Raw genomic sequence first — 57671 nt, 5'->3', positions numbered from 1 at the left:
AAGAGCAGCGACGAGGCCCGGCGCCTGCGGGAAGCCGAAGCCCTGCGCAACCTGTGCGAACGCTACAAGACCCAACTGATCATCAACGATGACGCCGAACTGGCCGCGCGCCTCGGCGTCGGCGTCCACCTGGGCCAGACCGATGGCCCGTTGGCACCGGTGCGGGCGTTGCTGGGCCACAAGGCAATCGTCGGCTCTACGTGCCACGCCAGCCTGGAATTGGCCGAACAGGCCGTCAACGAAGGCGCCAGCTACGTCGCGTTCGGCCGTTTTTTCAACTCCAGCACCAAGCCCGGGGCGCCCAGCGCAAACCTTGAACTGCTCGAACAGGCCCGCATCAAATTGCATGTACCGATTTGCGCGATCGGCGGCATCACCCTGGAAAACGCCGCCCCCCTGGTGGCCCACGGGGTCGATCTGCTCGCGGTGGTCCATGGCCTGTTCGGCGCCGACAGCACCGCTGAAGTGACGCGCCGCGCCCGCGCCTTCAACGACCTGCTGCTCATCAAATAGTCATTTCCGTTTTCGAGAGCCCAACCATGTCCCGTTCCGAAACCCTGTTTGCCAACGCCCAGAAACACATCCCCGGCGGCGTGAACTCGCCCGTTCGTGCGTTCAAGAGCGTCGGCGGCACCCCGCTGTTCTTCAAGCATGCCGAAGGCGCGTACGTCACCGACGAAGACGACAAGCGCTACGTTGACTATGTGGGCTCCTGGGGGCCGATGATCCTCGGCCACAGCCATCCGGACGTGTTGGATGCGGTGCGCAAGCAGTTGGAACACGGCCTGTCCTACGGCGCCCCGACCGCGATGGAAACCGAGATGGCCGACCTGGTCTGCTCCATCGTGCCGTCGATGGAAATGGTGCGCATGGTCAGCTCCGGCACCGAAGCGACCATGAGCGCGATTCGCCTGGCCCGCGGCTACACCGGCCGCGACAGCATCATCAAGTTCGAAGGCTGCTATCACGGCCATTCCGACAGCCTGCTGGTCAAGGCCGGTTCCGGCGCGCTGACCCAAGGCGTGCCGAGCTCGGCGGGCGTGCCGGCGGCGTTCGCCAGACATACCCTGACGCTGCCGTTCAACGACCTTGATGAAGTCGAGAAGATGCTCGGCGAAGTCGGCCAGGAAGTGGCCTGCATCATTGTCGAGCCAGTGGCCGGCAACATGAACTGCGTGCCGCCGGCGCCAGGCTTCCTCGAAGGCCTGCGCAGCCTGTGCGACCAGCATGGCGTGGTGTTGATTTTCGATGAAGTGATGACCGGTTTCCGTGTTGCCCTCGGTGGCGCCCAGGCCCATTACGGTGTGACGCCGGACTTGAGCACCTTCGGCAAGATCATCGGCGGCGGCATGCCGGTGGGCTGCTTTGGCGGCAAGCGCGCGATCATGGAGTGCATCGCACCGCTGGGCCCGGTCTACCAGGCCGGCACACTGTCGGGCAACCCGCTGGCCATGGCCGCCGGCCTGACCACTCTGCGCCTGATCAGCCGCCCGGGTTTCCATGCCGAACTGACCGACTTCACCACGCGCCTGCTCGATGGCTTGCAGGTACGTGCCGATGCAGCGGGCATTCCGTTTGTCACCACCCAGGCCGGCGGCATGTTCGGCCTGTATTTCAGTGGCGCCGATGACATCGTGACCTTCGACGACGTGATGGCCAGCGACTCTGACCGCTTCAAGCGCTTCTTCCACCTGATGCTCGAAGGTGGCGTCTACCTCGCGCCGAGCGCGTTCGAAGCCGGCTTCACCTCCATCGCCCATGGCGACGCCGAGTTGAAAATCACGCTCGACGCGGCCGAGCGGGCCTTTGCGGCGCTGAAGTAAGCCTGTGGATAAGTGACGCTGGCTCACCCCAGCGTCAGTTATTGCCCATGGCCCCCGCGCTTTTTCCTACATATTTGCCCCATAAGCCGTCCCTGCCGTTCCATCGCAGCAGAAAAACGAGTAAAGACTTTGTAAGGATGGCCCCGCTTATTTCATAATGCGCGCTTATTGGATCCCCCGGAGGGTCCACGCGCCCCTCAGAGGTAAGTCGATTCCCATGAACCGCACCGGCCGCACCCTTGCCCTGGGCTGCCTGTTGCTCCTTCAGCCCCTGTTCGCGAATGCACAGGCAGGCGGTAACTCGTTGTTGATCCCGGCGATGGGCCGTTGCACGCTCAACACCCAGCCACAAGATCTCGCACCGGCACTCGACGCCTGTCGAAAAGCGGCCGACGCGGGCGACGCGCAAGCGCAATACGAGTTGGGTGAGTTCTACTACGACGGCAAGGCCGCGCCCCGCGACCTCAAGCTGGCCCTCAATTATTACGAAAAAGCCTCGCTGCAAGGCCATGCCCAGGCGCAATTCAAGCTCGGTGGCATGTTCTTCCATGGCGAAGGTGTGCCGGCCAACAATGTCCAGGCTTATATCGTCTTGAAGATGGCAGCGGTCAATGGCGCCGAAGAGGCACTGGACACCGCTGACGAAGTCGCCGAGCAGATGCCCCGCGACGAGCTGGAAGTGGCGACCCAGGTGCTGGGGCAGATCTTTCGCAAATACCTGATGGAATTGCAGAACGCCGATGGGCGCACGCCTTTCTCGCCACTGCCCTGAACCACACAGCCTGCCCTGTAGGAGCTGTAGGAGCTGTAGGAGCTGCCGAGTGCAACGAGGCTGCGATCTTTCTCCTGGCAATTGAATCCAGAGCGAAAGTTCAAGATCAAGATCAAGATCAAAAGATCGCAGGCTTCGCCAGCTCCTACAGGGCCCGGCGCAGCAGCACAAATATTCCTTACTTCTCAGGCATCGGCATCGGAAACGGCATCACATTGCCGACCGCGCCGCGGGCTTCGCTGATTTTTGGCGTGCCGAGGCGTTCCACTTCATCGATGCGCACGATCGAATGCATTGGCACGAAGCTGCGCACCACGCCTTCGAACTGCGCCTTGAGCTTTTCTTCGCTCGGGTCGACGACCACTTGCGTGCGCTCGCCAAAGACGAATTCCTCGACTTCCAGGAAGCCCCACAGATCACTTTGATAGATCTGCTTGGCGTACATTTCGAACACCTGGCCCTGGTTGAGGAAAATCACCTTGTAGATTGGAGCTTCACGTTTGGTCATGGCAGGCGAAATACATCGGCGGGTAAAAATGAGGGCGCGAACTATAGCATAGCCACTGCTCGCACAGCGGTAGGAACCCGTGGACTTGTTGCCTATAATGCGCGGTTCTTTGAATCACGTGATGATCCCGTCCATGGCCAAGAAACTTTACATCGAAACCCACGGTTGCCAGATGAACGAGTACGACAGCTCGCGCATGGTCGATCTGCTGGGCGAACACCAGGCCCTGGAAGTCACCGCCCGCGCCGAAGACGCGGACGTGATCCTGCTCAACACCTGCTCGATCCGTGAGCGCGCCCAGGACCGGGTGTACTCCCAACTGGGTCGCTGGCGCGAACTGAAGCTGGCCAACCCGGAAATGGTCATAGCCGTGGGCGGTTGCGTGGCCAGCCAGGAAGGCGCGGCGATTCGTGATCGCGCACCGTACGTGGACGTGGTCTTCGGCCCGCAGACCCTGCACCGCCTGCCGGAAATGATCGATGCCGCGCGCGTGACCAAACTGCCGCAAGTCGACGTTTCGTTCCCTGAAATCGAAAAATTCGACCATCTGCCCGAGCCGCGTATCGACGGTCCCAGCGCCTATGTCTCGGTGATGGAGGGCTGCAGCAAATACTGCACGTTCTGCGTGGTGCCCTATACCCGGGGCGAAGAAGTCAGCCGACCGTTCGACGACGTGATCGCAGAGATCATCCACCTGGCTGAAAACGGCGTGCGCGAAGTGACCTTGCTGGGGCAGAACGTCAACGGCTATCGCGGCCTGACCCACGACGGGCGCCTGGCGGACCTCGCCGAACTCATCCGTGTAGTAGCGGCGGTGGACGGCATCGACCGCATCCGCTACACCACGTCCCACCCGCTGGAATTCTCCGACAGCCTGATCCAGGCCCACGCCGAGGTCCCGGAGCTGGTCAAGCACCTGCACCTGCCGGTGCAATCGGGCTCCGACCGGATCCTCGCCGCCATGAAGCGAAACCACACGGCATTGGAGTACAAATCCAAACTGCGCAAATTGCGTGCGGCAGTGCCGGGCATTTGCATCAGCTCGGATTTCATCGTCGGCTTCCCTGGCGAAACCGAGAAAGACTTCCAGCAGACCATGAAGCTGATCGAAGACGTGGGCTTCGACTTCTCCTATTCTTTCGTCTACAGCCAACGCCCCGGGACCCCGGCGGCCGATCTCGCGGACGAAACCCCGGAAGAAGTCAAAAAGGAACGACTCAACGCCTTGCAGCACCGCCTGAACCAACAGGGTTTCGAGATCAGCCGACAAATGGTCGGTTCGGTCCAGCGGATCCTGGTCACCGATTACTCGAAAAAAGACCCGGGTGAACTGCAGGGCCGCACCGAGAACAACCGCATCGTCAACTTCCGTTGCGACACGCCGGCCTTGATCGGCCAGTTCGCCGACGTGCACATCGACGCCGCGCAACCGCACTCGCTGCGTGGTTCGCTGGTCCAGTAACAACACAACTCCCCTGTGGGAGCGAGCTTGCTCGCGATAGCGGCATGACAGTCAATACTTATGTTGAATGCAGGGCCCCCATCGCGAGCAAGCTCGCCCCCACAATGAGTTGTGTGGGGCCTGTTGTCAGATTCGCCCGTTTAAGAGCTTTCGCACCCAGCCTACTGGCGTTATCCTTGATTTCATCTTAATTGCCCCTGGGCGGCTAAAAACGACCTTGAACGCACCCATCGAACCTCATCGTTTCATACTCGAGCCCTTTGAGGCTCGCCGCTTCGCCAATCTGTGCGGGCAATTCGACGAGCACCTACGCTTGATCGAACAGCGCCTGGCCATCGAGATCCGCAACCGCGGGAACCAGTTCGAACTGATCGGCGAACCCAAGCACACCTCCTCCGCGGAAAACCTGTTGCGCCGCCTCTATCGGGAAACCAAGGCAAGCGAGCTGTCTCCGGACATGGTCCACCTGTTCCTGCAGGAATCGGCGGTCGAAGAGCTCGACAACCACGCCCCTTCCGAACCTGCGGTGGCCCTGCGCACGAAAAAAGGCATGATTCGCCCACGCGGCTTGAATCAGCAGCGCTACGTGAAGGAAATCCTGGCCAACGACATCAACTTCGGCATCGGCCCGGCCGGCACCGGCAAGACCTACCTGGCCGTGGCCTGTGCGGTCGACGCGCTGGAGCGTGAACAGGTACGACGCATCCTGCTGGTGCGTCCGGCTGTCGAGGCGGGCGAAAAGCTCGGCTTCCTGCCCGGCGACCTGGCCCAGAAAATCGACCCATACCTGCGTCCGCTCTATGACGCGCTGTACGAAATGCTCGGTTTCGAATACGTCGCCAAGCTGATCGAGCGCCAGGTCATCGAGGTCGCGCCGCTGGCCTATATGCGCGGTCGCACGCTGAACAACAGCTTCATCATCCTCGACGAAAGCCAGAACACCACGGTCGAACAGATGAAGATGTTCCTGACGCGGATCGGCTTCGGCTCCACCGCCGTCATCACCGGGGACATCACCCAGGTCGACCTGCCCCGGGGCACCAAGTCCGGGCTGCAACACGTGATCCAGGTGCTCAAGGACGTCCCGGGCATCAGCTTCACGCATTTCATGCCCAAGGACGTCGTGCGCCATCCGTTGGTGCAGCGCATCGTCGAAGCCTACGAGCGTTTCGAGCATCGCGCCGAGGAAGAGTCGGCCGACAGCAAAGGCAATGGCCGCAATGCTTGAACTCGACCTGCAACTGGCCAGCGACCACACTGCCCCCAGCGAGGCCCTGTTCCGCCAATGGTGCGAGCTGGCCCTGCGCCAGCGCAGCGCCGATTCGGAGCTGACCATCCGCCTGGTGGACGAACCCGAAGGCCGCGAGCTAAACCACACCTGGCGCCAGAAAGACTACGCCACCAACGTGCTGTCCTTCCCCGCCGACGTTCCCGACGAGTTGCTCGACATCCCATTGCTGGGCGACCTGGTGATCTGCGTCCCGGTCGTTGAGCGTGAAGCCGCCGAACAAGGCAAGTCCCCCGAAGCCCACTGGGCCCATCTGGTGATTCATGGCTGCTTGCATCTGTTGGGCTACGACCATATAGAAGACGACGAGGCCGAGGAAATGGAAGGACTGGAACGGACGTTGCTTGCCGAACTGGGGCATCCCGACCCTTACGCCGACGACGAACATTGATACATCAACTGTCACGACAAAGGATTCAGAGTAATCGCTATGAGCGAAGATCGATCGACCAACGGGCATAAGTCATGGCTGGGCAAGCTCACCCAGGCTTTTGCCCATGAGCCGAAAAACCGCCAGGAGCTGCTTGAGCTGCTGCGCGATGCACACCAGAACAAATTGCTGGACAGCGAAGCGCTGGCCATTGTCGAAGGCGCCATCCAGGTCGCTGACCTGCAAGTGCGGGACATCATGGTCCCGCGCTCGCAGATGATCAGCATCAAGGCGACCCAGACACCTCGTGAGTTCCTGCCCGCCGTGGTCGACTCCGCCCACTCGCGCTACCCGGTCGTCGGCGAAAGCCATGACGATGTCATGGGCGTGCTGCTGGCCAAGGACCTGCTGCCGCTGATCCTCCAGGAGAACGGCGACAGCTTCAACATCAAGGACCTGCTGCGTCCGGCCACCTTCGTGCCCGAGTCCAAGCGCCTGAACGTGCTGTTGCGTGAATTCCGCGCCAACCACAACCACATGGCCATCGTCATCGACGAATACGGCGGCGTGGCTGGACTGGTCACCATTGAAGACGTGCTCGAACAGATCGTCGGCGACATCGAGGATGAGCATGACGTCGAGGAAGACAGCTACATCAAGCCACTGCCCAGCGGCGACTTCCTGATCAAGGCGCTGACGCCGATCGATAGCTTCAACGAGTTTTTTGACAGCGAATTTTCCGACGATGAGTTCGACACCGTCGGCGGCCTGGTGATGAGTGCTTTCGGACACCTGCCCAAGCGCAACGAAACCACCGAGATCGGTTCCTGGCGCTTCCGCATCCTGAATGCCGACAGCCGCCGGATTCATCTGCTGCGCCTGTCACCCATTGCCCGTTAAACCCTGCGAGACCCGCTAAGGATTCAAATGCGCTGGATAACCCGCCCCGGCTGGCCCGGTAACCTGCTGGCCGTGGCGGCCGGCGCGATCACCACCCTGGCCCTGGCGCCCTTCAATATCTGGCCGCTGGCATTGCTGGCGGTCGGGCTGTTTTATGCGGGCTTGCGTGAGCTCTCGCCGCGCCAGGCACTGGGACGCGGCTGGTGTTTCGGCTTCGGCCTGTTTGGCGCGGGCACCAGTTGGATCTACGTCAGCATCCATAACTTCGGTGGCGCGTCGGTGTTGCTCGCCGGGTTGCTGATGCTGTTGTTCATCGCCGCCATCGCCTGGTTCTTTGCCCTGCCCGCCTGGCTCTGGGCGCGTTGGCTGCGGCGCAGCGAAGCGCCCTTGGCCGATGCCCTGGCGTTTGCTGCGCTGTGGTTGGGCCAGGAGGCGTTTCGCGGCTGGTTCCTGACCGGTTTCCCCTGGCTTTACTCCGGCTACAGCCAACTCGACGGTCCACTGGCCGGCCTCGCGCCGCTGGGTGGGATGTGGCTGATTTCCTTCTCCCTGGCCCTGACCGCCGCGCTGCTGTACAACGCGCCCCGGCTGCTGCGTTCCGGGCGCAAAGGCTTCATCGTCGCGGGCGTGGCGCTGTTGGTTGGCCCATGGCTTGCCGGCCTGGCGCTCAAAGGGCATGCCTGGACCAGTCCTTCGGGAGACCCGCTGAGTGTCGCGGCGATCCAGGGCAACATTGAACAAAGCATGAAATGGGACCCGGAACAGCTCAACGCCCAATTGGCGCTGTACCGCGACATGAGTTTTACCTCCAAGCGTGTCGACCTGCTGATCTGGCCGGAAACCGCCGTGCCCGTGCTCAAGGAGTCCGCCCAGGGCTACCTGGACATGATGGGCAGTTTTGCCGCCGAGCGGCACTCGGCGCTGATTACCGGCGTGCCGATTCGCCAACTGGTGCGCCACGAAAAACGCTACTTCAATGGCATCACCGTAACGGGTGAAGGCGACGGGACTTACCTCAAGCAAAAGCTCGTGCCCTTCGGCGAGTACGTGCCGCTGCAGGACCTGCTGCGCGGGCTGATCGCGTTTTTTGACCTGCCCATGTCGGATTTTGCCCGTGGCCCGGCTGACCAGCCGTTGCTGCAGGCCAAGGGATACCAGATCGCGCCCTTTATCTGCTATGAGGTGGTCTACCCGGAATTTGCCGCCAGCCTTTCGGCCCGCAGTGATCTGCTCCTGACCATCAGCAACGACACCTGGTTCGGCACCTCGATCGGCCCGCTGCAACACCTGCAAATGGCGCAGATGCGTGCGCTGGAAGCCGGTCGCTGGATGATTCGCGCCACCAACAACGGCGTGACCGGCCTGATCAACCCCTTTGGCCAGATTACCGCCAGCATCCCGCAATTCGAGCGCGGCATCCTCTATGGCGACGTGGTGCCGATGCACGACCTGACGCCTTACCTGCAATGGCGCTCGTGGCCGCTGATCACCTTGTGCGTGTTGCTGCTGGGCTGGGCGCTGATGGCGGGACGGATGGCCAGGACGGTTTAAGGTTTTCGATAATCCTCGCGCCTGCTGGACTCTGTAGGCGCTGCCGAAGGCTCGGGCCGCGTTCGGACGATCTTTTGATCTTGATCTTTCACTCCCGACTCAATTGTCTGGGACAAGATCGCAGCCTCGCTCCGCTCGACAGCTCCTACAGGTGCGTTCCAGCGGGATAATTCCACTTGCCGTTACAGTGCTCAACGGTAGAACAACCAATACCCCACCAGCCCCGCCGCTTCATTCATCAACTGTCCCGATTGCCAGATCGACTTGAATTCCGGCATCCAGCCGCCCAGTGGCCGGGCGTTATCCTGCCCCAGGAAACCCACCGGCGCCGGCACCACTTCAAACCCCGCGCGCTCGAAACTCCAGACTGACCGCTGCATGTGCCAGGCCTGGGTCACCACTACGACCCGCTTGACGCCTTCCGGCAACAGGATCTCGGCGCTCATCTGGGCGTTTTCCCAGGTGGTGCGGCTACGCCCTTCCTGCCAGCGCACGTTGACGCCGAAATCCTCCAGCATCGAGTCGGCCATCAGCTTCGCTTCGCTGGGCGGAGTGCCGTAGTGCAGGCCACCGGTGGTCAGCACCGGCAAACCGGACGCCTTGGCCAGCCGCGCGGCATAACGCTGGCGCTCCAGACCAATGCCGGTGGGCTGGTCGGCGCCCCAGGCCAGGTCGCCGCGCTCACGCCCCGAACCCAGCACCACGATGGCGTCGGCGCGCTGGGCCAGGGTCGCCCATTCGCTGCGCAGCAGCGGCGCCTCGCGCTCCAACGCCCGGGCGCTCCATTGCACCACCACCGGCAGGCTCAACAGCCAGAAGCCCCCCAACCCCACGGCGAAACACACCCGGGCCAGGCGCGGCCGCGAGTGACGCCACCACCAGGCAAGCGCCAACAGCAGTAGAAGAATGCCGGGCGGCAATAAAAGTTGTTTGATGAAATAGCGAAACGGCATCGGGCATCTCCATAGATGCCCGAAGCCTAGGTGGGTTGACGCAAAGCGACAACAGATTCCAAAAACATCGAATCAAAAAAAAGCGACACGCGTGAATCCGGCGTTACTTGAACTGCAGTGACCGGACCTTTACAGCATCCTTGTCGGGCGTCCGGTCCTTTAGCCAGACAACTTTGGCCGAACGGGGCGCATCGAGACGCTTGTTTGCCTGGGCCCCGATTGCAGGGGCCTGGTGCCCGACCTGCTCAAGGTAGGCCTTGACCAGTTCGAACTCTGCGGGGCTCAAGCCGCGCAGTTCCAGCTCTGCCGGGCGTTCATCACGCAAGCGACCGGCGGTTCTTGCAGCGTCAAGGGCCACCCCGAGACGATCGATCAGTTTTTCGTATAACTCAGGTGTAGCGACTTTTCGTTGTGATTCAACCATCCCTCACCTCATTGAAGATAAGACTCACTCCCCATTGAGAAGCTTAGCTTCGCTGGGCAAACCGGCAGCGCGCCGCGACCAACGGCCCTGAACGCCGATCGTCGGCGAAGGTCTGCAAGGCTCGGTAATGGTTCGGCAGCAATCAGGGTTTCCCTCGGCAGAGCGCGGTCATGTATGCTACGGCGCTTCCTGTAACTCCACTTCCTGCTTGGCTGGGCATCGAAAACGCCGCATTCGGCGTCATCTGCGTCCAGCATGGCAACGAAGAGGATTGGGCCACCCCATTCAGTACAAAAGTAGCCATGCACGAACACTACCAGCCCCGTGAAATCGAAGCCGCCGCCCAATCGTTCTGGGACGAGCAAAAGTCCTTTGAAGTCAGCGAACAGCCAGGCAAGGAAACTTACTACTGCCTGTCGATGTTCCCTTACCCCAGCGGCAAGCTACACATGGGGCACGTGCGCAACTACACCATCGGCGACGTGATCTCCCGCTACCAGCGCATGCAAGGCAAGAACGTCCTGCAACCCATGGGTTGGGACGCCTTCGGCATGCCGGCGGAAAACGCCGCGATGAAGAACAACGTGGCCCCCGCCAAGTGGACCTACGAAAACATCGCCTACATGAAGTCCCAGCTGCGCAGCCTGGGCCTGGCGGTGGACTGGTCCCGCGAAGTCACCACCTGCAAGCCTGATTACTACCGCTGGGAACAATGGCTGTTCACCCGCCTGTTCGAAAAAGGCGTGATCTACCGCAAGAACGGCACCGTGAACTGGGACCCGGTGGACCAGACCGTACTGGCCAACGAGCAAGTGATCGACGGCCGCGGCTGGCGCTCCGGCGCGCTGATCGAAAAGCGCGAGATCCCGATGTACTACTTCAAGATCACCGCCTACGCGGATGAACTCCTGGAGAGCCTCGACGAGCTGACCGGCTGGCCCGAGCAGGTCAAGACCATGCAGCGCAACTGGATCGGCAAGTCCCGGGGCATGGAAGTGCAGTTCCCCTACGACGTTGCCTCCATTGGCGAAGCCGGCACCCTGAAAGTCTTCACCACCCGTCCAGACACCCTGATGGGCGCCACTTACGTGGCCGTGGCCGCCGAGCACCCGCTGGCGACCCTGGCAGCGCAGAACAACCCCGAGCTTCAGGCGTTCATCGCCGAATGCAAGGGCGGCAGCGTTGCCGAAGCCGACGTCGCCACCCAGGAGAAGAAAGGCCTGGCGACTTCGCTGTTCGTCGAGCACCCGCTCACCGGCGAGAAACTGCCGGTGTGGGTCGCCAACTATGTGCTGATGCACTACGGCGATGGCGCGGTCATGGCCGTTCCGGCCCACGACGAGCGCGATTTCGAATTCGCCCATAAATACAACCTGCCGGTCAAACCGGTCGTGCGCACCAGCGCCGGCGACCAGACCCCGGCACCTTGGCAAGACGCCTACGGTGAGCACGGCGAGCTGATCAATTCCGGTGAGTACAACGGCCTGGATTTCGCCGGCGCGTTCGACGCCATCGAAGTGGCTCTCATCAAGAAGAACCTCGGCGCCTCGCGCACCCAGTTCCGCCTGCGCGACTGGGGCATCAGCCGCCAGCGCTACTGGGGCTGCCCGATCCCGATCGTGCATTGCGACACCTGCGGCGACGTGCCGGTGCCGGAAGATCAACTGCCGGTGGTCCTGCCGGAAGACGTGGTGCCCGACGGCGCGGGTTCGCCCCTGGCGCGCATGCCTGAGTTCTATGAGTGCAACTGCCCGAAATGCGGTGCACCGGCCAAGCGTGAAACCGACACCATGGACACCTTTGTCGAGTCCTCCTGGTACTACGCGCGCTACGCCTCGCCGCACTTCGAAGGCGGCCTGGTGGAAAAATCCGCGGCCGACCATTGGTTGCCGGTGGACCAGTACATCGGCGGCATCGAACACGCCATTCTCCACCTGCTCTACGCGCGCTTCTTCCACAAGCTGATGCGCGACGAAGGCCTGGTGAGCTCCAACGAGCCGTTCAAGAACCTGCTGACCCAGGGCATGGTGATCGCCGAGACTTATTATCGTCGCGAAGCCAACGGTGCCTACACGTGGTTCAACCCGAGCGACGTCGAGCTCGAGCGTGACAGCAAGGCCAAGGTCATCAGCGCCAAGCTGATCGCCGATGGCCTGCCGGTGGAAATCGGCGGCACTGAAAAAATGGCCAAGTCGAAGAACAACGGCGTCGATCCACAGTCGATGATCGACCAGTTCGGCGCCGACACCTGCCGCCTGTTCATGATGTTCGCCTCGCCGCCCGACATGAGCGCCGAATGGTCCGACTCGGGCGTCGAGGGCTCGCATCGTTTCCTCAAGCGCGTCTGGCGCCTGGCCCAGGCCCACGTCACCCAGGGCCTGCCGGGCAAACTGGACGTCGCCAGCCTGAACGACGAGCAGAAAGCCATTCGCCGCGCGATCCACCTGGCCATCAAGCAGGCCAGCCATGACGTCGGCCAGAACCACAAATTCAACACCGCCATCGCCCAGGTGATGACGCTGATGAACGTGCTGGAAAAAGCCGCGCAAGGCACCGAGCAGGATCGCGCGTTGATCCATGAAGGCCTGGAGACGGTGACGCTGCTGCTGGCGCCGATCACCCCGCACATCAGCCACGAGTTGTGGAATCAACTGGGTCACGCCGACCCGGTGATCGACGCCCGTTGGCCGCTGGTGGACGAAACCGCGCTGGTGCAAGACAGCCTGACCCTGGTCATCCAGGTCAATGGCAAGCTGCGCGGCCAGATCGAAATGCCGGCCGCCGCCACTCGCGAAGAAGTCGAAGCCGCGGCGCGAGCCAATGAGAACGTGCTGCGCTTTGTCGATGGCCTGACGATTCGTAAAGTGATCGTCGTGCCCGGTAAGCTGGTCAATATCGTCGCAAGCTAATTGGACCGGGCGACCGGGCCATGGGCCCGGCGCCGAACATGACCTGCGGGGCCGCACGCTCGGCCCATGGGTTTCAAGGGGAGCAACAAGATGATCAAACGTAATCTGCTGGTTATGGGCCTCGCAGTCCTGCTGAGTGCCTGCGGCTTCCAACTGCGCGGTACCGGCACCACCGATCTGGCCATCACCGAGCTGGACCTCAGCGCACGCGATGCTTATGGCGAAACAGTAAAAGCATTGCGCGATGCGCTGGAAAACAGCGGCGTGAAGGTCCACAGCGGTGCGCCGTACAAGTTGGTCTTGACCCGCGAGCAGCAAAACCAGCGCAGCCTGAGCTATGCCGGTGCCGGTCGTTCGGCCGAATATGAGCTGAACAACGTGCTGAACTATCAAATCCGCGGCCAGAACGACCTTGTGTTGATGGACGACAAGCTCCAGGTGCAAAAAGTCTATCTGCATGACGGCAACAACATCGTGGGTTCCGATCAGGAATCCAGCGAAGTACGCGAAGAAATGCGTCGCGACATGGTTCAGCGCATGATGCTGCGCCTGCAGCAACTGACGCCGGCCCAGTTGGAGCAATTGCAGCAGACCGCCGACGCCAAGGCCAAGCAAGAAGCCGACGCACTGGAAGCGGCACGCAAGGCTGAGGCGGAAACCCCGCAACAGTCGCCAATGCAAATTCCAGCTCAATAAGCCTTGCGGGGCGCCTTGGCGCCCCGCTCGCCTACTCTTATGAAGCTCGCTCCCGCGCAACTCGGCAAACACCTGCAAGGCGCCCTCGCGCCGGTCTATATCATCAGCGGCGATGACCCGCTGCTGTGCCAGGAAGCCGCCGACGCCATCCGCTCCGCCGCTCGCCAGCAAGGTTTCGACGAACGCCAAGTGTTCGCCGCCGACGCCAGTTTTGACTGGGGTACGTTGTTGCAGGCCGGGGCAAGCATGTCGCTGTTTGCCGAGAAACGCCTGTTGGAACTGCGCCTGCCTTCCGGCAAGCCCGGTGACAAAGGTGCCGCCGCGCTGATCGAATATTGCTCGCGCCCGGCCGAAGACACGGTGCTGCTCATCAGCCTGCCGAAACTCGACGGCAGTGCGCAGAAAACCAAGTGGGGCAAGGCCCTGGTCGAAGGGCCGCAGACCCAGTTCGTGCAGATCTGGCCGGTGGATATCAGCCAGTTGCCGAGCTGGATCCGCCAGCGACTGTCCCAGGCCGGGCTGTCGGCCAGCCAGGACGCGGTGGAACTGATCGCCGCCAGGGTCGAAGGCAACCTGCTGGCCGCCGCCCAGGAAATCGAAAAGCTCAAGCTGATGGCCGAAGGTGGGCAGATCACCGTGGAAACGGTCCAGGCCGCCGTGGCCGACAGTGCCCGCTTCGACGTCTTCGGGCTGACCGATGCGATTCTCAACGGCGAAGCCGCCCATGCCCTGCGGATGCTCGAAGGCCTGCGGGGCGAAGGCGTCGAACCTCCCGTGATCCTCTGGGCCCTGGCCCGGGAGCTGCGGCTGCTGGCCAACCTGTCGCTGCAATACAGCCAGGGCGTGCCGCTGGACAAGGCCTTCAGCCAGGCTCGTCCTCCCGTGTGGGATAAACGCAAACCGCTGATGAGCAAAGCCCTGCAACGGTACTCGGCGTCGCGCTGGGCACAACTGCTGTTGGAAGCCCAGCGCATCGATGCGCAGATCAAGGGCCAGGCTGCCGGCTCGCCGTGGATGAGCCTGAGTCGGTTGTCGTTGTTGATGGCCGGGCAACGGCTGCCATTACCCGCTGAATAAAAGATCGCAGCCTTCGGCAGCTCCTACAGAGGTGTGCATTTCATTGTAGGAGCTGCCGAAGGCTGCGATCTTTTCCGCCCTTGATCCTACAAATATTGCCTCCATTTACCCTATGGACAAACCCCCAGTCCTGTCCCATGATTTGCCCCGCAAAACCACCCCACGAGAGATCCGATCATGAGCAAAAAGCCATCCAGGCATGGCCCCAACAAGGCCAAGTCCATCGTCGCCCAGCCCCTGTTCCGCAGCCGCCAGGAACGACCCGCCAAGGGCAAGGGCAGCTACCGCCGCGAAGCCTTCCAGTCTGACAACTGGGAGGCTTCTTGCTTTCTGGCGGCTTGAAACACCCAGACAAGCCCTATGCCCCTTTCGCATGTTAAGGTCGGCACCTGATTTGTATTTCTGGACCCGTGCATGCCCTTCTGTCTTTCCCATCGTTGGCCACTGCGCCAAATGATTGTTGCCACAAGCGTCGCCCTGCTTGTCGCCTGCGCCGAAAAACCTACGGCCGCCGATGCCCAACCGCTCCAGACAGCTCCCGTCGTGACCGCACCGGCCATCGTGCCGCCTGTGGTGCCCACTGGCGAAGACCTGGACATCGTACCGACCCAGACCTTCGCCGAATGGCAGGCCGGGTTTCGCCGAGAGGCGCTGGCCGCCGGGATCCGCGGCGATCTGTTCGATCGCGCGTTCATCGGCGTCAGCCCGGACATGAGCGTGATCAAGGCCGACCGCAGCCAGCCGGAATTCACCCGCCCCGTGTGGGAATACCTCGACGGCGCGCTGTCGCCACTGCGGATCAATAAAGGCAAGAGCCTGATCCAACAGAATGCCCAGGTCCTGCAAAACATTGAGCAGCGTTATGGCGTCGATCGCGCGGCGCTGGTGGCGGTGTGGGGCATGGAGAGCAATTTCGGTCAGTTCCAGGGCACCAAGTCCGTCATCAACTCCCTGGCAACCCTGGCCTATGAGGGACGGCGTCCGGCCTTTGCCCATGCCCAACTGATCGCCGCGCTGCAGATCCTGCAACAGGGCGATATCACACCGGAAAAAATGCTCGGCTCCTGGGCCGGTGCCATGGGCCAGACCCAGTTCATTCCGACCACCTACAACACCCATGCGGTGGATTTTGACGGCGACGGTCGCCGCGACATCTGGGGCAGCTCAACGGATGCCCTCGCCTCGACCGCGCATTATCTGCAGAGCTCGGGCTGGCAGCGTGGCCAACGATGGGGGTTCGAGGTCTCGCTCAATGAGGGCTTCGACTACACGTTGGCCGATGGCACGATCCGCAAGCCCGTCGCCGAATGGGAGCGGCTGGGTGTTTCAGAATACGGCGGCCTGCCGATGACGCCGGAGGACAAGCAGCTCTCGGCGTCCCTCCTCCTGCCGGCAGGCCATCGCGGCCCGGCGTTCCTGATATTCGATAACTTCCGCGCCATCCTCAAATACAACAACTCGTCGTCCTACGCGCTGGCGGTTGGGCTGTTGTCAGAGCGCTTCACCGGCGCGGGCCTGGTCTACGGTCAGTGGCCTAAGGAAGACTTGCCGCTGAGCCGCAGCGAACGTATCGAACTGCAGACGTTGCTCGGCAAGCACAACTACGACGCGGGCAACCCCGACGGCATCATCGGCGCCAACACCCGCAAGGCGATCCGCAGTGCGCAGCAATCGTTTGGCTGGCCGGCGGACGGTTATCCGACGCACAAGTTGCTGGAGGCGTTGCGCAGCCGTTGAATTGCGGTATGGCCGCCACCGCTTTCGCGAGCAGGCTCGCTCCCACATTTGACCGAGAGTCCCCTGTGGGAGCGAGCCTGCTCGCGAAGACTGACTTTCTGGCGCTGCCTAACTAGCCGCTGACCACCACATCCTGCTCCAACACCAACTTCTTCTCCCCTGCATCCAGCGTCACCAACGCCCCCATTGGCAAGGTCAGGTTCGGATCGCAATGACCGCTGCGCCAGCCGGACAATACCGGGATGCGCAACGGTTCGAAGGTCTGCTTGAGCAACCGGTTCAACGCCTCGACATCCACCCCGGCCACGTCCCCCACCAATACACCGCGCAACTTCGCCAGCGTGCCTGCGAGTCGCAGTTGGGTCAGCAGGCGGTCGATGCGGTACAGGGGCTCGTTGACGTCTTCAATGAACAGGATCACCCCTTCGGCGTCGATCTGGTAAGGCGTGCCCATGGTCGCGGCGATCATCGACAGGTTGCCTCCCAGCAGACGACCGTGGGCGACACCCGGCTCGACGGTGGTCAGCGGATACGCTGCGGGATGGCTCAGTGCATCGCCGGCCTTCAGTTGACCGCGTAGCAGGCTGAAGAATGAGGTGACGGTTGGGGGTTCCTTGTCGCCCAGGAGGTCGGCGTTGAGCAGTGGCCCGTGGAAGGTGACGAAGCCTGCGTAGCGGCTGATGGCGAGGTGCAGGGCGGTGATGTCGCTGTAGCCTACGAATGGCTTGGGGTTGCGGCGTATGAGGGCGAAGTCGATGCGGTCGAGCAGCCGGGGGGTGCCGTAGCCGCCGCGTAGGCAGATGAGGGCTTTGATTTCGGGGTCGGCGAAGGCGGCGTGGAGGTCGTTGAGGCGTATTTCGTCGGGGCCGGCGAGGTAGCCGTCTTTTTCGTAGACGCCGGGGAAGATTCGCAGTTCATGGCCCCTTGCGCGCATCCATTGGATGGCTTTTTCCGTGTCCAGGGGGGCGGGGCCGGCGGGGGCGATCACGCCGATCAGGCCTTCTTGGGGGAGTGCTGGGACGGGGTGGTGTGGGGTCATGGGGTTTCCGGTTTTTTGATCGTCTGATCGTGTGTATATCCGTTTTTTTTGTAACGGCGGCTGGTGGTTCCGCTCTTACAGCGGGTCACTTTTTTCAAACGCCAAAAAAGTAACCAAAAAGGCTGTGCCCCACCACTCGGCACCTCGCCTAGGCGAGGTGTTCCCTCACTCCTGCATTGCTCCGTGGGCCCGCCGCGATGGGCCATCCATGGCCCTGCGCGGCTATCCCGGCATCCATGCCGGGATGCCCACTGCGCAATGCCTGCGTTCGGCCAGCGTGGTTTAACGGGGCGTCAAGATCAAGATCAAGATCCAAAGCAAGAGCAAGAGCAAGAGCAAGAGCAAGAGCGGGGCATCAGCCAGGATTTATTTGGCTGAACCACCGCTTTCGCGAGCAGGCTCGCTCCCACATTGGATTTTCGGCAGCCACCCAATGCACATACGCCGCAAAACCCTGCTCGCGAAGAGGCCAGTACATTCAACATCACCGCAAACTGACACACCGCTTTCGCGAGCAGGCTCGCTCCCACATTGGATTTTCGGCAGCCATCCAATGCACATACGCCGCAAAACCCTGTGGGAGCGAGCCTGCTCGCGAAGAGGCCAGTACATCCAACATCACCGCAAACTGACACACCGCTTTCGCGAGCAGGCTCGCTCCCACATTGCATTTTCGGCAGCCACCCAATGCACATACGCCGCAAAACCCTGTGGGAGCGAGCCTGCTCGCGAAGAGGCCAGTACATCCAACATCACCGCAAACTGACACACCGCCTTCGCGAGCAGGCTCGCTCCCACAGGCGATATGCGATCCACCAGGAACCGGGTCGACCCTTAAGGCCGCCTCGCTTTTGCTTTTGCTTTTGATCTGAAGCGCCCCGTTAACCACGATGGCTGAACGAAGGTATTGCGCAGTGGGTAACCCGGCATGGATGCCGGGTTAGCCGCGCAGGGCCATGGATGGCCCATCGCGGCGGGCCCACGGAGCGATGCCTTCGTTCAGGCATGCCGAGCCTAGGCGAGGCACCGAGTGGTGGGGCAAAGCCTTTTTGGTTACTTTTTTGGCGTCTGAAAAAAGTAACCCGCCGTAAGGGCGGAACCATCAGCCGCCGTTACGCAAAAAACGGATCAGCTACCCAAAAGCTCAGCCTTGACCAACTTGGCCTGCTCATCCGCATGATACGAAGACCGCACCAACGGCCCCGAAGCCACGTTCTTGAAGCCCATCTTGTATCCCTCCTCGGCAAACCAGGCAAAGGTATCCGGGTGTACAAAACGCTGCACCGGCAAGTGGCTACGCGAAGGCTGCAGGTACTGGCCGAGAGTCAACATATCGATGTCATGCTCACGCATGCGCTTCATGACCTCGATAACTTCCTCATCCGTCTCACCCAGGCCCAGCATCAAGCCAGACTTGGTCGGAATATGCGGCATCATCTGCTTGAAGCGCTGCAGCAGGGTCAACGACCACTGGTAGTCCGAACCCGGACGCGCGGCCTTGTACAGGCGTGGCACGGTTTCCAGGTTGTGGTTGAACACATCCGGCGGCTCGGCGGCGGTGATTTCCAGGGCGATGTCCATGCGGCCACGGTAGTCGGGCACCAGGGTTTCCAGCTGCACGTTCGGCGACAGCTTGCGGATCTCGCGGATGCAGTCGGCGAAGTGCTGGGCGCCGCCGTCACGCAGGTCGTCGCGGTCCACCGAGGTGATGACCACGTACTTGAGCTTCAGGTCGGCAATGGCGATGGCCAGGCTTTCCGGCTCGTTGACGTCCAATGGCTTCGGACGACCGTGGCCGACGTCGCAGAATGGGCAGCGACGGGTGCAGATGTCGCCCATGATCATGAATGTCGCGGTGCCGCCGGAGAAGCATTCGCCCAGGTTCGGGCAGGAGGCTTCTTCGCAGACGCTGTGCAGCTTGTGCTTGCGCAGCAGCGCCTTGATGCGGTCGACTTCCGGGGAAACCGGGATGCGCACGCGGATCCAGTCGGGTTTCTTCGGCAGTTCGGTGGTGGGGATGATCTTGACCGGAATGCGTGCAACCTTCTCGGCGCCGCGCAGCTTGACGCCGGCCTCTACCTTGGCACGCGGGGCCGGACGTTCGGTGACGTCCTGCGTCGGGATCATGGTTTGCACTGCATCAGTAGTCATATCAGTCGATTCCGCCCGTGAGGGTCGTCTGCTCAGCATAGTCGAGGTGTTTGACGAGCTGCGCGCGCAGCCGGGCACTTACCTCGGCAAATTCAATCGATCCTGTGTAATCGCGCAGCTGGGTCATCGCCAGCCCTGCGTAGCCACAGGGATTAATCCGTCGAAACGGTTCAAGATTCATGTCCACGTTCAACGCCAGGCCGTGGAACGAACAACCATGGCGGATCCGCAGGCCAAGGGAGGCAATCTTCGCCCCGTCGACGTAGACGCCCGGTGCATCGGGCTTGGCCGCCGCGGCCACACCGTAGCTGGCGAGCAGTTCGATCAGGCACGTCTCCATGCGCGTGACCAGCTCGCGCACGCCGAACCCCAGCTTGCGCACGTCCAGCAACAGGTAGGCAACCAGTTGGCCGGGACCATGGTAAGTCACCTGCCCGCCCCGGTCGACCTTGACCACCGGGATATCACCCGGCAGCAACAGATGCTCGGCCTTGCCCGCCTGGCCCTGGGTGAACACCGGCGGGTGTTCGACCAGCCAGACTTCATCGTCGGCGGTGGTGCCGCGTTCGTTCGTGAAGCGTTGCATGGCATGCCAGACCGGCTCGTAAGCCATTGTGCCCAGCTCGCGAAAGCCCAGCGTGCCTGGCATCACAACACCATGTGCACGAAACCGGTCGCTCGCAGCTCGCTGTTGATGTCGTAGAGCTGTTCCTGACCGGTGGCAATGATGTGCAACTGGATCGTCGTGTACTTGCCGTTGGTACTCTGGCGCTCGGCCAGGGTCTTGAGGTCAACGGTGGCGTGTTTCTCAAGGATCGCGACGATCTTGTCCTTGAAGCCCACACCGGTGTCACCGATTACTTTGATCGGATAATCCGCGCAGGGAAATTCGATCTTTGGCGCCTTTACTTCAGAGTCTGTCATGGCGTAACGGCCTCGCAAGCCGTGGTAACGAACATGGCCCCGTGCCGGCAAGGAACGGGGCCATGCAGGTCAACACTCGGAATCAGTTGAACAAGCCGTAGAAGAATAGACGGATGCTATCCCACATGCGGCGGAAGATACCACCTTCCTCGACCGCGTCCAGCGCGATCAGGTCGGCGCTGTGCACCACCTTGTCTTCCAGTTTGACTTCGACCTTGCCGATGACGTCGCCCTTGGCGATCGGCGCGGTCAGTTGCGGATTCATGGTCATGCTGGCGGCGAGCTTCTTGAGCTGGCCTTTAGGCAAGGTCATGGTCAGGTCCTGCGCCAGGCCGGCCTTCACCTGGTTGGTGGAACCTTTCCAGACCTGGGCCTGGGCCAGTTCGGTGCCCTTCTGGTAGAAGGTCTGGGTTTCGAAGAAACGGAAACCGTAGGTCAGCAGCTTCTGGGTTTCAGCGGCACGAGCCACTTCGCTGCTGGTGCCGAAGACCACGGCGATCAGGCGCATGCCGTCGCGCACGGCCGAAGACACCATGCAATAGCCCGCTTCGTCGGTGTGACCGGTCTTCAGGCCATCAACGGTCTTGTCGCGCCACAGCAGCAGGTTGCGGTTAGGTTGCTTGATGCCGTTCCAGAAGAACTCCTTCTGGGAGTAGATGGCGTAGTGCGCCGGGTCTTCGTGGATGATCGCCCGGGCCAGGACCGCCATGTCATGAGCCGACGAGTAGTGCTCGGGGTTCGGCAGGCCGGTCGGGTTCATGAAGTGGCTGTTGGTCATGCCCAGGTCGGCCACGGTTTTGTTCATCATGTCGGCGAACGCATCTTCGCTGCCGGCGATGTGCTCGGCCAGGGCGACGCTGGCGTCGTTGCCGGACTGGATGATGATGCCGTGCAGCAGGTCGCTGACGGTCACCTGCGAGCCGACCTTGATGAACATCCGCGAACCGCCGGTGCGCCAGGCGTTTTCGCTGACGGTGACCGGATCGTTCTCGCCGATCTGGCCACGACGGATTTCCAGCGTGGCGATGTAGGCAGTCATCAGCTTGGTCAGGCTGGCCGGTGGCAGGCGCTGGTCACCATTGTTCTCCACCAGCACATTGCCGCTGCTGGCATCCATGAGGACATAGGCCTTGGCCGCCAGTTGTGGAGGCGAAGGCATCATCTCGACCGCGAACGCGGCCGGAGAGAGAAGCAGCGGGACTAGCAGGCAAAGGCGTTTGGCAAAGGTGGTGATGTTCATCCGTCTCTCGAAATCGCTAATGGGACTGCCCGAAGGCAAAACTAAACTGGCAGTTTTATAAGGAGCTGCCGCGTATTTAAGTTGCTCACTCACAACCCTTGCCGGGCTTTTGTTATTCATGGAGCCAACAACCTGACCCGCCCAAACCGCAAGCGGGCCTTTCAAATCTACTCAGCCGTGACCAGGCTCGGCGAACCGAGATTGGCCAGGCGCACACTGTTCTGCACCTGCTGGACTTCACCCGGAGAACCGATCGGCCCCAGGCGCACCCGATGCAGTGTCTGCTGGTTGCGCACGATCGAGCTGATGAACACCGGCGCGCTGACCATCGAGCTCAGCTTCGACCTCAACAGCTCGGCAGCGTCCGGGTTGGCGAACGCGCCCACTTGCAGATACTGGCCAGACGCTGTTGCAGAAGCGTTTTTTTTTGGGTCGATCTGCACGGGCACCACGGCCGCCGCATGTTGCTGCGGCGGTGGGGTCCATTGCTCGACCGTACCGGTGGAAGCCGTCACGGTCGGCGCGGCATTTTGCGCCACTTTCGGCTCGTTGAGCATCAAAGGCGCCGGACGGCCGCGCTGGGCCCACCATTCCTGCGGATCGATGCCCTCGACTTTGACCCGTGCAGTGCCGATTTCAGCGTAACCGAGCTTTTTCGCCGCCGCATACGACAAGTCGATGATCCGGTCGGAATAGAACGGCCCACGGTCGTTGACCCGCAGGATCACGCTCTTGTTGTTGTCCAGGTTGGTCACCCGCACATAGCTGGGCAGCGGCAAGGTCTTGTGGGCAGCGCTCATGCCATAAAGGTCGTAGACCTCGCCATTGGCGGTGTTCTGCCCATGGAACTTGGTGCCGTACCAGGACGCCGTGCCCGACGCGACGTAGCGCTTGGAGTCGGCCATCGGGAAATAGGTCTTGCCCAGCACGGTATACGGGTTGGCCTTGTAGGGCCCCGTGTGCAGGGTCGGCGTTGCGTCGGGAATGCGCGAGACATCGACATCCCACCACGGCGCGCCATCCTTGTGGGCCCGGTTGATGTCCAGGCCCGGCGTGGCTTTCACGACATTGCTGTTCTTCTGGGTCGGTGCGCGACTGGTCGAACAACTGACGACCAACAGCGACAGCGCAGCCAATGCCACCAGCTTGAGGGGCTTGGCTTTCAGGGGTTGATAGGTAGGCATTGCCCGCATTATTTGACGCCCCGTGCTTTGACCAGCTCTTCAGACAGTTGATATACGGCCATGGCGTACATCACGCTGCGGTTATAACGCGTAATCGCGTAGAAATTCTTCAGGCCCATCCAATATTCGGGGCCCTGCTCGCCTTCCAGGCGCATTGCGGTGACAGGCATGTCATCACGCAGCGCATCATGACTCGACCAGCCCAGCGCTCGCAACTCCCCGACGGTTTTCGTCGGCTCGATGCCCTCGGTCAAGCCTTCGTCCACCTGCTCGCCACGCACATCGGCACGGCTGACCACCGGCTCGCCGGCCTCCCAGCCATGCCGCTTGAAATAGCTGGCAACACTGCCGATGGCATCCGTCGGATTGGTCCAGATATTGATGTGGCCGTCACCGTCGAAATCCACAGCATAGGCGCGGAAACTGCTCGGCATGAATTGCGGCAGGCCCATCGCCCCGGCGTAGGAGCCCTTGAGGGTCATTGGATCGACTTGTTCTTCGCGGGCCAGCAGCAGGAACTCGCGCAGCTCCTTGCGGAAGAACTCGGCGCGGGGCGGGTAATCGAAACCCAGGGTCGACAGCGCGTCGATCACCCGGAAATTGCCGGTATTACGGCCAAAGAAGGTCTCGACGCCGATGATCGACACGATGACCTGGGCCGGCACGCCATATTCCTGCTCGGCACGGGCCAGGGCGGCCTCATGCTGGCGCCAGAAATCCACGCCCCGGGCGACCCGCGCCTCGGTAATGAACATCGGCCGGTATTCGCTCCACTGCTTGACGCGCTCGGCGGGCCGGGAGATCGCGTCGAGAATCGACTGCTTGCGCTCGGCCTCGCGGAACACCCCCATCAGCTGTTCGCCGGCAAAACCGTAGTCGCGGGTCATCTCGCCGACGAACTCGGCCACTTGTGGCGAGCCTTCATAGTCGCCTGCCACGGCATGCGGCGCACAGCCCAGGAAGCCGACCAGGCCGACCCACGGCGCATATCGCGTCGACCAGCCACGCATTGCTTGCATTGAACTCTTCACCTTATTCAAACCTGAGCGATCCACTTGCGATGGGTATGGATCGACATCAAAACCCCAAACGCTGACAGTAGCGTCACCAGCGAAGTTCCTCCGTAGCTAATGAAAGGCAACGGCACCCCCACGACCGGCAGCAGGCCACTGACCATACCGATGTTGACGAAAACATAAACAAAAAACGTCATGGTCAGGCTGCCGGCGAGCAATTTGCCGAACAGTGTCTGGGCCTGGGCCGTGATCACCAGCCCCCGGCCAATCAAAAGCAGGTAGATCAGCAGCAGCACGCAAATGCCCACCAGGCCGAACTCTTCGCCCATCACGGCGATGATGAAGTCGGTGTGGCTTTCCGGCAGAAAATCCAGGTGCGACTGGGTGCCCATCAGCCAACCCTTGCCGAACACCCCGCCGGAACCGATGGCGGCCTTGGACTGGATGATGTTCCAGCCGGTGCCCAGCGGATCGCTCTCCGGGTCGAGGAACGTCAGGATCCGCTGCTTCTGGTAGTCGTGCATCACGAAGTACCACATGGCCACCGACACCGGCACGGCGATGGCGATTACGCTGAGGATCCAGCGCCAGCGCAACCCGCCCATGAACAGCACGAAGGCGCCACCGGCCAGGATCAGCAGCGAGGTGCCCAGGTCCGGCTGGCGCACGATGAGAATGAACGGGATGCCGATCAGCAACAGGCTGATGCACACGTGCTTGAGCTGCGGCGGCAAGGTGCGCTTGGACAGGTACCAGGCGATGGTCGCCGGCATGATGATCTTGAGGAATTCCGAGGGCTGGAAGCGGATCACCCCGGGGATGTTGATCCAGCGGGTGGCGCCCATGGCGTTGTGGCCCATCACGTCCACCACCACCAGCAGGCCCACGCCCACTACATAGGCCAGCGGCACCCAGCGCGCCATGAAGCGCGGCTCGAGTTGGGCGATGACGATCATCGACACCAGGCCGATGCCGAACGAGGTGGCCTGCTTGGCCAGCAGGTCCCAGCTCTTGCCGCTGGCCGAATACAACACGAACAGGCTGCCGGCCGCCAATATCAGCAGCAGGATCAGCAACGGCCCGTCGATGTGCATGCGCTGCAGCAAGGTGGCGCGACGGCGCATCACATCTTCGCTGGAGAGGATGCGGTCGAAATTATTCTTCACGGGCCGTAGCCTCCGCGCTGATGGGGCTTGCGAATTCGGGCTTGAGCTGGCCGTGCTCGTCCAGCAGCCAGGCGTCCATGACCTGGCGCACCACCGGGGCGGCGACGCCGGAACCGGACTCACCGTTCTCGACCATCACCGAGACGACGATCTTCGGGTTGTCGGCCGGTGCGAAACCGACGAACAAGGCGTGGTCGCGATGGCGCTCCTGGACCTTGGAGCGGTCGTACTTCTCGCCCTGCTTGATCGCCACCACCTGGGCGGTACCGCTCTTGCCGGCAATCCGATACGGCGAGCCGATGGCCGCCTTGCGCGCGGTACCCCGGGCACCGTGCATCACCTGTTGCATGCCGTTGTTGACCTTCTGCCAGTCCGACGGATTGCGCAGGATGATGTCCGGCATCGGGTCCGGGTCCACCGGCTTCGCGCCTTCGATGGTCTTGGCCAGGTGCGGGCGATACCACTTGCCCTTGCTCGCCACCAATGCCGTGGCCTGGGCCAATTGCAGCGGCGTCGCCTGCATGTAGCCCTGGCCGATCCCGAGGATCAGGGTTTCGCCGGGGAACCAGGCCTGGCGGCGCGTCGCCCGTTTCCACTCGCGGGAGGGCATCAGGCCTGGGGATTCTTCGAACATGTCCAGGGACACTTTCTGACCGATGCCGAACTTGTTCATGTAGGACGACAACCGATCGATCCCCAGCTTGTGGGCCAGGTCGTAGAAGTAGGTGTCGTTGGAACGCATGATCGCCGTTTCCAGGTCCACGTAGCCGTCGCCGGTGCGGTTCCAGTTGCGATACTTGTGGTCGTAGTTGGGCAGCATGTAGTAGCCGGGATCGTAGACCCGGGTCGATGCGGTCACCACGCCGGAGTCCAGCCCGGCAATCGCCACGGCCGGCTTGATGGTCGAACCCGGTGGATAGAGCCCGCGCAGCACGCGGTTGAACAACGGCCGGTCGATGGAATCGCGCAGTTCGGCATAGGCCCTGAAGCTGATGCCGGTGACGAACAGGTTCGGGTCGAAGCTCGGCTGGCTGACCATCGCCAGGACCTCGCCGGTGTTGGGGTCCAGCGCGACCACGGCGCCACGGCGCCCGCCCAGCGCCGCCTCGGCGGCTTCCTGCAACTTGATGTCCAGGCTCAGGACGATGTCCTTGCCGGGAATCGGGTCGGTACGCTTGAGCACCCGCAGCACGCGGCCCCGGGCGTTGGTCTCGACTTCCTCGTAACCCACCTGGCCGTGCAGCTCGGCCTCGTAGAAACGCTCGATGCCGGTCTTGCCTATATGGTGGGTGCCGCTGTAGTTGACCGGGTCGAGGGTCTTGAGCTCTTTTTCGTTGATCCGGCCCATGTAGCCGACCGAGTGGGCGAAATGCGGCCCCTGGGGGTAATGCCGCACCAGTTGCGCCACCACTTCCACGCCGGGCAGGCGGAACTGGTTCACGGCGATCAGGGCGATCTGCTCTTCGGTCAGCTCGAACATGATCGGCACCGGCTCGAAGGGGCGCCGGCCCTGACGCATGCGTTTCTCGAAGATCACCCGGTCCTCGGGCGTCAATTGCAGCACTTCGACGATCACGTCGAGGACTTTCTGCCAGTCGCCGGAACGTTCGCGGGTCATGCTCAGGCTGAAGCTGGGCCGGTTGTCCGCCACCACCACGCCGTTGCGGTCGAAGATCAGCCCACGGGTCGGCGGAATCGGCTGCACATGCACTCGGTTACTTTCCGACAGCGTCGAGTGGTACTCGTACTGGATGACCTGGAGGAAATACAGCCGCGCAATCAGCACGCCGATCAGCGTCACCACGGTAATGGCGCCGAACACGACGCGGCCCCGCACCAGGCGGGCGTCTTTTTCGTGGTCCTTGATGCGGATCGGCTGGGGCATGAGGGCAGGATTACTTGTGGTAAGGGTGCCCGGACAAGACTGTCCAGGCACGATACAACTGTTCACCGATCAGGATCCGCACCAACGGGTGCGGCAACGTCAACGGCGATAACGACCAGCGCTGGTCGGCCCGGGCACAGACTTCCGGCGCCAGCCCTTCCGGGCCACCGACCATGAAATTGACCGTGCGCGAGTCCAGCCGCCAGCGATCGAGTTCGACCGCCAGTTGCTCGGTACTCCAGGGCTTGCCGTGGACTTCCAGGGTGACGATGCGCTCGTTCGGCCCGACCTTGGCCAGCATGGCTTCGCCTTCCTGGCGGATGAAGCGCGCCACGTCGGCATTCTTGCCACGGGTATTGAGCGGAATTTCCACCAGTTCCAGGGCCAGCTCGGACGGAAGACGCTTGGCATATTCATGCCAGCCTTCTTCCACCCACTTGGGCATGCGAGAACCGACGGCGATCAGGCGCAGTCGCACAGCGATCCCTTATTGCTGGTCTTTGTTGAGCTTGGTGAAGTGCTCATGGGTGTTTTCCGGGCTGTGGTGCGCGGCGCTGGCCGAACGGCTCTGCTCGGCACCGGCCCACAGGCGCTCCAGGTCATAGAACTGGCGCGCCGAGGCGGTCATCATGTGCACGATGACGTCGTCCATGTCCAACAGGACCCAGTCGCTGTCGCCCTTGCCTTCTTCGCCCAGCGGCTTGACGCCCTTGGCCTTGACGGCTTCGCGGACCTTGTCCAGCATCGCGCCGATCTGGCGGTTGGAAGTACCGGTGGCGATGATCATGAAGTCAGTGATGCTCTGCTTCTCGCGAACGTCGATCACCTGGATGTCCTGGGCCTTGACGTCTTCCAGGGCCGCCACGGCCACCTTGACCAGCTCTTCGCCGGCCAGCGCCACGCCGGTGTGTGCTTCTACCGGCAGCGGGGCGCTCTTGAAGGTGCCCTTGCGCTTTACTTTGTTCAGGTCTTTGTCAGTCATAAAAAACTCGTTTTGCTCATGTGTTCGGGCGCTCGGTACACGTTGATCCGTGTCGGCGGAGCGCGCCTTGTTCAGTTCGACGCACGGTACAGACCGTGCGCATCGATGTAGGCCAGGACCGCGTCGGGCACCAGGAAACGTACCGACTTACCGCTGGCCAGCAGTTGACGGATCTGGGTGGCGGATACCGCGAGCGGCGTCTGCCAGACGAATGCAATCTGTCCGCTCGGCCCCTTCAGGGCCAGCGGGTCGCTCACCGAGCGCGCCGCCAGCAGGTTGCGCAAGGCATCCGGCGGCTCGCTGTCGGCATCCGGGCGTTGCAGCACCAGGATGTGGCAATGCTGGAGCAACTCTTCCCAGCGATGCCAAGTGGGCAGGCCGCAAAATGCGTCCCAGCCCAGAAGCAGAAAAACCTGGGCTTCGGCGGCCAGTTCGGCGCGCATCAGCTCCAGGGTATCAATGGTGTAGGACGGTTTGTCCCGCTGCAATTCGCGGGCATCCACCACCAACGGCGCCACACCGGCCACCGCGCACTCGACCATCGCCAGGCGATCCCGGGCCGACACCTGCGGCGTGTCCCGATGAGGCGGCCGGGCGCTGGGCGTCAGGCGCAGCTCATCGAGGGCCAGGGCGTCGGCGACTTCCAGCGCACCGCGCAAATGGCCGATGTGCACCGGGTCGAACGTGCCGCCCAGGATACCGATGCGCTTTGGCGCGGTCGCCGTCACAGCGGGCGTAGTCATCGAGGCCAGTGGGTCGAGGTCGCCCAAGTCAGACCGGCTCCTGGCCGCGCAACTGGCCGTCACCGACCACGATGTACTTCTCGCAGGTCAGGCCTTCGAGGCCCACCGGGCCGCGGGCGTGCAGCTTATCAGTAGAAATGCCGATCTCGGCGCCCAATCCGTATTCAAAGCCATCGGCAAAGCAGGTCGGGGCGTTGATCATCACCGACGCCGAGTCCACCTCGGTCACGAAACGCCGGGTTTCGCCCTGGTGTTCGCTGACGATGGCATCGGTGTGCTGGGAGCCATGGCGGTTGATGTGCTCGATGGCCTCGTCCAGCCCGTCCACCACGCGGATCGACAGGATCGGCGCCAGGTATTCGGTGTTCCAGTCTTCCTCGGTCGCCACCGCCGCCTCGATGATCGCCCGGGTGCGCTCGCAACCACGCAGTTCGACGCCTTTTTCGCGGAACTGGGCCGCCATCGGTGGCAGGAATTGCTCGGCAATCGCCTGATCCACCAGCAAGGTTTCCATCGCACCGCAGATGCCGTAGCGGTAGGTCTTGGCGTTAAAAGCGATGCGCTGGGCCTTCGGCAATTCGGCATGGGCGCTGACGTAGACGTGGCAGATGCCGTCCAGGTGCTTGATCACCGGCACGCGAGCGTCGCGACTGACGCGCTCGATCAGCCCCTTGCCGCCACGCGGCACGATGACGTCGACGAACTCGGGCATGGTGATCAGCGCGCCGACCGCGGCGCGATCGGTGGTTTCCACCACTTGCACGACGGCGGCCGGCAGGTTGGCTTCGGCCAGGCCGCGCTGGATGCAGGCGGCAATGGCGCGGTTGGAGTGGATCGCCTCGGAACCGCCCCGCAGGATGGTCGCGTTACCGGACTTCAGGCACAGGCTCGCGGCGTCGATGGTCACGTTCGGCCGCGACTCGTAGATGATCCCGACCACGCCCAGGGGCACGCGCATCTTGCCAACCTGGATACCCGACGGCCGATAGCTCATGTCGCGGATCGCCCCGACCGGGTCCGGCAGTGCCGCGACCTGACGCAGACCGACGATCATGCTGTCGATGCGTGCCGGGGTCAGCGCCAGGCGTTCGAGCATGGCCGGCTCAAGCCCATTGGCCCGGCCAGCGGCCAGGTCCAGTTCGTTGGCGGCGGACAACTCGGCGCGAGCGGCATCCAGCGCATTGGCGGCGGCCTGCAGGGCGCGATTCTTCTGCGCGGTGCTGGCACGGCCGATGATGCGCGACGCTTCGCGGGCGGCGCGACCCAGGCGGGTCATGTAGTCAAGAACGGACTCAGTCATGGTCTGTGTGGTCTTGGCAAAGAGGAAAGCGGCAGATTATAGCTGTCGTAACCCTCGACTAACAGCGCGGTCTCACAGCAGTGACCGGCGGAGATTGAAAACAGGCATAAACCGCCGAGATTCCGTTCACTGTTCAGCGGTAATTAAGCTATCCGTTGTTATCATCGCGCTATCTTTGGCCTGACCTCGTCCACTGCCATGACCGATTCGCCACCAACGCCAAACGCCTTGCCCCACGCTTTTTTTGACCGCGACGCCCAGGTACTCGCCCAGGACCTGCTGGGCAAGGTCATCCGCCACAAGGTCGGCGGCCTGTGGCTCAGCGCGCGGATCATCGAAACCGAAGCGTATTACTTCGCCGAAAAAGGCAGCCACGCCTCGCTGGGCTACACGGAAAAGCGCAAGGCTTTGTTTCTGGATGGCGGGCACATCTATATGTATTACGCCCGGGGCGGCGATTCCCTGAACTTCAGCGCCCAGGGCCCGGGCAATGCCGTGCTGATCAAGTCGGCCTACCCCTGGGTCGATACCATCAGCGGCCCGGCGAGCCTGGCCCAGATGCTCCTGAACAACCCCGACGCCCAGGGCCGGCCGCGCACGCCACAAAAACTCTGTGCCGGCCAGACCTTGCTGTGCAAGGCCCTGGGCCTGAAAGTGCCGGACTGGGACGCCAAGCGCTTCGACCCTGAACGGTTGTTGGTCGAAGACGTCGGCGTACCGACGGTTAATGTGATCCAGACCACGCGCCTGGGCATCCCGCTGGGACGGGACGAACACCTGCCCTACCGCTTCGTCGATGCCGCCTACGCGCCGTGGTGCACGCGCAACCCGCTGCGGCGCGGGCAGGTCGAAGGTCGGGATTATTTTTTACTGTCCTGAACACTACGCCGTCCATGGTGGGAGCGAGCTTGCTCGCGATGGCGTCGGGTCAGCAGAGTTGGTTTGACTGACAAATCGCTATCGCGAGCAAGCTCGCTCCCACAGTGGGACATCAATAAACTAATGGAGTTGTTCTTATGGGCCCATGGCTCGATAGCATCACCGGCTGGCTGACCGTCAACCCGCAATGGCTGGCGGTGGCGGTGTTTGTCGTCGCGTGCGTTGAATGCCTGGCCATCGCCGGGTTGATCGTGCCCGGCACCGTGCTGTTGTTCGCGATCGCGGTGCTGGCCGGCAGTGGCGCGTTGTCCTTGGGTGAAACCTTGCTGCTGGGGCTTCTCGGCGGATTGCTGGGGGATCTGGTGTCGTACTTCCTCGGCCGGCATTTCCACCAGAACATCCGGCGCCTGCCGGGGCTGCGGCATCATCCGGAATGGATGAGCGCGGCGGAGAACTACTTCCAACGCTACGGCATCGCCAGCCTGCTGGTGGGACGCTTTATCGGCCCGTTGCGACCGATGCTGCCGATGGTTGCGGGGATGTGCGACATGCCGTTCCCGCGCTTCGCCGTCGTCAGCCTGGTGGCCGCGTCAGGCTGGACCGTCGCCTATCTGCTGCCAGGTTGGGCCACCGGCGCGGCGTTCCGCCTGCCACTGCCCGAAGGCTTCTGGCCGCAGGCCGGCGTCGTCATCGGTAGCATCGCGTTGATGCTCGGCCTGAGCGTCAACAGTAGTTTGCGTCGTCATCGCCACGCCTCGGCAATCATCGCGGGGGTTGGCCTGGCGATCCTGATCAGCCTGTTCATCGGTTTCCGCTACCTGGCCGCCTTCGACCAAGGCTTGATGGCGCTGGTGCAGGAACATCGCAGCGCGACGCTGGATGAAATCGCCGTGACCTTCACGCTGATCGGTGAATTTCGCAACATGCTGATCTTCAGCGCCCTGCTGACCGGGCTGCTGTTATTGGCGCGCCAGTGGCGGCAGGCGATCTTTGCCGGGGCGACCATGTTGCTCACCGCCCTGGCGAACACCGGCACCAAGCACTTTTTCGCCCGGGTACGCCCGGAAATCCTCACCGATCCCTTGACCAGCTACAGCATGCCCAGCGGCCACGCCTCCGGTGCCTTCGCGCTGTTCCTGAGCCTGGCGATACTGGCCGGTCGCGGCCAACCACCGCGCCTGCGCCTGACCTGGTTGTTGCTCGGCTCGTTGCCGGCGTTGGCCATTGCCCTGTCGCGGGTCTACCTCGGCGCACACTGGCCAAGCGACGTCGTTGCCGGCGCCATGCTCGCCGCCAGCGTCTGCGCCGCCGTGCTGTGGTTGAGCCAACGCCAGGAACCGCTGCGCGCCATGCCGCCGAAAATCTGGTGGCTGATTTTGCCGGCGCTGGTGGCGGTGTTCAGCTTCTTCGCCTTGCGGCACCTGCCGCATGCGATGTTGCGGTATGCCTATTGATGCCAAGACACAGCGTTTCCCTGTGGGAGCGAGCTTGCTCGCGAAAGCGGTGGATCAGTTAACCCATGTGCTGGATGACACTCCGCTTTCGCGAGCAGGCTCGCTCCCACAGGGGATCAGCGCTGTTCGATGGCTAGGCGTCAGGCAAACAGTTCGCCTTGCAACTCATCGAGCAACGCCTGGATCGCATCCAGCCGCTGTTGCGGATCGTCGAGTTGCAGCAGGTCGAGCTTGTCCAGTTCGTTGAACGGCAGCAGATACGCCAACTGATTGGCGAGGGACTGTTGGCCGGTCGCCTCGGTGCCCATGTTCAGCGCCTCGACCATCGGGTGTTCGGCCAAGGCCTTGAGCAGCGCCACCAGGTCGGCGTCCTCATCCTGCAGCGGTTGTTCCGGCTCGTCTTCCAGCCATTCGACCTCAGCCACGGTGAGCTGATCGGCCTGGACGCTGCTGCTGTGCACGAGAAAACGCCGCCCGCCCTGCACCCGAATGCCCAGCAGGCCGTTCTCTTGCTGGGAAAAATCGGTGATCAGCGCTTCACAGCCGACCCGCGCATAGCCGTCAGGCGCGATGCCGACCTCCTCGCCATCGAGGATGCACACCACCCCGAAGCCTTCGCCCTTTTTCATGCAGCGTCCGATCATGTCGAGGTAACGCGCCTCGAAAATCTGCAGATCGAGAATGCACCCGGGGAACAACACGGTGTTCAACGGAAACAGCGGCAAGCTCATAACTCGTTCCTTAAACCGTCATCGACACCACCAGCGGCAATAGCACCGCCGTGGCCACGCCCATCAGACTCATCGCCAGCGCCGCGAAGGCACCGGTCTCCTCGCTTTCCTGCAACGCCACCGACGTGCCCACCGCATGGGCCGTCAGGCCCAGGGCCATGCCGCGGGCCTCGGGACTGTGGACACCCAACCGGGTCAGAATGCTCGGGCCGAGGATCGCCCCGAGCACACCGGTGATCAACACGAACACCGCCGCCATCGCCGCCACGCCACCGATCTGCTCGGCCACCAGCATCGCGATGGGCGAAGTCACGGACTTGGGCGCCATCGTCATGAGGATCATGTGCTCGGCGCCAAACGCCCAGCCCAGCACCACCGCGGACCCGGTGGCAAACACCCCACCTATCACCAGCGTAGTAAAAATCGGCCAGAACAATTGACGGATTCGCCGCAGGTTCAAGTACAACGGCACCGCCAGCGCCACGGTCGCCGGCCCCAGCAGGATGCTGAGGATTTCCGTGCTCTTGCGGTATTCGGCATAGCTGATGCCGCATCCGACCAGCACGGCGATCAGCACCAGCATCGACATCAATACCGGTTGCAGAAATACCCAGCGGGTCTTTTCGAACGCCGCCAGCACCACTTGATAGGCACCCAGGGTGATGCCGATGCCAAACAGCGGATGGTGGATGACTGAGGTCCAGGCGCCCTGCCAATCGAACATCATGGCGCGTCCTCCGGCTCGACGATATGGCGCCGGGCCAGGCGCTGCATCAGCACGCCCGTCAGCATCACGGAAAGGACCAGCGACAGCACCAGCGCGCCGACAATCGCCCAGAAGTCGGCGGCGATCGCCCGGGCGTAGACCATGACGCCCACCGCCGGCGGCACCAGCAGCAACGGCAGGTAGCGCAACAGGCTGCTGGCGGCCAGGTTCAACGGTTCGCTGACTTCGCCGCGAGCGATCAGGTAGCCCAGCATCAGCAGCAGGCCCACGATCGGCCCCGGCAGGATCGGCAGGAACAAATGATTGATGGCGGTGCCCAGCAATTGGAACAGCACCAGCCAGGTCAGGCCCCTTAGCAACATCCGCTCTCTCCCCTCAAAAACACCAAACCCCGCCCCGGTAGGAGCTGCGTAGGAGCTGTCGAGTGCAACGAGGCTGCGATCTTTCTCCGGCCGATTGAATCGCAAGCGGAAGATCAAGAGATCGCAGCCTCGTTGCACTCGGCAGCTCCTACAGGAGTCACCCGTGACGCATTTAAACATGCCCGCGCTATGGTTCGGCATTCGTAAAAAGCATGGTCGATGACCTTCCCGGTGCGCCATGTTGATCTACAGTGGTTCTCGGGGGCGCAGATCCCCGTTCCATAAAAGCAGGACAGATGAACCAAGGAGAGTCTCAATGCCCTACGTTCCCGTTACAGCGCTCAAGGATTATGTCGGCAAGGAACTCGGATGTTCCGATTGGCTGACCATCGATCAGGACCGCATCAACCTGTTCGCCGAAGCCACTGGCGACTTCCAATTCATCCACGTCGATCCGGTGAAGGCCGCGCAGACGCCGTTCGGCAGCACCATCGCCCACGGTTTCCTGTCGCTGTCGCTGATGCCCAAATTGATGGAAGACATCCTGATCCTGCCCGAAGGCGTGAAGATGGTCGTCAACTACGGGCTGGACAGCGTGCGCTTCATCCAACCGGTAAAAGTCGACTCGAAGGTCCGGCTCAAGGTCGAACTGGTGGACGTCACCGAGAAAAAACCCGGACAGTGGCTGCTCAAGGCGACCGCTACCCTGGAAATCGAAGGGTCGGAAAAACCGGCCTACATCGCCGAGCCACTGTCGCTCTGCTTCGTGTAGACCCTTGCGGTCGCGAAACCGCTCATGCAGTTTCGCATCGCTTCAACGCGCATAGCTGCGGCATACTCGTCGCCTGATTACTTGGATCCCGTTATGCGCGCACTTGTCCCCCTGACCCTGGCCCTCCTGCTCACCGCTTGCGGCGACGGCGAATCGCCGTTGCCTCCCGATGCCCGCCTGCCCGACGGTGGGCGCTATCGCGGCGATCTGGTGGACGGCCTGCTGCAAGGCCAGGGGCGCATCGATTACCCCAACGGCAGTTGGTACGCCGGACAGTTCGACAAGGGCCAGTGGCACGGTGCCGGCGAATGGCACGGCAGCAATGGCGAGGTTTATCGCGGCCAATTCGAGCATGGGCTGTTCCACGGCCAAGGCAGCCTGACCACGCCAACCAGCAGCTACACCGGCGGCTTCAAGCAGGGCCGGCGGGACGGCGAAGGGACGCTCAAGGAAAACGGCATGACCTACCGGGGCGAGTTCAAGGCCGACCGTTATTCCGGTCTCGGCCGCCTCGAACTCGACGACGGCAGCCAGTACCAGGGCCCGTTCGTCAACGGCAAGCCGAATGGCGAAGGCCAGCGCTTCGACGCCAGCGGCAACCAGTTCACCGGGCATTTCGTCGACGGCCAACTCCAAGGCAAGGGCACCTTCAACAGCGCCGATGGCGATGTCTACATCGGCGGCTTCAAGAACAACCAACTCAATGGCCGAGGCCGCTACGAAAACGCCGATGGCGATGTCTGGATCGGCCAGTTCAAGGATGGCGCACTGACCGGCAAGGGTGAATTGATCGGCGCCGACGGCAGCCATTACCTCGGCCATTTCAACGATTGGCGCTTCACCGGCGAGGGTCGCCTGAACCTGCCCGATGGCAGCTTCTACACCGGCCAGTTCGAAAGCGACAGCTACCACGGCCGCGGCACCCTGGTGCTGACGGACGGCACCGTGCAAAGCGGTACCTGGGCGAAGGGCCAGCGGATACGCGACGCCGATGGCAGGCTGCTGCCGGATGTGCTCGAACTCGGCATCCTGGCCCAAGGCCGCCTGCTGGACGACGCCCTCGCCAACATCCCCGCCTCGACACCAGCGGTGGAACTGTACAGCCTGACCCTGGGCGGCGACGGCAAGCAGAGCGTGTTCCTGCGCGAATCCGACTACGTCGCCAACATGCTCGCCAGCCGTTTCGGCGCCTTCGGCCAGGTCCGCCTGGTGAACCACCGCGACCACCTCGGCGACCGCCCCATGGCCACCCGCGAAAGCCTGCGCCGCGCCGTCGCCACCCTGGCCGAGCGCAGCGGCCCGGAAGACCTGGTGTTCATCTACCTGACCAGCCACGGCACCAGCGAGCACGAACTGGTCCTCGACCAACCGCGCATGGAACTGGCCGACCTGCCCGCAGACGAGCTGGCCGCTGTGCTGGCGCCGCTGAAGAACCGCGACAAGATCGTGGTGATTTCCGCCTGCTATTCCGGCGGTTTCATTCCGGCGCTCAAGGATGAACGGACCCTGGTGATGACCGCTTCGCGGGCCGACCGGGTGTCCTTCGGCTGCTCCGAGGAAGCCAACTTCACCTACTTTGGCGACGCCCTGTTCGCCCAGGCGCTGAACCAGACCGATGATTTGGAACAAGCTTTCAAGCGTGCCAAGGGCATCGTCGCGGAACGGGAGCAGGCGGACAATTTCGAAGCCTCCGAGCCGCAGATCTGGGCGCCTCGCACCGTGCTGTCCCACTGGCAACTGCTACGCAAACAGCAGGCGCGAAAAGCATTGCAAAGTGCTGCACTGAACGACGAGGCCAAAAAGAGCAACTAAGCTGAACCGTATCAAGGGGGAAACACTATGTACTTGACGCCTCAGCATGTTTTGCTCGCCGGCGCGACCGGGTTGACCGGGGAACACCTGTTGGACCGGCTGCTCAACGAGCCGACCATCACCCGGGTCCTCGCGCCGTCCCGCCGGCCACTGGCCGAGCATCCGCACCTGGAAAATCCGGTTGGGGAACCGGCCGAGTTGCTGCAACGGCTGGAAGGCCCGGTGGACATCGCCTTCTGCTGCCTCGGCACCACCATCAAGAAAGCCGGCTCCGAACAGGCATTCCGCGCAGTGGACCTGGACCTGGTGGTGGCCTTCGCCAAACGCGCCAGGGAGCTGGGCGCACGGCATCTGATCGTGATCAGCGCCCTGGGGGCCGATGCCAAGTCCTCGATTTTCTACAACCGGGTCAAAGGTGAAATGGAGGCGGCCCTCAAGGCCCAGGACTGGCCGCAACTGACCCTCTGCCGGCCTTCCCTGCTGCTGGGCGACCGAGTAGAGCCGCGTTTGGCCGAGCAACTGGCCGGGCCCTTGTCCAAGCTGATTCCAGGCAAATATCACGGCATCGAAGCCTGCCAACTGGCCCGGGCGATGTGGCGGCTTGCGCTGGAAGAGCAGGACGGGGTGCGGGTGGTGGAGTCGGATGAGTTGCGCAAGCTCGGCAAATGATTCTGCAGCGCCTGGACGGTGCCCTGTAGGAGCTGCCGAAGGCTGCGATCTTTTGATCTTTTGATCTTTTGATCTTTTGATCTTTTGATCTTTTGATCTTTTGATCTTTTGATCTTTTGATCTTTCGCTGGTGACTCAAGTGGCTGGGGAAAGATCGCAGCCTCGTTGCACTCGGCAGCTCCTACACAGCTCCTACACAGCTCCTACAGAGCTCCTACAGAGCTCCTACACAGTTCCTGCAGGGCTCCTGCTGGCAACCCAGCCCTCGGCTACAACCCGCCTGTCGCCTGGAACCCCACACCAATCGCCGTGAACAACGACAACGGCAACAACAAGGTATCCAGCAGCGCACTCCCCGGCAGATCGAGCCCCGGATAGCTCGGCGCCTCGGCCCCAAAACGGTCCTTGGCGCAGCAGCCACCGTTCAGTGCATACAAATCAAGGCGCGTCCCCGCATACACCACCGGCGCCCCCGGCTTCGCGGCGTCGAGGGTGCGGGCGGTGGCGCAGCCGGTCAGTTGCAGCGCCAACAGCACGACCAGCAACTTATTCATCGCTGCTCAAATGGTGCTCGCCCCAACGCGGCAACATGTCCTGGGGAATGTTCAGCAGGTTGAGAATCCGCGCGACCACGAAATCGATCAGGTCATCGATGGTCTGCGGCTGGTGATAGAAACCCGGCGACGCCGGCAGGATGGTCACGCCCATGTTCGACAGCTTGAGCATGTGCTCCAGGTGAATGCTCGAATACGGCGCTTCCCGCGGCACCAGGATCAACTGGCGGCGCTCCTTGAGCGTGACGTCCGCCGCCCGTTCGATCAGGTTGTTGCAGGCCCCGGTGGCAATGGCCGACAGCGTCCCGGTGGAACACGGCACCACCACCATCGCCGCTGGCGCACCAGAGCCCGAGGCCACCGGCGACATCCAGTCTTCCTTGCCGTACACACGGATCTGCCCCGCCGCCGCACCGGTGTATTCGGTGAGAAAAGCCTGCATCAACTGGGTCTTGGCCGGTAGGGTCACGTCAGTCTCGGTGGCCATCACCAGTTGCGCGGCCTTGGAGATGAGGAAATGCACCTCGCGGTCCTCGCGCACCAGGCAATCGAGCAGGCGCAAGCCATACTGGGCGCCGGACGCGCCGGTCATCGCCAGCGTGATGCGTTCCGGGCCGTTGCTCATTTCAGCGCCTCGGCCAGTTTGCCGTGCAGGCCGCCGAAGCCGCCGTTGCTCATGATCACCACGTGGGTGCCAGGCTGGGCCTGGCTCTTCACGCGTTCGATGATGCCTTCCAGGGAGTCGCTGACAATCGACGGCACCGTGCACAGTGCAGCGGTGGCAGCCAGGTCCCAGCCCAGGTTGGCCGGTGCGTACCAGATCACCTGGTCGGCATCGACCACGCTTTCCGGCAGGCCGTCACGGTGGGCGCCGAGCTTCATGGAATTGGAGCGCGGCTCGATGATCGCGATCAGCGGCGCATCGCCGATGCGCTTGCGCAAGCCGTCGAGGGTGGTGGCGATGGCGGTCGGGTGGTGGGCGAAGTCGTCGTAAATGGTGATGCCGCGCACTTCGGCGACTTTCTCCATCCGCCGCTTCACGCTTTTGAACGCACTCAACGCGGCGATGCCCATGGACGGCACCACGCCGACATGCCGGGCCGCCGCCAGGGTCGCCAGGGCGTTGGCCACGTTGTGCTGGCCGGTCATGTCCCACTCGACGATGCCTTGGGACTGGCCTTCAAACATCACTTCGAACTCAGAACCGTCATCCTTGAGCAACTTCACTTGCCACTGCCCGCCCGCGCCGGTGGTTTGCACCGGGGTCCAGCAGCCCATCTCGATGACACGCTGCAACGCCAGCTCGGTGGTCGGGTGGATCACCAGGCCTTCGCTGGGAATGGTGCGCACCAAATGATGGAATTGCCGCTCGATGGCTGGCAGATCGGGGAAAATGTCGGCGTGATCGAACTCAAGGTTGTTGAGGATCGCCGTGCGTGGACGGTAGTGGACGAACTTCGAGCGTTTATCGAAAAACGCGCTGTCATATTCGTCGGCTTCGATCACGAAGAACGGCGTGCCGCCCAGGCGCGCCGACACCGAGAAATTCTGCGGCACGCCACCGATCAGGAAGCCCGGGCTCATGCCGGCGTGCTCCAGGACCCAGGCGAGCATGCTGCTGGTGGTCGTCTTGCCATGGGTGCCGGCCACGGCCAGGACCCAACGGCCCTGCAACACGTGATCGGCCAGCCACTGCGGCCCGGACACGTACGGCAGGCCTTTGTTGAGCACGTATTCCACCGCCGGGTTGCCACGGGACATGGCGTTGCCGATGACCACCAGGTCCGGCGCCGGGTCCAGTTGCGCCGGGTCATAGCCTTGGGTCAGCTCGATGCCCTGGGCCTCCAGCTGAGTGCTCATCGGCGGGTAGACGTTGGCGTCGGAACCGGTTACATGGTGGCCCAGCTCCTTGGCCAGGACCGCCATCGAACCCATGAAAGTGCCGCAAATACCGAGAATATGGATGTGCATAGTCGACCTCGTAAACATGGCCGCAGGTTAGCCTAGGGAGGGGAAAATCGCACCTTGTGTTTAGACTTCACACCGCCTGGACACCGCAAATCCCCTGTGGGAGCGAGCTTGCTCCGGGCGGCGATCCGACGATAGCGGTGGGTCAACTTGCATCAATGGTGAATGTGCCAACGCCATCGCGAGCAAGCTCGCTCCCACAGTTGACCGCGCAACCCCGGCTTGCTACTGGCTGCTGTTGTGGCGAGGGAGCTTGCTCCCGCTCGGCTGCGCAGCAGTCGCCTTCGGTTTCAGGGTAGAAAGAAAGCTTGGGGCTGCTACGCCCGAAGCGTCGGACCGACCCAGCGGGAGCAAGCTCCCTCGCCACAAAAGCAGACAGTTGCCAAACAGTCAGCAGTCAGCAGTCAGCAGTCAGCAGTCAGCAGTCAGCCGTTCAATTGTCAGCGGCACAGCGGGCAATCGCGTGCTTGCGCAGCTTGCGGTAAAGGGTGTTGCGGCTGATGCCCAATTGTTCCGCCGTGTGGGTCATGTGCCAGCGCTGGCGCTCCAGGGCATCGAGCAATGCCAGGCGCTCGGCGTCTTCCAGTGGCCGTTCCGCCACCGCCTCGACCACCGCAACCGGACGCTGGCGGATCATCGCCGGCAAATCCTCCAGCCCAATCCGCCCGCCGTCACACAGCGCGGCAAGGGTGCGCAGCACATTACGCAGTTGCCGCACGTTGCCCGGCCAGTCGAACCCCAGCAGCGCCTGGCGCGCCGGTTCGTCGATGAACACCGGCTCGCCCCCACTCTCTTCAGCCATCAGGAAATCCAGCAACTGTGACTTGTCACTGCGCTCGCGCAACGCTGGCAGCGGGATTTCCAGGCCATTGAGGCGGTAGTACAAATCCTCACGGAAGCTGCCATCCCGCACCCGATCGAGCAACTGTCGGTGAGTGGCGCTGATGATGCGCACGTTCACCGCCTCGGGCTCGCCGCCGATGGGCACCACCTGGCGATCCTCCAGCACCCGCAGCAAACGAGTCTGCAAGGCCAGGGGCATGTCGCCGATTTCATCGAGGAACAACGTGCCGCCGTCGGCCTGTTGCAGCTTGCCGCGCATACCTTCCTTGCGCGCGCCGGTGAAGCTGCCGCCGCGATAACCGAACAGCTCGCTCTCGATCAGGCTCTCCGGAATGGCCGCGCAGTTGAGGGCGACAAAATTTTTCCCGGCGCGCTGGCTGGCGTGGTGCACGGCCTTGGCGAACGCCTCCTTGCCGGAGCCGGTTTCACCGTGGATCAGCAGCGGCACATCACGCTCGAACACCCGCAGCGCCTTGCGAAAATGTTCCTGCAACGCCGCATCCCCCAGGCAGATCCCCGGCAGACGTGCCGGCTCGATAACCTTGAAGGCCGGCGCGACCGGCACCGGCACACTGCGCGGCTGCCCGCGCAACACGGCGAACAAATGCCGGCCATCGCGGGTGCGCAACGGCCAACTGGCGCTGGCCTGGGCACTGGCCCGGCCCATCAATTCATCCAGCGAACAATCGAAAAAGTCCTCGACCCGCTGGCCGAGCAAGCCACCGCGAATATGCCCGAGCAGGTTCAGCGCGCTCTGGTTCACCGCGCAGATCCGCCCTTCGCCGTCGAACGCCATCAGCCCTTCGCTGAACAGCCCCACGGACTCGGCCTGCAAGTGAAAGCGCAGCAGCCATTGGTTGTCGAAGCATCGGAGGAAATAACAGCTCTCGATCATCTTCGCCGAGAGGTTGACCAGGGCCATGGTGTGGAACTGGCTCTGGCGCGACACGTCCGGCCGCGCCGAGGACACGTCGAGCACCGCCAGCAGTTCGCCCTGGGGATCGAACACCGGGCTGGCCGAGCAAGTCAGGCCGGTGTGGCGGCCGCGGAAGTGTTCTTCCTGGTGAATGGTCAGGGCCTGGCGTTCCACCAGGCAGGTGCCGATGCCGTTGGTGCCTTCGCAGGCTTCGCTCCAGTCGGCGCCGAGCCAGAGGCCGGCCCGTTCGAAAATCTTCCGTTCGCTGGGGGCGGTGATGCAGTTGAGGATCACGCCTCGGGCGTCGGTCAGCAGCACCGCATGGCCGGCGCCGGACAGTTGCTGGTGCAGGCTGGTCATTTCAGTGCCGGCGATGTGCAGCACCTGTTGCAGGCGCTCGCGGCTCTCCAGCACACGGCCATGTTCGAGCACCGTCGGCGCCAGGTTCTGGGCCGGGTCGAGGTGATAGTCCTCGAGGCAGCGCAGCCAGGAACGGGCAATCGACGGATCGCTGCCAGGGCCCTGCAAATGGGCCTTGCCCTGGGTGACCGTCAGGACTTGCTGGGCATGGCGACTCAAGTGGTTGCTGTGCATTTTTTTATTATTCTCCCCGAAGGATCTGCCTCACTGGAGCAACTGGTGAATATCCAACTGTGAACACCCAACCTTGTGGCGAGGGAGCTTGCTCCCGCTGGGCTGCGCCGTAGGAGCTGACGAGTGCAACGAGGCTGCGATCTTTCCACTGACAATTGAGTCGAGAGCAAAAGATCAAAATCAAAAGATCAAAATCAAAAGATCGCAGGCTTCGCCAGCTCCTACAGAGTCCAGCGGAGCAAGCTCCCTCGCCACGCAAAGCGGTTCGTCCATGGCCTCGCCGTCGGAGCCAGCATCCTCCAGCCCAACCGCCTTTGCAATGCTGGCGCGACCTGCCGGTCACAGACTGTCTCGCATCTGGCACAAACTGTCACACCCGCTGTATCACAACCGTGACACAGCCCCTCCGTTTGTCCGACGAATTCATCCTAAAGTCTTGATTTCCGGGCCCTGCAAGGCAGTGGCCCAACCTTTGCTCTAGGCTTAAGTACCAGCGCGAATTTGCGCGGCTCCCTAATAAGCACAAAAGCCAAGGAGAACTCATCATGCGTTACGCTCACCCCGGTACTGAAGGCGCTATCGTTTCGTTCAAGGCTAAATACGGTAACTACATCGGCGGCGAGTTCGTCGCGCCGGTCAAAGGTCAGTACTTCACCAACACATCCCCGGTCAATGGCCAGCCCATTGCCGAATTCCCGCGCTCCACGGCCGAAGACATCGACAAAGCCCTGGACGCCGCCCACGCTGCCGCCGATGCCTGGGGCGCTACCTCGGTCCAGGCCCGCTCGCTGATCCTGCTGAAAATCGCCGACCGCATCGAAGCCAACCTCGAAACCCTGGCGATCACCGAATCCTGGGACAACGGCAAGGCCGTGCGCGAAACCCTCAACGCCGACATCCCCCTCGCTGCCGACCACTTCCGTTACTTCGCCGGCTGCCTGCGGGCCCAGGAAGGCAGCGCCGCCGAGATCGACGGTAACACCGTGGCCTACCACATCCATGAACCGCTGGGCGTGGTCGGGCAGATCATCCCGTGGAACTTCCCGCTGCTGATGGCCGCCTGGAAACTCGCCCCGGCCCTCGCTGCGGGTAACTGCGTGGTCCTCAAGCCTGCCGAGCAAACCCCGCTGGGCATCTGCGTGCTCATGGAGCTGATCGGCGACCTGCTGCCACCCGGCGTGCTGAACGTGGTGCAAGGTTTCGGCAAAGAAGCCGGCGAAGCCCTCGCCACCAGCAAGCGCATCGCCAAGATCGCCTTCACCGGTTCCACTCCGGTGGGCTCGCACATCATGAAATGCGCCGCCGAGAACATCATCCCGTCCACCGTGGAACTGGGCGGCAAATCGCCGAACATCTTCTTCGAAGACATCATGCAGGCCGAGCCAAGCTTCATCGAAAAAGCCGCCGAAGGCCTGGTGCTGGCGTTCTTCAACCAGGGCGAAGTCTGCACCTGCCCATCCCGCGCCCTGGTGCAGGAGTCGATCTACGACGAATTCATGCAAGTGGTGATGAAGAAAGTCCTGCAGATCAAACGCGGCGACCCGCTGGACACCGACACCATGGTCGGCGCCCAGGCCTCCGAGCAGCAATTCGACAAGATTCTTTCGTACCTGGAAATCGCCAAGGGCGAAGGCGCCGAGCTGTTGACCGGCGGCAAGGTGGAAAAACTCGAGGGCAACCTGGCGACTGGGTATTACATCCAGCCAACCCTGCTCAAGGGCACCAACAAGATGCGCGTGTTCCAGGAAGAAATCTTCGGCCCAGTGGTGAGCATCACCACCTTCAAGGACGAAGCCGAAGCCCTGGCGATCGCCAACGACACCGAGTTCGGCCTCGGCGCCGGCCTGTGGACCCGCGACATCAACCGCGCCTACCGCATGGGCCGGGCGATCAAGGCCGGTCGCGTGTGGACCAACTGCTACCACCTCTACCCGGCGCACGCCGCGTTCGGTGGCTACAAGAAGTCCGGCGTCGGGCGTGAGACGCACAAGATGATGCTCGACCATTATCAGCAGACCAAGAATTTGCTGGTGAGCTACGACATCAATCCGTTGGGGTTCTTCTAAGCCCTTGGGGCCAGGCAGGTCATTCTGCCTGGCCCTTTAGATCGCCTTCGCGAGCAAGCTCGCTCCCACACTGGACCGAGTTGGAAAGCAATCCCTGTGGGAGCGAGCTTGCTCCGGGCGGCGATTCGACGATGGCGCCCTCACTGACACACAGAATCAATGCCCCACCGCTCTGGCATGAGCCTTGCGTGCCCGCTCCACAGCAATCCCGAAAGTCCAACAGATCAAACAATAAAAAAGACAGAGAGGACTTATGACTTCTACCACCCAACTCAAACCCACACTCGGCACCCTGCATTTATGGGGCATCGCCGTCGGCCTGGTGATTTCCGGCGAGTATTTCGGCTGGAGCTACGGCTGGGGCACCGCAGGGACCCTGGGGTTTCTCGTCACCGCCCTGATGGTGGCGTTGATGTACACCTGCTTCATCTTCAGTTTCACCGAACTGACCACCGCAATTCCCCACGCCGGCGGGCCTTTTGCCTACAGCCGACGGGCCTTTGGTGAGAAAGGCGGGTTGATCGCCGGGATCGCCACCCTGATCGAATTCGTCTTTGCGCCCCCGGCCATCGCCATGGCCATCGGCGCCTACCTCAACGTGCAATTTCCCGAGCTCGATCCGAAGCTCGCGGCGGTCGGCGCGTACATCGTGTTCATGACCCTCAATATCCTCGGCGTCAGCATTGCCGCGGCGTTCGAGCTGGTGGTCACCGTGCTGGCGGTCGCCGAGTTGCTGGTGTTCATGGGCGTGGTCGCGCCAGGCTTCAGCTTCAGTAACTTCGTGCTCAACGGCTGGTCGGGCTCCAATGAGTTCACCCTCGCCTCGATCCCGGGCATCTTTGCGGCAATCCCCTTCGCGATCTGGTTCTTCCTCGCCATCGAAGGCGCGGCCATGGCCGCCGAAGAAGCCAAGGACCCGAAACGCACGATCCCCCGCGCCTACGTGAGCGGCATCCTGACCCTGGTGTTCCTGGCCATCGGGGTGATGATCATGGCCGGCGGCGTCGGCGACTGGCGCCAGCTGTCGAACATCAACGACCCGCTGCCCCAGGCCATGAAGGCCGTGGTCGGCAACAACTCGACGTGGATGCACATGCTGGTGTGGATCGGACTGTTCGGCCTGGTGGCGAGTTTCCACGGGATCATCCTCGGCTACTCGCGGCAGTTCTTCGCCCTGGCCCGGGCCGGCTATTTGCCTCGCGGCCTGGCAAAACTCTCGCGTTTCCAGACCCCGCACCGGGCGATCCTGGCCGGCGGCGTCATCGGCATCGCGGCGATCTACAGCGATGGCCTGGTCAACCTGCAGGGCATGAGCCTGACGGCGGCGATGATCACCATGTCGGTGTTCGGCGCCATCGTGATGTACATCATCAGCATGCTCAGCCTGTTCAGGCTGCGTAAGACCGAGCCGAACCTGGAACGCACCTTCCGCGCGCCGGGCTACCCGCTCGTGCCGGGCATCGCGCTGTTCCTGGCGGTGGTGTGCCTGGTGGCGATGGCGTGGTTCAACACCCTCATCGGCCTGGTGTTCCTCGGTTTCATGATTGTCGGCTACCTGTACTTCCAACTCACCGCCAAGCAACGCTCCGATGCGCCGGCGGACGCTATGCTCACAGGTATCTGAACGTTGCACCGGCACCGGGCCGAGGGCTCGGTGCCTGCTATTTAAAAGTGCACACCGTCCCTGTGGGAGCGAGCTTGCTCGCGATAGCTGTGTATCAGTCGACAAGTATTTTTGCTGACACTCCGCTATCGCGAGCAAGCTCGCTCCCACAGGGTTACGGGTTGTATTTGAGTATTTAGAGAACCAGGAGGACACCGCCCATGGCCGCATTCGCCCATTCCGTCGGCGCCCAGACCTACCGCTTCGACAGCCTCAAAGACCTGATGGCCAAGGCCAGCCCGGCGCGTTCCGGGGATTTCCTCGCCGAAGTCGCCGCGCTCAACGATGGCGAGCGCGTGGCCGCGCAAATGGCCTTGGCTGACTTGCCCCTCAGCCATTTCCTGCAAGAAATGCTGATTCCTTACGAGGACGACGAAGTCACCCGATTGATCGTCGACACCCATGACAAACAAGCCTTTGCCGCCGTCAGCCACCTCACCGTCGGCGGTTTTCGCGACTGGCTGCTCAGCGACGCCGCCGATGAACAGAGCCTGCGCGCACTGGCCCCCGGCCTGACGCCGGAAATGGTCGCCGCCGTGTCGAAGATCATGCGCGTGCAGGATTTGGTGCTGGTGGCGCAGAAAATCCGCGTAGTGACCAAATTCCGCGGCACCCTCGGCCTGCGCGGGCGACTGTCCACCCGCCTGCAGCCCAACCACCCCACCGACGAACCCGCCGGCATCGCTGCGAGCATCCTCGACGGCCTGCTCTTCGGCAACGGCGACGCCATGATTGGCATCAACCCGGCCACCGACAGCACCGCCTCGATCTGCGCGATGCTGGAAATGCTCGACGCCATCATCCAGCGCTACGACATCCCCACCCAAGGCTGCGTGCTGACCCACGTCACCACCTCCATCGAAGCGGCGAACCGTGGCGTGCCCCTGGACCTGGTGTTCCAGTCCATCGCCGGCACCGAAGCGGCCAACGCCAGTTTCGGCATCAACCTGAACATCCTGAAGGAAGGCTACGACGCCGGCCTCAGCCTGAATCGCGGCACCTTGGGCAACAACCTGATGTATTTCGAAACCGGCCAGGGCAGCGCGCTGTCGGCCAACGCCCACCACGGCGTCGATCAACAGACCTGCGAGACGCGGGCCTACGCCGTGGCGCGACATTTCAACCCGTTTTTGGTGAACACGGTTGTAGGCTTCATCGGCCCGGAATACCTCTACAACGGTAAACAAATCATCCGCGCCGGCCTCGAAGACCACTTCTGCGGCAAGTTGCTGGGCGTGCCGATGGGTTGCGACATCTGCTACACCAACCACGCCGAAGCCGACCAGGACGACATGGACACCCTGCTGACCCTGCTGGGCGTAGCCGGGATCAACTTCATCATGGGCATCCCCGGCTCCGACGACATCATGCTCAACTACCAGACCACCTCGTTCCACGACGCCCTCTACGCCCGCCAGACCCTGGGCCTGAAGCCGGCGCCGGAGTTCGAAACCTGGCTGGCGAACATGGGCATCTTCACCCAGGCCGATGGCCGGGTGCGGTTCGGCGACAACCTGCCACCGGCGTTTCGCCAGGCCCTCGCGCATTTGGGATAAGCCGCATTTTTATGAGTGAGTTGCCCATGGATAAAGAACCTGTCGATTCGCAAAACCCCTGGCTGAACCTGCGCAACCTGACCCCGGCGCGCATCGCCCTGGGCCGCACCGGCACCAGCCTGCCGACCTCGGCGCAACTGGATTTCCAATACGCTCACGCCCAGGCCCGTGACGCGGTGCACCTGGCGTTCGATCACCAGGGCATTCGCGCACAACTGGATGAACGCGGCCGTGAGAGCCTGTTGCTCCATAGCGCGGCCAGCGACCGCAACAGTTATCTACAGCGCCCGGACCTGGGCCGTCGACTCGACGACGCCTCCGCGCAAATCCTGGACGAGTACGCGGCGGCCCACCCCGGCGGCGTGGATTTGGCCATCGTCGTCGCTGACGGCCTGTCGGCGCTGGCGGTGCATCGCCATACCTTGCCGTTCCTCGCGCGGCTGGAAGAACAAATCGCCGCCGAGGGCTGGTCGGTGTCGCCCATCGTTTTGGTGGAGCAAGGCCGCGTCGCCGTGGCCGATGAAGTGGCCGAGCGCCTTGGCGCGAAAATGTCGGTGATCCTGATCGGCGAACGCCCCGGCCTCAGCTCCCCCGACAGCCTGGGGCTGTATTTCACCTACGCGCCCAAGGTCGGCCTGACCGATGCGTATCGCAACTGCATTTCCAACGTCCGCCTCGAAGGCCTGAGCTACGGCATGGCGGCCCATCGCCTGATCTACCTGATGCGCGAGGCCTGTCGCCGGCAGCTTTCGGGGGTCAATCTGAAGGACGAAGCCCAGGTTCATACTCTAGAGGCGGAAAACGGTGCCGATATGAAAGGTAATTTCCTACTGGCGCCGCCCCCAAGCTGATCCTGTATCGCAATTGCGCTTTTGATCCGCTTTGAGGCAGCATTTGGGCACGGCAGTCCGACGCTGTTGTCAGACTCTATGTCGACCTTTTCAAGCGAGACTTACCATGCGGATTATCCAAGCGACGCTGGAACACCTGGACCTGCTGACCCCATTGTTCGTCAAATACCGGGAATTCTACGGCTCACTGCCCTACCCGGACTCGTCCCGGGCCTTCCTGGAAAAGCGCCTGCGCCGCAAGGAATCGGTCATCTACCTGGCCCTGCCCGATGACGACGACAACAAATTGCTCGGCTTCTGCCAGCTCTACCCCAGCTTCTCGTCGCTGTCGCTCAAGCGCGTGTGGATCCTCAACGACATCTACGTCGCCGAAGACGCCCGCCGCCAACTGGTGGCCGACAACCTGATCCGCACCGCAAAAAAAATGGCCAAGGAAACCAACGCCGTGCGCATGCGCGTCTCCACCAGCAGCAACAACGAAGTCGCGCAGAAAACCTACGAGTCGATTGGCTTCAAGGAAGACACCGAGTTCAAGAACTACGTGTTGCCGATCAGCGAAGGGCTTTGAGCCTTATAGACTGCCCGCAGCAGCCCTGGCCTTACTCGGCCCCCCGTGGCGAGGGAGCTTGCTCCCGCTGGGCTGCGCCGTAGGAGCTGACGAGTGCAACGAGGCTGCGATCTTTCCACTGACAATTGAGTCGAGAGCAAAAGATCAAAATCAAAAGATCGTCCGAACGCGGCCCGAGCCTTCGCCAGCTCCTACAGAGTCCAGCGGGAGCAAGCTCCCTCGCCACAGAAGCGGTCCGGGCCACACCTCATCCAGGCAATCCCTCAGAAATCCCCAGCTACAAACTCCCCCCGCACTCCCCCCGCGCCACCGTATAATGCCGCTCGTCCCAGCTTGTAAGAAAAAGCTACACACCCTGTAGTCATACTCAAAAGCCAGACCCACCAGCCCCGCCGAGCCGGGCCGCCACCAAGGTGCTACACATGGATTTCAACCCCCTCGACCTCATCCTGCATCTCGACGTCTACCTCGACATGCTGGTGACCAACTACGGCACGTGGGTCTACGCCATCCTGTTCCTGGTGATCTTCTGTGAAACCGGCCTGGTGGTCATGCCCTTCCTACCCGGCGATTCCCTGCTGTTCATCGCCGGCGCCGTCGCCGCCGGTGGCGCCATGGACCCACTGCTGCTGGGCGGCCTGCTGATGCTCGCAGCCATCCTCGGCGACAGCACCAACTACCTCATCGGCCGCACCGCTGGCGAAAAACTCTTCAGCAACCCCAACTCGAAAATCTTCCGCCGCGACTACCTGCAGCAAACCCACGACTTCTACGACAAGCACGGCGGCAAAACCGTGACCCTGGCGCGCTTCCTGCCGATCATCCGCACCTTCGCCCCCTTCGTCGCCGGCGTCGGCAAAATGAACTACCTGCGCTTTTTCGGCTTCAGCGTCCTGGGCACCGTCCTCTGGGTGGGCGGCCTGGTGACCCTCGGCTACTTCTTCGGCAACGTACCCTTCATCAAGCAGAACCTGTCGCTGCTGGTGGTCGGCATCATCCTGCTGTCGCTGCTGCCGATGATCATCAGCCTGGTGCGCAGCAAAATGAGCCAGCGCGCCTCGAAAGCCGAATCGCGCTGATCGCCCATGTGGTCCCTGAGCAACTGGCGCCGCCGACGCACCCTCGCCAAACACCCCGTCGCCGAGGACACCTGGCAACGGGTGCGCCAACAATTGAGCTTCCTCGACGGCATCAGCGCCGAAGAAGATCAATGGCTGCGGGAAGCCTGCGTGCTGTTCCTCCACGATAAACACCTCACCGCCCTGCCCGGCGTCGAACTGCACCAGGAACAACGCCTGCTGCTCGCCGCCCAGGCCCAATTGCCACTGATGCACCTCGGCGAACTGAACTGGTACCAGGGCTTTCACGAAATCGTCCTCTACCCCGACGACTTCCTCAGCCCCCAACGCTACCGCGACGCCAGCGGCATCGAACACGAGTGGGACGGCGAGCACAGCGGCGAAGCCTGGCCCCAAGGCCCGATCATCCTGGCCTGGGACGGCGTGATGGCCAGCGGCGGCTGGGACGGCTACAACCTGGTGATCCACGAACTGGCGCACAAACTCGACATGCTCAACGGCGACGCCAACGGCCTGCCACCGCTGCACGCCGACATGCGCGTCAGCGACTGGGCCGAGGCCATGCAACAGGCCTTCGACGACCTCGACCGCCAGCTCGACCACAACCCCGACGCCCAAACCGCCATCGACCCCTACGCCGCGGAAAACCCGGCCGAGTTCTTCGCCGTCACCAGCGAATACTTCTTCAGCGCCCCAGACCTGCTGCACCAGGCCTATCCCAAGGTGTACGAACAGCTCAAGGCGTTCTACCGCCAGGATCCTTTGGCTCGCCTGCGGCAACTTCAGGCCGAAGATCCGGTCTATCAGGCGTCATACTAAGGTCTCTACGACCCTGGTAACGTGGCATCAGCGGACGAATATGCCTATAATCGCCGCCACTTTTTGGTCAATCCGACCAGTCATTTGGTCAACTAACGGGGGCACCGCCCAATGAGCTACAGCAAGATTCCGGCTGGCAAAGACCTGCCGAACGACATCTACGTCGCGATCGAAATCCCGGCCAACCACGCCCCGATCAAATACGAAATCGACAAAGACAGCGATTGCCTGTTCGTTGACCGTTTCATGGCCACCCCGATGTTCTACCCGGCCAACTACGGTTACATCCCCAACACCCTGGCCGACGACGGCGACCCCCTCGACGTGCTGGTCGTGACCCCATACCCAGTGGCCCCAGGCTCGGTCATCCGCGCCCGTCCAGTCGGCATCCTGAACATGACCGACGACGGCGGCGGCGATGCCAAAGTCATCGCAGTACCGCACGACAAACTGTCGCAACTGTACGTCGACGTGAAGGAATACACCGACCTGCCACCGCTGCTGATCCAGCAGATCGAGCACTTCTTCGCGAACTACAAAGATCTCGAAAAAGGCAAGTGGGTCAAGATCGAAGGCTGGGCCGGCGCAGACGCCGCCCGCGAAGCGATCACCAAGTCGGTTGCCGCCTACAAAGGCTGAGACTGAACTTAAAAAAGAACCCCGGCTAATACCGGGGTTTTTTATGTCCGGACCCTACTTAATACAACTTCGTATTAGTATTGTTTACCCATGTTTACATTTCCCGTTTCGATTCCCGCAAACGGAAAGATCGTCTTATAAATTCTCACGACACGTTTATTGCCCTAAACCCCGTCCTCTCTAAACTTTCCGTTTATGAAAATACATTCCAGTGGCGACCGCTTCAGAGCCCTTCTCAGAGAAGCGAACATCCGATCCGCCGACTTCGCGAAGTTGTACGGCGTGAAATCCCAACACGTGAACAACTGGTTCAACCGTGGCATCCCAGCCGGGCGCATCCACTCCATCGCCAGCCTGCTGACCGTCAGCCCGGAATGGCTCGCCCGCGGCGAAGGCCCACAAACCCCACTGGGCCTCGGCCCCGGCACCACCTATGAAGCCGCCGAAAACGACGGCGTCTACAGCGTAACGGAACCCACCGACATCGAACTGCCCTTCTACAAGGAAGTTCCCATTGTCCCCGGCGAAACCAAAACCCACATCGTCGAAATCCCCGACCAATCCATCCGCCTGCCCCGCAGCCACCTCGAATCCCTCGAAATCGACCCCAGCGACGCCATCTGCACCACCATGGTCGGCGACAGCATGGCCGAACGCATCGAAGACGGCTCCACCCTCGCCATCGACCGCGGCCTGACCCAAATCGTCGACGGCCAAATCTACGCCCTCGAACACGACGGCATGCTCCGCATCAAATACCTCCACAGAATCCCCGGCAACCGACTGCGGCTGCGTAGCCACAACAGCGCCGCCTACCCCGACGAAGTCTTCAGCGCAGAACAGATCGACAAGCAACACATCCACGTGATCGGCTGGGTGTTCTGGTGGTCAACCCTCAACAAACAGAGACCGCCGGTGTTCGATTGACTCCCCAATGGCAGGAATCGCTTTTCGTGGCGAGGGAGCTTGCTCCCGCTGGGCCCTGTAGGAGCTGGCGAAGCCTGCGATCTTTTACCCTTTCACCCCTAACCCAATGATTCCACACCACTTACCACTGGGATTCCAAAGCAAACCCGCGTATCCTCCGCCCCACATTTGCGAGCCCACGCCTCGCACCGACAAGGCAGATCACTTTCTGACCAAGTCCCACAGCCGGCCGCAAGAGCCGGATGTACGTTTTGAAGGCTGGTAAGGTTTGTCAAAAACGAGCTGAATCAGTCAACGAGAAGCCGGCCATAAGCCGGCTTTTTAATGTCTGAGCTTTAATCCCACAACCCTTGCCCAGCCCAGACTCAGCCCGTACCCGATCTATCAACGCCCAAATCCTCCCAATAACCTATCAATCCTGCATGACCTATGACATGTAGGTAGTCCAGCGGGTTAAACTCGGCTTTTTGCCTACTCCAAGGAGTTGCTGCGTGAACACGGAAAATCATTCCCAGACGGCCGCCTTTCTCTGGTCGATTGCCGACCTGCTGCGTGGTGATTTCAAGCAATCCCAGTACGGCCGCATCATCCTACCGTTCACTTTATTGCGCCGTATGGAGTGCGTGCTAGCACCAACGAAAGACGAAGTGATCAAGCAGACATTCGCCCAGGAAGGCCGTCCAGATACTGTGCGCGAAATGATCCTGCTGCGCTCCGCAGCCCAGCAATTTTTCAATGCTTCGCCGTTGACGTTAGGAACCCTGTCGGACACTCAGACCGCCGCCGACTTAATGAGTTACGTACAAGCCTTCAGCAAGGACGCCCGCGAAATCTTCGAGCACTTCCACTTCGAAGACTTCGTCCAGCAGTTGTCCAGCGCCAATCTGCTCTATCAAGTGGTACAACGATTTGCTGCTACCGATCTGAGTCCCGAGCGCATCAGCAACTTCGGTATGGGCATCATCTTCGAAGAGCTGATCCGCAAATTTGCGGAAAGCTCCAACGAAACTGCCGGGGAGCATTTCACCCCGCGCGATATCGTGCACCTGACCACCTCGCTAGTGATTACCAATCAGGATCACAAACTCACGCCCAACAGCATCGTCACGATCTATGACCCAACGGCGGGCACGGGTGGTTTTCTGTCGGAAGGTGATGAGTACATTCAGTCCATCAGCGAAAAAGTCAGCGTTTCACTGCATGGCCAGGAGCTAAATCCCGAGTCTTACGCCATTTGCAAAGCGGACATGCTGATCAAGGGCCAGGATGTCGTAAGCATCAAGCTCGGTAACACGCTGTCCAACGACCAACTGGCCGGCAAGCGCTTCGACTTCATGCTCAGCAATCCGCCCTTTGGTGTGGAATGGAAAAAGGTGCAGAAGCAGATCACCGACGAGCACACCCACAAAGGTTTCGATGGCCGCTTTGGCCCCGGCCTGCCACGGGTGTCCGACGGTTCGCTGCTGTTCCTCCTACACTTGGTCAGCAAGATGCGTGACCCGCGCGACGGTGGCTCGCGCATCGGTATCATCCTCAATGGATCGCCGCTGTTTACCGGCGGCGCGGGTTCGGGTGAGTCGGAGATTCGCCGCTACTTGCTGCAGAACGACCTGGTCGAAGCCATCGTCGCGTTGCCGACGGACATGTTCTACAACACCGGCATCGCCACCTATGTGTGGATACTCAGTAACCACAAGGCTGCTGCGCGCCAGGGCAAGGTGCAGTTGATCGACGGCAGCCAGCACTACGCCAAAATGCACAAATCGTTGGGCAACAAACGCCAATACATCACTGAGGATCAAATCAGTGAGCTGGTGCGCCTGTATGGTAGCTTCGAGCACAGCGCACATAGCAAAATCTTCCCCATCGATACCTTCGGCTACCGCCGTATCACCGTTGAGCGTCCGCTGCGCCTGAACTTCCAGACCAGCGCCGAACGTCTCGGCAAGGTGTTGGAAGAAAAAGCCCTGCAGAAACTCGACAGCGCCGCTCAGCAGCAACTGATGAAGGCCCTACAAGCCATGGACGCCTGCGTGCTCTACCGTAACCGCGAGCAGTTCAGCAAGCAGCTGAAAAAATCTCTCACCGCGCACAGCATCAGCCTGAGCACGCCGGAGCTAAAAGCATTGCTCAATGTCCTGAGCGAGCGCGACCCTGAAGCGGATATCTGCACCACCAAGGGCCAACCGGAAGCAGACGCCGGCCTGCGCGATAATGAGAACGTGCCGCTGGGCGAGTCGGTATATGAATACTTCCAGCGCGAAGTTATTCCTCACGTGGCGGATGCCTGGATCGATGAGAGTAAGACCGATGCCCAGGACGGCGAGGTAGGCATTGTTGGCTTCGAGATTCCCTTTAACCGCCACTTCTACGTATTCCAGCCGCCGCGCCCACTGGCCGAGATCGACCGCGACCTGAAAACCTGCACCGACCGTATCAAGCAGATGATTGAGGGACTATCCGCATGACGTTCCCTTGCTATCCGAAATACAAGGCGTCAGGCTACATGTGGTTGGGAGACGTACCTGAAAGCTGGGTGCTCAAGCGTCTTGGCCATTACTTCGATGAACGCCGCGAAAGAGCCAGTGATACTGAGTTCGAGCCTTTGTCAGTTACCAAACAAGGAATTGTTCCCAGGCTGGAAAGTGCAGCAAAAACGCAGGATGGGGACAATAGAAAGAAGGTGTTGGTGGGCGACTTTGTTATCAATAGTCGATCTGACCGCAAGGGTTCTTCCGGATTGTCTCCCCTAGATGGATCAGTCTCCTTGATTTGTACTGTATTGATCCCAACTGGATTATACGGCCCATTTATTCATCATTTATTCAGAAGCGAGCTTTTCCAGGAGGAGTACTATCGTTGGGGCAAGGGAATAGTTGCTGACCTTTGGAGCACGAATTTTTCTGACATGAAGAATATTGTGCTGAGTGTCCCTTCTGAGGCCGAACAAATCCAAATCGCCCGCTTCCTCGACCATGAAACCGCCAGCATTGACGCGCTGATCGAAGAGCAGAAGCGGCTGATCGAACTGCTCAAGGAAAAGCGCCAGGCCGCGATCTCCCACGCCGTAACCAAAGGCCTCGACCCCACGGTGCCGATGAAAGGCTCCGGCGTAGAGTGGCTCGGCGAGGTGCCGGTGCATTGGTTAGTGGCCGGTCTGAAGTGGTTCTGGTCAGTAACCGACTGTAAACACATCACAGCTGAGTTTGTGGACGATGGAATTCCTCTCGCGAGTATTCGTGAGGTGCAGAGTCGTTATGTTGCTCTCGATAACGCAAAGCAAACCACAGAAGTATTTTATCGGCAGCTTATTGAGGGCGGTCGAGACCTTGTTGCAGGCGATTTAATATTCAGTCGTAACGCTACGGTTGGAGAGGTGGCACAAGTCGCTGATTGGCATCCTCCGTTTGCTATGGGTCAAGACGTGTGTGTGCTGAAAAAGCGATACGAATGGCTTTCAAGTGACTATTTGCAAGCTGTTTTGCGCTCTCCAGTCGTTATGGTACAGCTCGAGAACCTGATGATCGGCTCCACCTTTAAGCGAGTAAACGTAGAAGACATCCGCGGGATTATTGTGCCTATGCCGCCGCAGGACGAGCAGAAAGACATCGCCGAATATTTGATCTATGAAACCGAAATGTTCGACTCGCTGCTTTCAGAAGCGCAAAACGCGATAGCGCTTCTCCAAGAACGCCGCTCCGCCCTGATCTCCGCCGCCGTCACCGGCAAAATCGACGTTCGCGGCTGGCAGCCACCAGTCAGTAAACCATCCCCCGAATTAGCACAAGAGGCCGTGTAATGGCGGACAGCAAGGAAGCGCAGTTTCAACAGGACATCATCGACGCCCTGTCCGCCCAAGGCTGGCTGGTGGGTACGGCCAGCGGCTACGACCGCCACACGGCGCTATATACCGAAGATGTGCTGGGCTACTTCAAGGATGCCTGGCCGGAGCGTTGGGACAAATTCGCCAAAGCCAACCCGAACAACCCGGGTGATGTGCTGGTACAAAAGCTGGTGCGCGAGCTCGAGCAAAGCGGCACCCTAGATGTGCTGCGCCATGGCATCAAACTGCCGGCGGTAAAAGTCGAGCTGTGCAGCTTCCAGCCCGACCACGGCATGAACCCGGAGACCCTCAAGCGCTATAAGTGCAACCGCCTGCGCGTGGTGCCAGAGGTATCTTATTCCCCTCATGCGCGTGAAAACAGCAGCGGCGGGCAAAGCTACGACCCACGGCTCGATCTGGTGCTATTCGTCAACGGCATCCCCACCGCCACACTGGAGCTGAAAAGCGAATTCAAGCAGTCGGTGGAAAACGCCAAGCGTCAATACCGCTACGACCGCCCAGTCAAAGACCCGCTGACGCGCAAACCTGAACCACTGCTGACCTTCAAGCGTGGCGCGCTGGTGCACTTCGCCGTGGGCCAGAATGAAGTGGCTATGACCACCAAACTGGCGGGCAAAGACACCTTCTTTCTACCGTTTAACCTCGGCAGCGAGGAAGGCGGCGCAGGCAACCCAATGCCTGCCGACGACAGCCAATACGCCACCAGCTATCTGTGGCAACGCCTGTTGCAGCCGGATGCCTGGCTCAAGGTGCTGGGCCGCTTCCTGCATTTGGACAAGAAGACCAGCGAAGACTTCGACGGCACGCCGGTAACCAAGGAAACAGTGATCTTCCCGCGTTATCACCAGTGGGAGGTGGTCAACACACTGATTGATACAACCCGTGCCGAAGGCCCGGGAAAGCGCTACCTGATCCAACACAGCGCCGGCTCAGGCAAGTCCAACTCCATCGCCTGGACGGCGCATCAACTGGCTTCGCTGTACGACGATGCCGGTCAGCGCCTGTTTAACTCGGTGATCGTAGTCACTGACCGAACAGTGCTCGATAGCCAGCTGCAGAACACCATCTACCAGTTCGAGCATGCCCAGGGTGTAGTCAAACCAATCAGTCGCGACATCGGCAACCAGAGTAAATCCGAACAATTGGCTGAGGCGTTGGCTGAACAGACGCGCATCATCATTGTCACCATCCAGACTTTTCCTGCACTGTTCGATGCGTTAGACAAATATCCCAAGCTGGCTAGCGGACGTTATGCGGTAATCGCTGACGAGGCGCACT

Annotated in this window: 53 protein-coding genes (2 of these 53 running past the window's edge); 30 read left to right on the top strand and 23 right to left on the bottom strand. The window is 61.8% G+C overall.

Features of this window, described 5'->3' with window-relative positions:
• From thiE to M8Q45_RS00790, 3 genes are all read left to right on the top strand, one after another.
• Nucleotides 1–513, top strand: partial view of a thiamine phosphate synthase gene (thiE, locus tag M8Q45_RS00800; RefSeq protein ID WP_030140355.1) — the 3' portion only. It extends 114 nt beyond the left edge of the window; 513 of the gene's 627 nt are visible here — the last part of the coding sequence; its start codon lies off the left edge, out of view; its stop codon occupies nt 511–513.
• Between the two features lie 26 nt (nt 514–539).
• Nucleotides 540–1823: a glutamate-1-semialdehyde 2,1-aminomutase gene (gene hemL / locus M8Q45_RS00795; protein ID WP_249873230.1), complete on the top strand. Its 1284-nt coding sequence runs from the start codon at nt 540–542 to the stop codon at nt 1821–1823.
• Nucleotides 1824–2040: 217 nt separating this feature from the next.
• On the top strand, nt 2041–2595 hold the full coding sequence (locus tag M8Q45_RS00790) for a tetratricopeptide repeat protein (protein WP_249873229.1): 555 nt from the start codon (nt 2041–2043) through the stop codon (nt 2593–2595).
• Between the two features lie 178 nt (nt 2596–2773).
• Here M8Q45_RS00790 and M8Q45_RS00785 read toward each other — a convergent pair whose 3' ends face one another.
• On the bottom strand, nt 2774–3103 hold the full coding sequence (locus tag M8Q45_RS00785) for a DUF1820 family protein (protein ID WP_003185742.1): 330 nt from the start codon (nt 3101–3103) through the stop codon (nt 2774–2776).
• A gap of 133 nt (nt 3104–3236) precedes the next feature.
• On the opposite strand from M8Q45_RS00785, the gene miaB reads away from it, so the two are divergent.
• The 5 genes from miaB (at nt 3237) to lnt (ending at nt 8674) form a co-directional block, all read left to right on the top strand.
• Nucleotides 3237–4565, top strand: a complete 1329-nt coding sequence (gene miaB, locus M8Q45_RS00780; RefSeq protein ID WP_030140358.1) for a tRNA (N6-isopentenyl adenosine(37)-C2)-methylthiotransferase MiaB — start codon at nt 3237–3239, stop codon at nt 4563–4565.
• A 217-nt stretch (nt 4566–4782) separates the two neighbouring features.
• On the top strand, nt 4783–5793 hold the full coding sequence (locus M8Q45_RS00775) for a PhoH family protein (protein WP_249873228.1): 1011 nt from the start codon (nt 4783–4785) through the stop codon (nt 5791–5793).
• Nucleotides 5786–6244 carry an rRNA maturation RNase YbeY gene (ybeY, locus tag M8Q45_RS00770; protein WP_249873227.1) on the top strand — a complete coding sequence of 153 codons (459 nt, stop codon included), beginning with the start codon at nt 5786–5788 and terminating at the stop codon, nt 6242–6244. The genes M8Q45_RS00775 and ybeY overlap by 8 nt, the downstream gene beginning before the upstream one ends.
• Before the next feature lie 39 nt (nt 6245–6283).
• Nucleotides 6284–7123, top strand: a complete 840-nt coding sequence (locus M8Q45_RS00765; protein WP_030140361.1) for a CorC family transporter — start codon at nt 6284–6286, stop codon at nt 7121–7123.
• A 27-nt stretch (nt 7124–7150) separates the two neighbouring features.
• Nucleotides 7151–8674, top strand: coding sequence for an apolipoprotein N-acyltransferase (gene lnt / locus M8Q45_RS00760; protein ID WP_249873226.1), 1524 nt, complete (start codon nt 7151–7153; stop codon nt 8672–8674).
• A gap of 191 nt (nt 8675–8865) precedes the next feature.
• Here the strand turns inward: lnt and M8Q45_RS00755 are convergent, their stop codons facing one another.
• Nucleotides 8866–9627 (bottom strand): YdcF family protein, encoded by a 762-nt coding sequence (locus tag M8Q45_RS00755; protein WP_249873225.1) that lies wholly within the window; start codon nt 9625–9627, stop codon nt 8866–8868.
• Between the two features lie 103 nt (nt 9628–9730).
• Nucleotides 9731–10051, bottom strand: coding sequence for a hypothetical protein (locus tag M8Q45_RS00750; RefSeq protein WP_181289424.1), 321 nt, complete (start codon nt 10049–10051; stop codon nt 9731–9733).
• Between the two features lie 302 nt (nt 10052–10353).
• Here M8Q45_RS00750 and leuS point away from each other — a divergent pair, with 302 nt between their 5' ends.
• The 5 genes from leuS to M8Q45_RS00725 all read left to right on the top strand — a co-directional run bounded on the left by leuS (nt 10354) and on the right by M8Q45_RS00725 (nt 16470).
• Nucleotides 10354–12960, top strand: a complete 2607-nt coding sequence (gene leuS / locus M8Q45_RS00745) for a leucine--tRNA ligase (RefSeq protein WP_249873224.1) — start codon at nt 10354–10356, stop codon at nt 12958–12960.
• Nucleotides 12961–13050: 90 nt separating this feature from the next.
• On the top strand, nt 13051–13656 hold the full coding sequence (locus tag M8Q45_RS00740) for an LPS-assembly lipoprotein LptE (RefSeq protein WP_249873223.1): 606 nt from the start codon (nt 13051–13053) through the stop codon (nt 13654–13656).
• A gap of 39 nt (nt 13657–13695) precedes the next feature.
• A complete protein-coding gene (gene holA, locus M8Q45_RS00735) occupies nt 13696–14733 on the top strand; it encodes a DNA polymerase III subunit delta (RefSeq protein ID WP_249873222.1) in 1038 nt (345 codons plus the stop codon).
• Nucleotides 14734–14910: 177 nt separating this feature from the next.
• Nucleotides 14911–15075 carry an alternative ribosome rescue factor ArfA gene (gene arfA / locus M8Q45_RS00730; RefSeq protein WP_030140368.1) on the top strand — a complete coding sequence of 55 codons (165 nt, stop codon included), beginning with the start codon at nt 14911–14913 and terminating at the stop codon, nt 15073–15075.
• Between the two features lie 72 nt (nt 15076–15147).
• Nucleotides 15148–16470, top strand: coding sequence for a lytic murein transglycosylase (locus M8Q45_RS00725; protein ID WP_249873221.1), 1323 nt, complete (start codon nt 15148–15150; stop codon nt 16468–16470).
• Between the two features lie 112 nt (nt 16471–16582).
• On the opposite strand, the gene M8Q45_RS00720 is transcribed toward M8Q45_RS00725, so the two are convergent.
• The 13 genes from M8Q45_RS00720 to M8Q45_RS00660 all read right to left on the bottom strand — a co-directional run bounded on the left by M8Q45_RS00720 (nt 16583) and on the right by M8Q45_RS00660 (nt 30100).
• On the bottom strand, nt 16583–17509 hold the full coding sequence (locus M8Q45_RS00720; protein ID WP_249873220.1) for a S66 peptidase family protein: 927 nt from the start codon (nt 17507–17509) through the stop codon (nt 16583–16585).
• A 1128-nt stretch (nt 17510–18637) separates the two neighbouring features.
• The gene (gene lipA / locus M8Q45_RS00715; protein ID WP_024776648.1) at nt 18638–19660 is read right to left on the bottom strand and encodes a lipoyl synthase; all 1023 of its coding nucleotides are present in this window, start codon (nt 19658–19660) and stop codon (nt 18638–18640) included.
• A gap of 1 nt (nt 19661) precedes the next feature.
• Nucleotides 19662–20309: a lipoyl(octanoyl) transferase LipB gene (gene lipB, locus M8Q45_RS00710; RefSeq protein ID WP_249873219.1), complete on the bottom strand. Its 648-nt coding sequence runs from the start codon at nt 20307–20309 to the stop codon at nt 19662–19664.
• Nucleotides 20309–20584 (bottom strand): DUF493 domain-containing protein, encoded by a 276-nt coding sequence (locus M8Q45_RS00705; protein WP_030140373.1) that lies wholly within the window; start codon nt 20582–20584, stop codon nt 20309–20311. Before M8Q45_RS00705 ends, lipB begins: the two co-directional genes overlap by 1 nt.
• Before the next feature lie 82 nt (nt 20585–20666).
• Nucleotides 20667–21824: a D-alanyl-D-alanine carboxypeptidase family protein gene (locus M8Q45_RS00700; RefSeq protein ID WP_030140374.1), complete on the bottom strand. Its 1158-nt coding sequence runs from the start codon at nt 21822–21824 to the stop codon at nt 20667–20669.
• Between the two features lie 167 nt (nt 21825–21991).
• Nucleotides 21992–23017, bottom strand: a complete 1026-nt coding sequence (locus M8Q45_RS00695) for a septal ring lytic transglycosylase RlpA family protein (protein ID WP_249873218.1) — start codon at nt 23015–23017, stop codon at nt 21992–21994.
• A complete protein-coding gene (gene mltB / locus M8Q45_RS00690; protein ID WP_249873217.1) occupies nt 23017–24027 on the bottom strand; it encodes a lytic murein transglycosylase B in 1011 nt (336 codons plus the stop codon). Before mltB ends, M8Q45_RS00695 begins: the two co-directional genes overlap by 1 nt.
• Nucleotides 24028–24044: 17 nt before the next feature.
• Nucleotides 24045–25148, bottom strand: coding sequence for a rod shape-determining protein RodA (gene rodA / locus M8Q45_RS00685; RefSeq protein ID WP_217862103.1), 1104 nt, complete (start codon nt 25146–25148; stop codon nt 24045–24047).
• A 31-nt stretch (nt 25149–25179) separates the two neighbouring features.
• Entirely contained in the window at nt 25180–27075 is a 1896-nt protein-coding gene (gene mrdA, locus M8Q45_RS00680) for a penicillin-binding protein 2 (RefSeq protein WP_249873216.1), read from the bottom strand.
• 10 nt (nt 27076–27085) lie between these two features.
• On the bottom strand, nt 27086–27553 hold the full coding sequence (gene rlmH / locus M8Q45_RS00675; RefSeq protein ID WP_003185785.1) for a 23S rRNA (pseudouridine(1915)-N(3))-methyltransferase RlmH: 468 nt from the start codon (nt 27551–27553) through the stop codon (nt 27086–27088).
• A 9-nt stretch (nt 27554–27562) separates the two neighbouring features.
• Nucleotides 27563–28057: a ribosome silencing factor gene (gene rsfS / locus M8Q45_RS00670; protein WP_249873215.1), complete on the bottom strand. Its 495-nt coding sequence runs from the start codon at nt 28055–28057 to the stop codon at nt 27563–27565.
• A 71-nt stretch (nt 28058–28128) separates the two neighbouring features.
• The gene (gene nadD, locus M8Q45_RS00665; protein WP_249877246.1) at nt 28129–28800 is read right to left on the bottom strand and encodes a nicotinate-nucleotide adenylyltransferase; all 672 of its coding nucleotides are present in this window, start codon (nt 28798–28800) and stop codon (nt 28129–28131) included.
• A 28-nt stretch (nt 28801–28828) separates the two neighbouring features.
• On the bottom strand, nt 28829–30100 hold the full coding sequence (locus tag M8Q45_RS00660; RefSeq protein ID WP_249873214.1) for a glutamate-5-semialdehyde dehydrogenase: 1272 nt from the start codon (nt 30098–30100) through the stop codon (nt 28829–28831).
• Between the two features lie 198 nt (nt 30101–30298).
• Here M8Q45_RS00660 and M8Q45_RS00655 point away from each other — a divergent pair, with 198 nt between their 5' ends.
• Together M8Q45_RS00655 and M8Q45_RS00650 are read left to right on the top strand one after the other, a co-directional pair.
• Nucleotides 30299–30979 (top strand): DNA-3-methyladenine glycosylase, encoded by a 681-nt coding sequence (locus M8Q45_RS00655; protein ID WP_249873213.1) that lies wholly within the window; start codon nt 30299–30301, stop codon nt 30977–30979.
• Between the two features lie 137 nt (nt 30980–31116).
• Nucleotides 31117–32433 (top strand): bifunctional DedA family/phosphatase PAP2 family protein, encoded by a 1317-nt coding sequence (locus M8Q45_RS00650; RefSeq protein WP_249873212.1) that lies wholly within the window; start codon nt 31117–31119, stop codon nt 32431–32433.
• Between the two features lie 140 nt (nt 32434–32573).
• Here M8Q45_RS00650 and M8Q45_RS00645 read toward each other — a convergent pair whose 3' ends face one another.
• The 3 genes from M8Q45_RS00645 to M8Q45_RS00635 are packed head-to-tail and all read right to left on the bottom strand — an operon-like array spanning nt 32574 to nt 34253.
• Nucleotides 32574–33164, bottom strand: coding sequence for an LON peptidase substrate-binding domain-containing protein (locus M8Q45_RS00645; protein ID WP_198796713.1), 591 nt, complete (start codon nt 33162–33164; stop codon nt 32574–32576).
• A 10-nt stretch (nt 33165–33174) separates the two neighbouring features.
• The gene (locus M8Q45_RS00640; protein ID WP_249873211.1) at nt 33175–33891 is read right to left on the bottom strand and encodes an LrgB family protein; all 717 of its coding nucleotides are present in this window, start codon (nt 33889–33891) and stop codon (nt 33175–33177) included.
• Nucleotides 33888–34253, bottom strand: coding sequence for a CidA/LrgA family protein (locus M8Q45_RS00635; protein WP_198796712.1), 366 nt, complete (start codon nt 34251–34253; stop codon nt 33888–33890). Before M8Q45_RS00635 ends, M8Q45_RS00640 begins: the two co-directional genes overlap by 4 nt.
• 316 nt (nt 34254–34569) lie before the next feature.
• Here M8Q45_RS00635 and M8Q45_RS00630 point away from each other — a divergent pair, with 316 nt between their 5' ends.
• From M8Q45_RS00630 to M8Q45_RS00620, 3 genes are all read left to right on the top strand, one after another.
• The gene (locus M8Q45_RS00630; RefSeq protein WP_030140387.1) at nt 34570–35025 is read left to right on the top strand and encodes a MaoC family dehydratase; all 456 of its coding nucleotides are present in this window, start codon (nt 34570–34572) and stop codon (nt 35023–35025) included.
• Nucleotides 35026–35118: 93 nt separating this feature from the next.
• A complete protein-coding gene (locus M8Q45_RS00625) occupies nt 35119–36837 on the top strand; it encodes a C13 family peptidase (protein WP_249873210.1) in 1719 nt (572 codons plus the stop codon).
• A gap of 27 nt (nt 36838–36864) precedes the next feature.
• Complete coding sequence (locus M8Q45_RS00620; protein ID WP_198796710.1) at nt 36865–37506, top strand: oxidoreductase; 642 nt, start codon at nt 36865–36867, stop codon at nt 37504–37506.
• A 269-nt stretch (nt 37507–37775) separates the two neighbouring features.
• Here the strand turns inward: M8Q45_RS00620 and M8Q45_RS00615 are convergent, their stop codons facing one another.
• The 4 genes from M8Q45_RS00615 to M8Q45_RS00600 form a co-directional block, all read right to left on the bottom strand.
• Nucleotides 37776–38060 carry a YceK/YidQ family lipoprotein gene (locus M8Q45_RS00615; RefSeq protein WP_212801504.1) on the bottom strand — a complete coding sequence of 95 codons (285 nt, stop codon included), beginning with the start codon at nt 38058–38060 and terminating at the stop codon, nt 37776–37778.
• Entirely contained in the window at nt 38053–38685 is a 633-nt protein-coding gene (gene ubiX, locus M8Q45_RS00610; RefSeq protein WP_249873209.1) for a flavin prenyltransferase UbiX, read from the bottom strand. The genes M8Q45_RS00615 and ubiX overlap by 8 nt, the downstream gene beginning before the upstream one ends.
• Nucleotides 38682–40031, bottom strand: a complete 1350-nt coding sequence (gene mpl / locus M8Q45_RS00605) for a UDP-N-acetylmuramate:L-alanyl-gamma-D-glutamyl-meso-diaminopimelate ligase (RefSeq protein ID WP_249873208.1) — start codon at nt 40029–40031, stop codon at nt 38682–38684. The genes ubiX and mpl overlap by 4 nt, the downstream gene beginning before the upstream one ends.
• Before the next feature lie 430 nt (nt 40032–40461).
• Nucleotides 40462–42381: a sigma-54-dependent Fis family transcriptional regulator gene (locus tag M8Q45_RS00600; protein WP_249873207.1), complete on the bottom strand. Its 1920-nt coding sequence runs from the start codon at nt 42379–42381 to the stop codon at nt 40462–40464.
• Between the two features lie 545 nt (nt 42382–42926).
• On the opposite strand from M8Q45_RS00600, the gene exaC reads away from it, so the two are divergent.
• The 12 genes from exaC to M8Q45_RS00540 form a co-directional block, all read left to right on the top strand.
• Complete coding sequence (exaC, locus tag M8Q45_RS00595) at nt 42927–44447, top strand: acetaldehyde dehydrogenase ExaC (RefSeq protein WP_030140394.1); 1521 nt, start codon at nt 42927–42929, stop codon at nt 44445–44447.
• Between the two features lie 253 nt (nt 44448–44700).
• Nucleotides 44701–46071 (top strand): ethanolamine permease, encoded by a 1371-nt coding sequence (gene eat / locus M8Q45_RS00590; RefSeq protein WP_249873206.1) that lies wholly within the window; start codon nt 44701–44703, stop codon nt 46069–46071.
• 200 nt (nt 46072–46271) lie between these two features.
• On the top strand, nt 46272–47666 hold the full coding sequence (locus tag M8Q45_RS00585) for an ethanolamine ammonia-lyase subunit EutB (RefSeq protein ID WP_249873205.1): 1395 nt from the start codon (nt 46272–46274) through the stop codon (nt 47664–47666).
• A 26-nt stretch (nt 47667–47692) separates the two neighbouring features.
• Nucleotides 47693–48517: an ethanolamine ammonia-lyase subunit EutC gene (eutC, locus tag M8Q45_RS00580; RefSeq protein WP_249873204.1), complete on the top strand. Its 825-nt coding sequence runs from the start codon at nt 47693–47695 to the stop codon at nt 48515–48517.
• 106 nt (nt 48518–48623) lie between these two features.
• On the top strand, nt 48624–49085 hold the full coding sequence (locus M8Q45_RS00575) for a GNAT family N-acetyltransferase (RefSeq protein ID WP_249873203.1): 462 nt from the start codon (nt 48624–48626) through the stop codon (nt 49083–49085).
• Nucleotides 49086–49507: 422 nt separating this feature from the next.
• Nucleotides 49508–50164: a DedA family protein gene (locus M8Q45_RS00570; protein WP_249873202.1), complete on the top strand. Its 657-nt coding sequence runs from the start codon at nt 49508–49510 to the stop codon at nt 50162–50164.
• 6 nt (nt 50165–50170) lie between these two features.
• On the top strand, nt 50171–50983 hold the full coding sequence (locus M8Q45_RS00565) for a M90 family metallopeptidase (protein ID WP_249873201.1): 813 nt from the start codon (nt 50171–50173) through the stop codon (nt 50981–50983).
• Between the two features lie 111 nt (nt 50984–51094).
• Entirely contained in the window at nt 51095–51622 is a 528-nt protein-coding gene (gene ppa / locus M8Q45_RS00560; RefSeq protein ID WP_003205933.1) for an inorganic diphosphatase, read from the top strand.
• 195 nt (nt 51623–51817) lie between these two features.
• Nucleotides 51818–52549, top strand: coding sequence for a LexA family transcriptional regulator (locus tag M8Q45_RS00555; RefSeq protein ID WP_249873200.1), 732 nt, complete (start codon nt 51818–51820; stop codon nt 52547–52549).
• 491 nt (nt 52550–53040) lie between these two features.
• Nucleotides 53041–55017 (top strand): type I restriction-modification system subunit M, encoded by a 1977-nt coding sequence (locus M8Q45_RS00550; RefSeq protein ID WP_249873199.1) that lies wholly within the window; start codon nt 53041–53043, stop codon nt 55015–55017.
• The gene (locus M8Q45_RS00545) at nt 55014–56348 is read left to right on the top strand and encodes a restriction endonuclease subunit S (RefSeq protein WP_249873198.1); all 1335 of its coding nucleotides are present in this window, start codon (nt 55014–55016) and stop codon (nt 56346–56348) included. The genes M8Q45_RS00550 and M8Q45_RS00545 overlap by 4 nt, the downstream gene beginning before the upstream one ends.
• Nucleotides 56348–57671, top strand: partial view of a type I restriction endonuclease subunit R gene (locus M8Q45_RS00540; RefSeq protein ID WP_249873197.1) — the start only. Its footprint extends 1877 nt past the window's final position; only the first 1324 of its 3201 coding nucleotides appear in the window; the start codon lies at nt 56348–56350; its stop codon lies off the right edge, out of view. The genes M8Q45_RS00545 and M8Q45_RS00540 overlap by 1 nt, the downstream gene beginning before the upstream one ends.

Origin of the sequence: Pseudomonas sp. T1.Ur (genome assembly GCF_023516725.1) — a bacterium.
Taxonomy (GTDB): Bacteria; Pseudomonadota; Gammaproteobacteria; order Pseudomonadales; family Pseudomonadaceae; genus Aquipseudomonas; species Aquipseudomonas alvandae.
This window is presented reverse-complemented; position numbering and strand designations above follow the sequence as displayed.

Bases quoted from the DNA above. Each gene is read 5' to 3' on its own strand.
- M8Q45_RS00765 (WP_030140361.1), top strand. From the start codon at position 6,284: ATGAGCGAAGATCGATCGACCAACGGGCATAAGTCATGGCTGGGCAAG.
- M8Q45_RS00755 (WP_249873225.1), bottom strand. From the start codon at position 9,627: ATGCCGTTTCGCTATTTCATCAAACAACTTTTATTGCCGCCCGGCATT.
- exaC (WP_030140394.1), top strand. From the start codon at position 42,927: ATGCGTTACGCTCACCCCGGTACTGAAGGCGCTATCGTTTCGTTCAAG.
- ppa (WP_003205933.1), top strand. From the start codon at position 51,095: ATGAGCTACAGCAAGATTCCGGCTGGCAAAGACCTGCCGAACGACATC.
- M8Q45_RS00660 (WP_249873214.1), bottom strand. From the start codon at position 30,100: ATGACTGAGTCCGTTCTTGACTACATGACCCGCCTGGGTCGCGCCGCC.
- mltB (WP_249873217.1), bottom strand. From the start codon at position 24,027: ATGCAAGCAATGCGTGGCTGGTCGACGCGATATGCGCCGTGGGTCGGC.
- ybeY (WP_249873227.1), top strand. From the start codon at position 5,786: ATGCTTGAACTCGACCTGCAACTGGCCAGCGACCACACTGCCCCCAGC.
- lipB (WP_249873219.1), bottom strand. From the start codon at position 20,309: ATGCCAGGCACGCTGGGCTTTCGCGAGCTGGGCACAATGGCTTACGAG.
- arfA (WP_030140368.1), top strand. From the start codon at position 14,911: ATGAGCAAAAAGCCATCCAGGCATGGCCCCAACAAGGCCAAGTCCATC.
- eutC (WP_249873204.1), top strand. From the start codon at position 47,693: ATGGATAAAGAACCTGTCGATTCGCAAAACCCCTGGCTGAACCTGCGC.
- hemL (WP_249873230.1), top strand. From the start codon at position 540: ATGTCCCGTTCCGAAACCCTGTTTGCCAACGCCCAGAAACACATCCCC.
- M8Q45_RS00615 (WP_212801504.1), bottom strand. From the start codon at position 38,060: ATGAATAAGTTGCTGGTCGTGCTGTTGGCGCTGCAACTGACCGGCTGC.
- M8Q45_RS00650 (WP_249873212.1), top strand. From the start codon at position 31,117: ATGGGCCCATGGCTCGATAGCATCACCGGCTGGCTGACCGTCAACCCG.
- leuS (WP_249873224.1), top strand. From the start codon at position 10,354: ATGCACGAACACTACCAGCCCCGTGAAATCGAAGCCGCCGCCCAATCG.
- M8Q45_RS00695 (WP_249873218.1), bottom strand. From the start codon at position 23,017: ATGCGGGCAATGCCTACCTATCAACCCCTGAAAGCCAAGCCCCTCAAG.
- M8Q45_RS00600 (WP_249873207.1), bottom strand. From the start codon at position 42,381: ATGCACAGCAACCACTTGAGTCGCCATGCCCAGCAAGTCCTGACGGTC.
- M8Q45_RS00705 (WP_030140373.1), bottom strand. From the start codon at position 20,584: ATGACAGACTCTGAAGTAAAGGCGCCAAAGATCGAATTTCCCTGCGCG.
- M8Q45_RS00720 (WP_249873220.1), bottom strand. From the start codon at position 17,509: ATGACCCCACACCACCCCGTCCCAGCACTCCCCCAAGAAGGCCTGATC.
- M8Q45_RS00625 (WP_249873210.1), top strand. From the start codon at position 35,119: ATGCGCGCACTTGTCCCCCTGACCCTGGCCCTCCTGCTCACCGCTTGC.
- M8Q45_RS00640 (WP_249873211.1), bottom strand. From the start codon at position 33,891: ATGATGTTCGATTGGCAGGGCGCCTGGACCTCAGTCATCCACCATCCG.
- M8Q45_RS00790 (WP_249873229.1), top strand. From the start codon at position 2,041: ATGAACCGCACCGGCCGCACCCTTGCCCTGGGCTGCCTGTTGCTCCTT.
- rsfS (WP_249873215.1), bottom strand. From the start codon at position 28,057: ATGACTGACAAAGACCTGAACAAAGTAAAGCGCAAGGGCACCTTCAAG.
- mpl (WP_249873208.1), bottom strand. From the start codon at position 40,031: ATGCACATCCATATTCTCGGTATTTGCGGCACTTTCATGGGTTCGATG.
- M8Q45_RS00750 (WP_181289424.1), bottom strand. From the start codon at position 10,051: ATGGTTGAATCACAACGAAAAGTCGCTACACCTGAGTTATACGAAAAA.
- M8Q45_RS00630 (WP_030140387.1), top strand. From the start codon at position 34,570: ATGCCCTACGTTCCCGTTACAGCGCTCAAGGATTATGTCGGCAAGGAA.
- holA (WP_249873222.1), top strand. From the start codon at position 13,696: ATGAAGCTCGCTCCCGCGCAACTCGGCAAACACCTGCAAGGCGCCCTC.
- rodA (WP_217862103.1), bottom strand. From the start codon at position 25,148: ATGCGCCGTCGCGCCACCTTGCTGCAGCGCATGCACATCGACGGGCCG.
- M8Q45_RS00645 (WP_198796713.1), bottom strand. From the start codon at position 33,164: ATGAGCTTGCCGCTGTTTCCGTTGAACACCGTGTTGTTCCCCGGGTGC.
- M8Q45_RS00700 (WP_030140374.1), bottom strand. From the start codon at position 21,824: ATGAACATCACCACCTTTGCCAAACGCCTTTGCCTGCTAGTCCCGCTG.
- M8Q45_RS00620 (WP_198796710.1), top strand. From the start codon at position 36,865: ATGTACTTGACGCCTCAGCATGTTTTGCTCGCCGGCGCGACCGGGTTG.
- nadD (WP_249877246.1), bottom strand. From the start codon at position 28,800: ATGACTACGCCCGCTGTGACGGCGACCGCGCCAAAGCGCATCGGTATC.
- miaB (WP_030140358.1), top strand. From the start codon at position 3,237: ATGGCCAAGAAACTTTACATCGAAACCCACGGTTGCCAGATGAACGAG.
- ubiX (WP_249873209.1), bottom strand. From the start codon at position 38,685: ATGAGCAACGGCCCGGAACGCATCACGCTGGCGATGACCGGCGCGTCC.
- M8Q45_RS00635 (WP_198796712.1), bottom strand. From the start codon at position 34,253: ATGTTGCTAAGGGGCCTGACCTGGCTGGTGCTGTTCCAATTGCTGGGC.
- M8Q45_RS00545 (WP_249873198.1), top strand. From the start codon at position 55,014: ATGACGTTCCCTTGCTATCCGAAATACAAGGCGTCAGGCTACATGTGG.
- eat (WP_249873206.1), top strand. From the start codon at position 44,701: ATGACTTCTACCACCCAACTCAAACCCACACTCGGCACCCTGCATTTA.
- M8Q45_RS00655 (WP_249873213.1), top strand. From the start codon at position 30,299: ATGACCGATTCGCCACCAACGCCAAACGCCTTGCCCCACGCTTTTTTT.
- M8Q45_RS00575 (WP_249873203.1), top strand. From the start codon at position 48,624: ATGCGGATTATCCAAGCGACGCTGGAACACCTGGACCTGCTGACCCCA.
- M8Q45_RS00725 (WP_249873221.1), top strand. From the start codon at position 15,148: ATGCCCTTCTGTCTTTCCCATCGTTGGCCACTGCGCCAAATGATTGTT.
- M8Q45_RS00565 (WP_249873201.1), top strand. From the start codon at position 50,171: ATGTGGTCCCTGAGCAACTGGCGCCGCCGACGCACCCTCGCCAAACAC.
- M8Q45_RS00785 (WP_003185742.1), bottom strand. From the start codon at position 3,103: ATGACCAAACGTGAAGCTCCAATCTACAAGGTGATTTTCCTCAACCAG.
- lipA (WP_024776648.1), bottom strand. From the start codon at position 19,660: ATGACTACTGATGCAGTGCAAACCATGATCCCGACGCAGGACGTCACC.
- M8Q45_RS00585 (WP_249873205.1), top strand. From the start codon at position 46,272: ATGGCCGCATTCGCCCATTCCGTCGGCGCCCAGACCTACCGCTTCGAC.
- lnt (WP_249873226.1), top strand. From the start codon at position 7,151: ATGCGCTGGATAACCCGCCCCGGCTGGCCCGGTAACCTGCTGGCCGTG.
- mrdA (WP_249873216.1), bottom strand. From the start codon at position 27,075: ATGCCCCAGCCGATCCGCATCAAGGACCACGAAAAAGACGCCCGCCTG.
- M8Q45_RS00740 (WP_249873223.1), top strand. From the start codon at position 13,051: ATGATCAAACGTAATCTGCTGGTTATGGGCCTCGCAGTCCTGCTGAGT.
- M8Q45_RS00555 (WP_249873200.1), top strand. From the start codon at position 51,818: ATGAAAATACATTCCAGTGGCGACCGCTTCAGAGCCCTTCTCAGAGAA.
- M8Q45_RS00570 (WP_249873202.1), top strand. From the start codon at position 49,508: ATGGATTTCAACCCCCTCGACCTCATCCTGCATCTCGACGTCTACCTC.